This is a genomic window from Sphingomonas sp. JC676 (genome assembly GCF_014489075.1).
Classification (GTDB): domain Bacteria; phylum Pseudomonadota; class Alphaproteobacteria; order Sphingomonadales; family Sphingomonadaceae; genus Sphingomonas.
In genome coordinates this window covers 1308327-1365997 of sequence record NZ_JACTGR010000001.1, presented here as the reverse complement: position 1 = coordinate 1365997, position 57671 = coordinate 1308327, and the positions used below count along the sequence as shown (strand labels likewise).

The window sequence follows — 57671 nt, the reverse complement described above, 5'->3', positions numbered from 1 at the left end:
TCGATCCGCAATCCTTGCTCAACCCCGGCAAAGTCTTCCCGACGCTGCACCGCTGCGCCGAGCTTGGCCGGATGCACATTCACCGGGGCGAACTGCCCCATCCGGAGCTGCCGCGATTCTGATGCGTCCGCTTAGTGAAGACGATGTCCGCGACGCCGTCGCCGATGCCATAAGGGCAGGGGTGACGCTCGATATCCGGGGCGGCGGTAGCAAGGCCACGATCGGCGCGCCGCGTCCCGAGGCTCGGTCGCTCGATCTGTACGGGCTGGCCGGGGTGATCGACTATGATCCCGCAGAACTGGTGCTGACCGTGCGGCCGGGCACGCCGCTCGCCGAAGTCGAGCAGCTGGTCGCCGAACGCGGACAGATGCTGGCGTTCGATCCGTTCGATCATGGCCCGATCCGGGGCGGCGCGGTCGGCGCGGCGACGATTGGCGGCGTGGTTGCCGCCGGCGTTTCGGGATCGCTGCGGCTTTCGGGCGGCGGCGCGCGCGACCATCTGCTCGGGCTGCGCGCGGTTTCGGGCCGGGGGGAAATCTTCGTCGCGGGCGCCAAGGTGGTGAAGAACGTCACCGGCTATGACCTGCCCAAGCTCGCCGCGGGAAGCTGGGGGCGGCTGTTCGCGATGACCGAATTGACGCTGAAGGTGCTTCCGCGTGCGCCCATCGCGTCGACGCGCGCGGTCGAGGGGCTCGATCCGGCGGTGGCGGTTCGCGTGATGGCGGCGGCGATGGGTTCGCATGCCGAAGTGGGCGCGGCAGCCCATTTGCCCGCCGGGAGCGGCGGCGAGAAATCGCTGACGGCGCTGCGCCTGCTCGGATTCGGGCCGTCGGTCGCGGCGCGCGCGGCGATGGTCGAGCGCCTGCTCGGGGAGCATGGCATGGTAGTGGCGCTCGACGGCGAGGCTGACGCCGCGTGGTGGGCAGGGCTGCGCACGCTCGATCCGCTGGGGCGGGATGCCATGCTTTGGCGCGTCAACGTTCCGCCGAGTGGCGGACCATCGGTCGTTGCCGCGCTCGAGCCGCTCGGCGCGCGCTGGCTGTTCGACTGGGCGGGCGGGCTGGTCTGGATTGTTTTTGACGGCGACGCCCAAGCGGTGCGCGATGCGGCGGCGAAGGCTGGCGGGCACGCAGTCCTGGTCCGCGCGCCCGCGGAGATTCGAGCCGCGGTGCCGGCGTTCCATCCGCTGGCGGCCGGTGTCGTGGCACTGGAGGAGCGGGTGCGCCGCGCTTTCGATCCGGCCGGCGTGTTCGAGACGGGACGGTTCTAGAAATGCAGACGGCTTTTTCCCCCGCGCAGTTGGCCGATCCCGCGATGGCGGCCTCCGAGGCGGTGATCCGCAAATGCGTGCATTGCGGCTTCTGCACCGCGACCTGCCCGACTTATGTGCTGCTTGGCGACGAGCTCGATAGTCCGCGCGGGCGCATCTATCTGATGAAGGACATGCTCGAGAATGAGCGAGAGCCGAGCGCGGAAGTCGTCAAGCATATCGACCGCTGCCTGTCGTGCCTGTCCTGCATGACGACCTGCCCGTCGGGCGTGAACTATATGCACCTGGTCGATCACGCGCGTGCCTATATCGAGGAGCGCTATCGCCGGCCGTGGACTGAGCGCTTCTTCCGCGCCCTGCTGGCGCAGGTGCTGCCCTATCCCGGGCGCTTCCGCCTCGCGCTAGCGCTGGCACGACTCGCGCGGCCGGCCACGCCTTTGGTCGAGCGCTTTCCGGCGCTGAAGCCGATGGCGGCGATGCTCGCGATGGCACCGAAAAATGCTGCGCCCAAGCCTTCCAAGGCCGCATCGCCGGCGCAGCAATCGCGGGGGAGGGTGGCGCTGATGCAGGGCTGCGCCGAACCCGTATTGCGGCCCGAGATCCGTGCAGCCACCGTCCGTCTGCTCAACCGCGCCGGCTACGACGTGGTGTTCGCGCCGGGCGAGGGTTGTTGCGGCGCGCTGGTCCATCACATGGGCAAGGAAGCCGCGAGCCTGGCGGCCGCGCGACAGAATGTCGATGCCTGGGCGGCGCTGGCGGACAATGGCGGGCTCGACGCGATCGTGATCACGACCTCGGGCTGCGGCACGACGATCAAGGATTACGGCTTCATGCTGCGCGAGGACCCCGCTTATGCGGAGAAGGCGGCGCGGGTCTCGGCGCTGGCCAAGGATGTGAGCGAATTGCTCATCGACGCCGATCTCCCGGTGGGAGATGGGCGCGGACTGACAGTAGCCTATCACGCCGCCTGCTCGCTGCAGCACGGCCAGAAGGTGACCGAGGCACCGAAGCGGCTGCTCGCGGGCGCGGGCTACATCGTGCGCACCCCCCTCGAGGCACATCTCTGCTGCGGTTCGGCCGGCACCTACAACATCCTCCAGCCGGAGATCGCGGGGCAGCTGGGCGACCGCAAAATGGCCAATCTCGCACGCCTCAAGGCCGACGTCATCGCGACCGGCAATATCGGCTGCGCGATGCAGATCGGCCAGCGCGCCGAAATTCCGGTGGTTCACACCGTCGAGCTGCTCGACTGGGCCACGGGCGGTCCGAAGCCGACAGCGCTGGACAAATAGTATGATAATAGGATTTTTCTTGATGGCGGTGCGCGACCGTGGCTTAATGTGAGTTGAGCGCCGCAATCGGCGGAACAACAAAACCATCGGGGAGGTACGATGACTATCGTCGGTTCGATTAAGCGCATTGCGGCCGTTTCGGCATCGATGCTTGCCCTTGCGGTCGCCGTTCCGGCGACGGCGCAGGTGCCGGGCTATGCGGCCAAGGTCGACAAGAAGCTGGGCGAGGTTCAGGCCGGCATCGCCAAGGGGCCGTTCAAGGCCAATTGGGATTCGCTGCGCGCCTATCGCACCCCCGAATGGTTCCGCGACGCCAAGTTCGGCATTTTCATCCACTGGGGCGTCTATTCGGTCCCGGCCTTCGCGAACGAATGGTATTCGCGCAACATGTATGTGCCGGGCAACGCCGCCTTCGAGCACCAGGTGAAGACCTACGGGCCGCAGTCGAAGTTCGGCTACAAGGATTTCATCCCGCAATTCAAGGCGGAGAAGTTCGACGCCAACCAGTGGATCGCGCTCTTCCAGGAAGCCGGCGCCAAATATGTCGTTCCCGTCGCCGAGCATTGCGACGGCTTCGCTATGTACGCCTCGGACTTCACCACCTGGGACGCCGCCGACATGGGGCCGAAGCGCGACACGACCGGCGAGATCGCCAAGGCGGCGCGCGCGCACGGCATGCATTTCGGGCTGTCGTCGCACCGCGCCGAGCATTGGTGGTGGTATTATATGGGCCGCACCTTCGATTCCGACGTCAACAATCCGGCGAATGACGGGCTGTACGGCCCGGCGGCGCCGATGGGGCTGCCCGCCGATCCGCCCGAGACCTGGCCCGACGGCGGCCAGCTCCAGACCTGGATGCCGCCGAGCAAGGCGTTCCTGAAGGACTGGATGGCGCGCACGTCCGAGTTGATCGACAAGTACCAGCCCGAGCTGATCTATTTCGACTGGTGGACCGCCGCACCCGAGTTCGAGCCGCTGATGCGCGACACCGCGGCCTATTATTACAACCGCTCGGCGGCCCGGAATGCGCCCGGCATCATTGCCTATAAGGGTTCGCAGTTCGCCGAAGGCAGCGCGATGTTCGACATGGAGCGCGGCAAGACCGACGCGCTCAAGCTGACGCCGTGGCAATCGGACACGTCGGTGAGTGTCCATAGCTGGGGCTATGCGCAGAACGACACCTATCGCAGCGCCAAGTCGCTGACTGCCGATTTGATCGATATCGTCAGCAAGAACGGCAATCTGCTGCTCAATGTCGGGCCCAAGTCCGACGGGACGATCCCCGACGAGATCCAGACGGTGTTGCGCGGCATGGGCGCGTGGCTGAAGGTCAATGGCGAGGCGATCTACGGCACGCGGCCGTTCAAATATTTCGGCGAGGGGCCGACCAAGTCGGGCCAGGTGCGCGTCGGCGGACAGGTCGAGGAGTCGGCGGTGAAGGGCTACACGCCCGCCGACCTCCGCTTCACGACCAAGGGCGATACGGTCTATGTCCTTGGCCTCGAGCGCCCGAAGGACGGCGCGGTGCTGGTCAAGACGCTCTACGCAGGCACGCCGTATCTGACGGCGCCGATCAAGAGCATCGAACTGCTCGATGGCGGCAAGATCAGCTGGGAACAGACCCCCAAGGGGCTGAAGGTCACCCTGCCGGCGGTAGGCGACGGGGCGATGCCCTACGCGCTCCGCATCCGGGTGCGCTGAACGACAAAGAAACGGCGCCGGCCGCCGCGGTACGCCGCGCCGGCGATGACCGCGATAATCGAGAGGATGGGGAGAACGGCGATGCGGCAGGCACGACGGTTGGCAACGGGCGCGTTCACGGCGGCGATCGCCTTGTCGGCATTGGCCTCGGCCCCCGCATGCGCGCAGGACATTCCGCTCCAGCCGTTCCCGGTGAACCACGAGCAGCGCATCGATTCCGCGGCGGATGCACGTTTCCTGCTGGATGGTCCGGCGGGGAAATACGGCTTCATCCAGGCGCGGGATGGGCATCTCTATCGCGGCGACGGAAAGCGTTTCAAATGCTGGGGCGTCAACCTGACCGGCTTCAGCACTGGATCGGCCTTGCTGCTGCCGCACCAGGAAGCGCGCGAGATGGCGGCGGAGCTGGCGCGATTGGGCGTCAACTGCGTGCGCATGCACTTCCTCGATCTGCCCAAGACCCAGTCGCAAAAGTCTGCCGGCGATCTCGGCCCCGATCCGGTGCCGGTCAAGCAGATGCCCGCCGGCCTGATCTCCGACGGAGACAGTTCCAGGATGCTCGATCCAGGGCAGCTCGACCTGCTCGATTTCCTCTTCGCCGAGCTCAAGAAGAACGGCATCTATGTCGACTTCAACCTCAATGTTGGCAGGACCTATCGGCCGGGCGACGGCGTCCCCGACTATGATCTGATCGGCAATGCCAAGGCCTATACCTATTTCGGCCCGGAGCTGGTGGCGCTGCAGAAGGAATATGCCAAGCAGCTGCTGGGGCATCTCAACCCGTACACCAAGCTGCGCTATGCGGACGACCCCGCGGTGGCGATCGTCGAGGTGGTCAACGAGAACTCGCTGCTCGAATTCTGGATGCGCAACTGGCTGCGCGGCGAGCGGGTGAAGGGGGGCAAAAACTACCAGCTCGACATGACGCCGCACTACCAGGCGCTGCTGGTGGGCATGTACAATGACTGGCTCGCCAAGAACCGCTCGGCAGGCGACCTAGCCAAACTGCGGGGCATGGCGGGCGTTGCCGCGGGGCAGCCGGTGCCGTTCATGCGGCGCGGCGATCATCCGGATGCGCCACGGCCGCGGCTCGATGCTGAACTCGCATTCCTGACCCAGGTCGAGATCGACTTCCATGCCGAGATGAAGCGCTTCCTGAAGGAAGCGGTCGGCGTGAAGTCGCCGATCACGCCGATGGCCGATCACACCTATTTCATCGCCAACCAGCCTTTGATGCGGACGGCGAACAAGTCCGACATCATGGACGCGCATGTCTATTGGCAGCACCCGGCGATCTACGGCCACCGCGACGATCCGATGGTGAACAGCCCCGAGCTGTCGATCATCCAGAAACTCGCCCGCAGCGCGACGGTGGGCAAGCCGTTCACCGTCAGCGAAGTCAATCATCCCTATCCGAGCGATTACGGCTCGGAGATGATCCCGATCCTGGCCTCTTACGCGGCGCTTCAGGATTGGGACGGCATCTTCTTCTACACCTATGAATCCAAGATCCACGGCAAATGGTCGCCGATGGTGACGGGCGAATTCGATATCGCGCTGGACCCGGTGAAGATGGCGCAGATGCCGGCGGGAGCGATGCTCTTCCTGCGCGGCGACGTGTCGGCGGCGAAGAAGGTGCTGACGCGGTCCTATTCGACCGACCAGATCAGCGAGGCGTCGCGGTTGCCGCGAGGAGACATGCCCTACTACACGCCCGGCTTCGACGTGACGATCCCGCTCGTGCACGGCTCACGGGTCACCTGCCTCGACTGCAAGCCGACGCTGCCTGCGCCGTTGCCGGAGGCGAACCCGATCGTGTCGGATACCGGCGAACTGAGCTGGCGCACGGACGGCGGCAAGAACGGGTTGGTGTCGATCGACACGCCGCGCAGCCAGGCGCTGGTCGGGTTCATCGCCGCCAATACGCAAGTGCAGACGCGCAATCTCTCGCTGGACATCAAGAACCAGTTCGCGGCGATCACGCTCTCATCGCTCGACGGCGAGCCACTCAATTTGTCGAACCGGATGCTGCTCACCACCACCGGCAAGGTCGAGAACACCGGCCAGAAATGGAACGACCGCCACGCGATGCTTTCCAACTGGGGCACCGCGCCGACGCTGATCGAGCCGATCACCGGCTGGATCCAACTCAAGGATTTGGAGGGCGCGATCGGCGTGTCCGCGACGCCGCTCGACGGTGCCGCGCGTCCGATCGGGCAGGAAATCAAGGGCCGGATGATCGAGCCGGGCTGGGAGATCGCGGTGGGGACGCCGGCGACGACCAGCTATCTCATCCGCGTCGAACGATGATCGAACGCAGGAACGTCCTGAAGCTCGGGGCCGCGGCTGCCGCGGCAACGGCGGTGGGTGCCACGGCTGCAAGCGCCGCCGCTCCGGGCAAGATGTGGATCGTGTTCGACCCGGCCGACCCGATCGCCTCGTCGACGCCGGTCGCCCGGGCGGTGGACCAGCTTCGCAAGGCGCTGGCGGAGAGGAAGGTGGAGAGCGTCGTCTCGGCCACCGCGGACCCGGCTTCCGGCGATCTCGTGCTCATCCTCGCCGATAGAGGCTCGGGTCATGCCGAGGGTTTCGCGATCGCGCCCGAGCGGTTCAAGGGCACGCGGGCGCTTCGTGCTTCGTCGCGCGGCAGGCTGGGCCTGGCCTATGCGGTGCTGGAGCTGGCGGACCGGGTGCGCTTGTCGGCCTCGCCCGATCTCGGGCTCGATATCGCCGCGATGGACGAGAAGCCCGCGAACGCGGTCCGCAGCATGGCGCGGTCCTTCTGCAGCGAGATCGAGGACAAGGGCTGGTATTACGATCGCGCCTTCTGGACCGACTATCTCGACATGCTGGTCGCGAACCGGTTCAACCGCGTCGCTTTGTTCTTCGGCTTCGGCTACGACTTCCCCAGGAACATCACCGACGATTATTTCCAGCTCCCCTATGTCTTCCTGTTCGACGTGCCGGGCCATGACGTCCGGCTGAACCCCGCGCTCCCGGCCGGCGAGCGCGAGAAGAACCTCGAGACGCTCAAGTTCATCTCGTCCGAGGCCGCGGCGCGGGGGCTGCACTTCCAGCTCGGCATCTGGACGCATGTCTATGAATGGGTGGAGAGCCCCAAGGCATTCCACCGGATCGAAGGGCTCACGCCCAAAACCCACGCCGCCTATTGCCGCGATGCGCTGGCCAGGCTGCTCACGGAATGCCCGGACATCAACGGGGTTACCTTCCGCATCCATGTCGAGAGCGGGATCAAGGACGGCAGCTTCGGTTTCTGGAAGACCTTGTTCGAGGCGTTCGCGGCGGCTGGCCGTCCCGTCGAGATCGACATGCACGCCAAGGGCATCACCGAAGAGATGATCGCCATCGCGCAGGCGACCGGCATGCCGATGCAGGTCAGCCCCAAATTCTCCGGCGAGCATATGGGGCTCGGCTATCATCAGGCCGATATCCGCGAGAACGAGGTGCCGACACCTGCGCGGATCGCCGCGACCGGCAACAGCAGCAGCGGCGTGCGGCGCTTCACGCGCTACGGCTATGCCGATCTGTTCGTCGAAGGCCGCAAGTACGGCGTGCTGCATCGCCTGTGGCCGGGAACGCAACGGTTCCTGTTGTGGGGCGACCCGGCTACCGCCGCCGCCTACTCGCGCGCGGCGAGCTTCTGCGAGTCCTCCGGGCTGGAGATTTGCGAGCCGCTGACCTTCAAGGGGCGCGAGGCATCCGGCCATTCCGGCGGCCGCAACGCCTATCGCGACAAGGCGCTCGAGCCTGGCCTCAACGACTGGGCGAAGTTCGAATACGAATATCGGCTATGGGGCCGGCTGCTCTACAATCCCGATGCCGATCGGGCGGGCTGGGGCCGCTACCTGACGCGCCGCTTCGGCCCGGCCGCGACCGCTGCGGAGGCGGCGCTGGCGCACGCCTCGCGCGCGCTGCCGCTGTTCACCACCGCGCACATTCCGTCGACCTCGAACCGGTATTACTGGCCCGAGATCTACGACAACATGCCGGTGATGCCGCTGACGGGCTACAAGCCGATCGCGGACCTGCCCGATGGCTATACACTGGCGGACATCAGCCCGCTCGATCCGCAGCTCTTCTCCTCGATCGCCGAGCATGCGGAACTGGTGGTGGCGGGAAAGCCGAACCCCAAATATTCCCCGGCCGAGGTCGCCCGTGCTCTGGAAGGTTTTGCCGGGATGGCCGAGACGGCCCTGAGGCAGGCGCGGGCGAAAGCACCGTCCGGGCCAGCCTTTCGTCGGCTGGAAGAGGATGTCCTGATCCAGGTCGGCCTGGCCCGCTTCTTCGCTGCCAAGCTGCAGAGCGGCCTGTTGTTTCAGATCTATCGAAAGACCGGGTCGACCGAGATCGGCCGCCGCGCACTCGCGATCTACGCCAGGGGTCGCGACATCTGGGTGGCGATGGCCGAGCGCGCTCGCGGGGTGTATGCCCCCGACATCAGCTTCGGCACCGAGGCGATCGTCCAGCGCGGGCATTGGATCGACCGAGTGCCGGACGTGGATCGCGACATTGCCGCGATGCGGGCGGCGCTGGCGAATGCTGCGCAGCAAAGCGCCAGGAATGATGCGCCGGTCGTCGAGCGTATCCTCGATCCGTCGCGGCCGCATTATGCGATCGAGCATTCCGCGCTGGACAGCTTCACGCCGGGCGGGCCCTTGACCGTAAGCCTGACCGCGCCTTCGGACGTGCAGCGCGGTACGCTGTACTTCCGCCACGTCAATCACGGCGAGCGCTGGCGGTCGCGGCCGATGACCGGGGCCGGCCAGCGGCATTCCGCGGAGATACCGGGCGACTACACGGCCTCGCCGTTCCCGCTGCAATATTATTTCCTGCTGCAGGGGACCCGGGGCGAGACGCTGGCACCGGCGCTCGGCGCGGATTGGGCCGGTCAACCTTATTACGCGGTCTGGCACCGGCGAAGTGCCTGACCCCGCAAGCGACACGACATTCACTAGCGGCTCGAGATGCAGCCGCGCTCAGGGGAGGGCATGATGATCAAATTCAGTAAGCGCAGGGAAATCGGGCGCGGTCTGCTCGGCATGGGGGCGATGATCGCCATGACGGCGCCGGCGTGCGCGCAGGACATTCCGCTCCAGCCGTATCCCGTGAACCACGAGCAGCGCGTCGATTCCGCGGTGGATGCGCGCTTCCTGCTGGATGGCCCGGCGGGGAAATACGGCTTCATCCAGGCGCGCGACGGGCATCTTTATCGCGGCGACGGCCAGCGTTTCAAATGCTGGGGCGTCAACATGACCGGATGGGTGGTGGGATCGGAGGAGATTCCCTCGCACCATGACGCCGAGATCTACGCCGCGGAGCTCGCGCGGCTGGGCGTCAATTGTGTCCGCCTGCACTTCCTCGACCGGCCTGATACTGAGAGCCAAGTGCGCAACGAGGGCGGCGACCGCGCGCCCGGCGCCGGGCCGTTCACGCATGGACCGCGTGGCCTGATCCGCGGCGACCTGAAGGACAGCCAGCATTTCAACGCCGAGCGGCTCGACAATCTCGATTACTGGATCGCCGAGCTCAAGAAGAACGGCATCTATGTCGACTTCAACCTGAATGTAGGGCGCCGCTTCACTGTCGGCGACGGCGTGCCCGATGCGGAGCTGCTGGGGCCAGCCAAGGCGTTCACCTATTTCGGGCCCGAGCTGATCGCGCTGCAGAAGGACTATGCCAAGCAGCTGCTGGGGCATCTCAACCCGTACACCAAGCTGCGCTATGCGGACGATCCGGCGGTTGCGATCGTCGAGGTGGTCAACGAGAATTCGCTGCTCGAATTCTGGATGCGCAACTGGCTGCGCGGCGAGCGCACCAAGGACGGCAAAAACCTCCAACTCGACATGACGCCGCATTACCAGGCGCTGCTGGTCGGCATGTACAATGACTGGCTAGCGAAGAACCGCAGCGCCAAGGAGATCGCCAGCCTGCGCGGCATGGCCGGCATCGGCGCCAGCGAGAAGGTGCCCTTCATGCGGCGCGGCGACCATCCGGAAGCACCGCGGTTGCGGCTCGATGCCGAGCTGGCGTTCCTGACCCAGGTCGAGATCGACTTCCATGCCGAGATGAAGCGTTTCCTGAAGGACGAGGTCGGCGTGAAATCGCCGATCATCCCGATGGCGGACCATACCTATTTCATCGCCAACCAGCCACTGATGCGGACGGCAAACAAGTCCGACATCATGGACGCGCATGTCTATTGGCAGCACCCGGCGATCTATGGCCGGCGCAACGAGCCGATGGTCAATTCGCCTGAACTGTCGATCATCCAGAAGCTGGCGCGCTCGGCCACGGTCGGCAAGCCGTACACGGTGAGTGAGGTCAACCATCCGTACCCCAGTGACTATGGTTCGGAGATGATCCCAATCCTGGCGTCCTATGCGGCATTCCAGGACTGGGACGGCATCTTCTTCTACACCTTCGAGACCAAGATCACCGGCAAATGGACGCCGATGATCGGCGATCATTTCGACATGACGCTCGACCCGGTGAAGATGGCGCAGATGCCGGCCGGGGCGATGCTCTTCCTGCGCGGCGACGTGTCGGCGGCGAAGAAGGTGCTGACGCGGTCCTATTCGACCGATCAGATCAGCGAGGCGTCGCGGCTGCCGCGGGCGGACATGCCCTATTACACCCCCGGTTTCGACATCAAGATCCCGCTGGTCCACGGCTCGCGGGTCACCTGCCTGGACTGCAAGCCGACGCTGCCTGCGCCGTTGCCGGAGGCGAACCCGATCGTGTCGGATACCGGCGAACTGAGCTGGCGCACGGACGGCGGCAAGAACGGGCTGGTGTCGATCGACACGCCGCGCAGCCAGGCGCTGGTCGGGTTCATCGCCGCCAATGCGCAAGTGCAGACGCGCAACCTGTCCGCGGACATCAAGAACCAGTTCGCGACGATCACTTTGTCATCGCTCGACGGCAAGCCGCTCAACCTGTCGAACCGCATGCTGCTGACCACCACCGGCAAGGTCGAGAACACCGGCCAGAAATGGGATGAGCGGCGCGCGATGCTGACCAATTGGGGCACCGCGCCGACAGTGATCGAACCGATCACGGGCTGGATCCAGTTCAAGGATCTGGAAGGCGCGATCGGCGTGTTCGCGACACCGCTGGACGGCGCGGCGCGGCCGGTGGGTCCCGAGATCAAGGGCCGGATGATCGAGCCGGGCTGGGAGATCGCGGTCGGCACGCCGGTCACGACGTCCTATTTGATCCGCGTCGAGCGGTGACCGCGCCCCGTCTGACCCGTCGCGGCCTGATGGCTGCGACGCTCGCTACATCGCTCGTGCCTAAGGCTGCGCTTGCCGCGCCCGGTAGCGTGAGCCTTCGTCCCGCGCGGCCGCGCGTCGAATGGCGTGCGCAGCCCGAGGGGATCGACATGCTCCGGCCCCGCTTCGGCTGGACCGCCGAGGCGGTCGATCCCGCCGCGCGCGGGTTGCGTCAGACGGCGTGGCGTATCGTAGTCGCCAGCACCGAGGCGGACGTCACCGCCGGCCGCGGCGACATATGGGACAGCGGCAAGATCAAGAGCGCGAAGTTCGGCGCGCGGCTCGGTCGGGACCTGCGGCTCGGTTCTCAAAGGCCCTATTGGTGGTCGCTGATGCTGTGGGACGAGCGGGGAAGGGCCTCGCAATGGAGCGCACCGGAGCGGTTCTTCACCGGCGTGATCGGTGATGGCGGATGGAAGGCGAAATGGATCGCGGCCGAGCCGGGCTGGCCGATCCGCATCGCCGAATCGCGCAAGGGCGCGGCGGTCGAGGGGGCCAAGCCGATGCCGTTGTTCCGGCGAGGATTTGCGGTCCGCAAGCCGGTGCGTCATGCGATCCTGTCGATCAGCGGGCTCGGTCATTATGTGGCGAGCATCAACGGCCACGAGACGACCCAGTCGATGCTCAATCCGGGCTGGACCGACTATCGCAAGACTGTGCTCTACAACAGCTATGACGTGGCCGACCTGCTGCAGCCGGGCGCCAACGCGATTGGCGTGATGCTGGGCAACGGCATGTACAATGTCGAAGGCGTCAAGGATCGCTACAAGAAGTTCGTCGGCACCTTCGGACAACCCAAGCTGATCGCGCAGCTTGCGATCACCTATACGGACGGCACGCGGGAGCTGATCGTCAGCGACGAATCCTGGGTCACGCGACCCGGCCCGATCACCTTCTCGTCGATCTATGGCGGCGAGGATCATGACGCGCAGCGCGAAATCGCGAACTGGAATCGCGCCGAGGCGGCGACGGAGGGCTGGTCGCCCGTGCTGCTGGTCGATGGGCCGCCGGGCAGGCTCAAGGCGCAGGGCATCCCGCCGATGACGGTCGACACGATTTATCCGACCGTCCGGATCACCGAGCCGAAGCCGGGCGTGTTCGTCTATGATTTTGGCAAGAATGCCGCGAGCAGGCTGGCCTTGAAAGTGCGCGGGCCTGCCGGCGCGACGATTCGCCTGAGCCCGTCCGAAGTGCTCGGCAGCGATGGCTTGATCGCGCCGCGCAGCATCGGCGCACGGCCGGGCCTGCCGGTCTATTACGCCTATACGCTGGCCGGGCGCGGCGAGGAGGTCTGGCGACCGCGCTTCATGTATTGCGGGTCACGCTATCTGCAGGTCGAGGGCGCAGTGCCAGCCGAGCGCGCCGGGCCGAACGACGTGGCCGTCGTCAGCCTCGCGAGCGAGTTCGTCCACACCGATCTGCGCCAAAGCGGGCGCTTCGAATCCAGCCAGGAACTGCTCGTCCAGGTGCACGACCTGATCAAGCAGGCGGTGCTCAGCAACAGCGCGAGCGTGTTCACGGATTGCCCGCACCGCGAGAAGCTCGGCTGGCTCGAGCAGGACCAGCTCAACGCCGAGACCGTCCTCTATATCGAGGACGGCGTGACGCTCTACGAGAAGACGATCGCCGATATCGTCGACGCGCAATTGCCGAGCGGCCAGATTCCCGAGATCGCGCCGGAGTTCGTCCAGTTCCTGGGCGTCGACGAGATGTATCGCGATTCGCCCGAATGGGGCGGCGCGGTGGTGATCGCGGCGTGGAAGACGTACAGGATGTACGGCGATCCGAGCGTGCTGGAGAGCGGCTATCCCGCGATGCGGCGCTATGCCGATCATATCGAGGGAAAGCGCACCGGGGACGGGCTGGTGGTCTATGGCCTGGGCGACTGGCTCGATCTCGGGCCGCGCGCGGAAGGCAAGCGCACGCAGCTGACGACGATGGGGGTGACGGCGACCGCCACTTATTATCAGATGCTGACCTGCCTGGTGGAGATCGCGCGGCTGCTCGGGCGACCCGCGGCGGAAGTCGCCGACTTCCAGCGGCGGGCGGCGAACGTCAAGGCTGCGTTCAACGCGGCCTATTTCCATGCCGACAAGGGCAGCTACGACACAGGAAGCCAGACCGCGAACGCGATGCCGCTTGCGCTGGGCATGGTTCCGGCGGGGCAGGAGAAGCGGGTTCTCGCCAGCCTCGTCGCGGATATTCGATCGCGAGGCGATCACGTCTCCGCCGGCGATATCGGCTTTCACTATGTCGTGCGTGCGTTGGCCGAGCATGGCGCGCCCGAAGTGCTGCACGGGATGCTCTCGCGCACCGATGCGCCGAGCTACGGCGCGCAGGTCATGGCCGGCGCGACTGCCCTTACCGAGAATTGGGACCCAAAGCTCGGCGGCTCGCAGAACCACTTCATGCTGGGGCACGCGCTGGCGTGGCTCTACATCGGGCTGGCCGGGATCAAGGTGGATTTCTGGAATCGCGCGGCGCCGGCGATCACGATCGCGCCGCAAACCGTACCGGGACTCGAATCCGCCGGGGCGAGCTATGATTCGGTGCTCGGGCCGATCCGCAGCGCATGGCGGCGGCAGGGTATGGCGATCCGGTTCGAGATCGAGGTTCCGCCGGGCGCGCAGGCGGTGATCCGGCTTCCCGTGCCGCTCGGCCGCATCCGCGAGAGCGGCGCCCCGGCCAGGAGCGCCGCGGGCGTCGTGAAGGCACTGGACATGGCCGGCACCGCAACGCTCATCGTCGGTTCCGGGCGCTACGTGTTCGAGGCGGCCGCGGCGTAACCCGCGACCGCTCCACGATCAGCAACCCTGGGCGAGGATCACCGGCAGCGCCGTCTTGGCCATACGCGTATAGCCGGCATCGTTCGGGTGGAGATGGTCGCCGATCTGCTCGGGAAGGCGCATCACCGTCGGCTTGCCTGGCTCCTGCATCGCGAGATCGAAATCGATCACGCCGTCGAAGCGCCGCGTGTTGGCGCGGATCCAGCGGTTGACCGCCTCGCGGCGCTGCTCGCCTTCTGGAGAGGCATAGGCGGCGCCCTCATAGGGCAGCACCGTGCCAAAGATGACCTTGAGCCCGCGCGCCTTCGCCCGGGCGAGGATCTGCTCATACGCCGCGATCAGCTGCGGCGCGGTGGGCTGCCAGTCCTTGGCGGGGTCCTTGACCTTGCCGATATCGTTGATGCCTTCGAGCACGACGATGTGCGTTGCACCGGGCACGGACAATGCATCGCGATCCAGCCGCGACAGGGCGTTCGGCCCGCGCCCGCTGCTGAGCAGGCGGTTGCCGCTGATGCCGGCATTGGCGATCGCCCAGCAGCGTCCGCGCGCATTGGCGGCGAGCATCCGACCGAGCTGATCGGGCCAGCTCATCGCCTTGCCGGGCGAGGCGCCGGCGCCTTCGGTTATCGAATCGCCGAAGGTCACCAGCACGCGCGTAGCGGTCGTGCCGCCGACCTCCAGTGCGCTGACCACGCCCGAGGCACGAGCATGGCGCGGCGCGGGCAGGTTGAGCATCGCCGTGACATCGCCGGCTGCGACATCGACCATCTGGGCATGCGCGGGGGCGGCGGTCTCGTCGGGATAATGGATCGAGACGGCGACGCGCTCGCCGGCCTGGACCGGATAGGCGATCGGATCGGATAGCATCGGCGCGCGGGCTGGCACCGTGACGCCACGGGCCTGCCCGAACTGCAGCGAACGCAGGCTGCCGGGAACAGGCTTGCCGTCCGCGTCGAGGCGCAGGATCGAGGCCGCGCCGATGCGCAGCGGCGCGTCCGAAAGCTCGTTGGTGAAGCGCACCCGCACGCTCCTGCCGGTCACGCCGACGCGGATTTCCTGGCGCACGGTCTCGTCCTTGAACGGGCGGCCGAATCCCTTGCCGTCGCGCGTATCGGGCTCATAGCCGATCGGCGGGGAAGCCCAGGCGGGCACCCAGCGATCGGGTACGACCGCGTGCGCCGCCGTGAGCGCAAACAAGCCGAACAGGGTAGGGGCCAGGAGAGTGGTCTTCATTGGCGAGCCTCCGGGGCGAGTTGGAACAGGGCGATGCCGTGCGCCGGCACCTGGCCATCGGCCCAATCGCCCCCGGCCGGCTTGGCGCCGGCCGGTAGTGCCAGAGCATGCGCGACACTGCCATGATTGATGGCGATCAGGATGCGCTTGCCGGCACCGGCGCGCTCGGCGATCTCGAAATCGGCGTGGGCGCCGGCGACCAGCGGCGTCACCTTGGCGTCGGCGAGCAAAGATGCGGCGAGCTTGGCCATCGTCTCCGGATCGAGCCATGCGCCGACATAGGTGATGCTGCCCTTGCCGACATTGCGCGTCACGATCGCCGGCTTGCCGTTGAGCCATCCCCCGGCATCGGCATAGGTGGCGAGGGTGCGGACGTCGCGCGCAGTGGGTTCGAGCTCTTCGGCCCAGATCGCAGCTTTGCCCGTCACCGAACCGGTGATGCTGACGCCCTGATCGAGCGCATAATATTGCGCGACCCTCGCGCCGAGCAGCGCGGCTAGCGGCCCGGGCTGGCGCTCGGGCCAGAGCGCGTTGGCATCGTCCTTCATCCCCGAGCGTGGGCCGAGCACGAGGTGTCCGCCGCGGCGGACATAGGCTTCGAGCGCCTTTGCCTGCGTCTCGGTCAGCACGTTGAGATTGGGCGCCACGACCAGCGGGTAGCGCGCCAGATCGGCTTCGGCGGGAAGGATGTGCACGCCCTGCGACTGCACTCGGAGCGGCCGATAGAAATCGGTGAACGCCTTGACCGGGTCGAAATCCTTGTGGTGGCGTTGCAGGTCGATCGCCCAGCGGCTGTCATAGGAGAAGAGCATCGCCACCTTCGCCACCGGCTGGGTATCGGCGAGGAGGGGCGTGGCCTTGATCAGGTCGCTGGCGACATGGGCGATCTCGGGCTGGATCGGATTGGGTTGGCCGTCCTGACCCAGGACCGATCCGTGATAGGTCTCCTGGCCGTTCGGCGAGGGGCGCCACTGCCAGTAGAGCACCGCGTCCGCGCCGTGCGCCACCGATTGCCAGGCGAGCTCGCGCACCTGGCCGGGATCGAGCGCGCGGTTGACCGGCACCCAGTCGACCCGGCCGGGCTGCGTCTCCATCAGCCAGAAATTGCGCTGCTTGTAGCCGCGAACGAGATCGTGATTGGCGCCGTTCGCCACCCAGTTCGGGCGGCCGTCCGGGATGTAATTGTCCCATGCGGCGATATCGAGATCGCGGTGCATGACGAAATGGTCGAAGCCCGCGTTCCAGAACATCGTGTTGGTAGTGATGAACGCGTGGGGATCGACCAGCGGCCGGATCGCGCGGACCTGGTTCTGGATATAGTCGGTCCAGGTCGCGGTGGTGAAATGCTTGAAGTCGAGCAGCAGGCCGGGGTTTTGCTGGCCGGTCGCGTGGAGCGGCACCTGATCGAAGCTGTTGTAGAACTGGCTCCAATATTGCGTCGCCCAGCGGCGGTTGAGTTCGTCGATCGTGCCGTAGCGCGCTTTGAGGAAGGCATGCCAGGCGGCGACGGACTCGTCGTCGAATGAGGGCGGGCCGACCTCGTTGTCGATCTGCCAGCCGACCACCGCCGGGTTCTTGCCGTAGCGCTTCGCCATCTCGGTGGCGATGCGGCGCGAGAAATCGCGATAGCGCTGGCTGGCGAACGAGAAGTGCCGCCGCGCGCCATGTCCGGCGCGCGTGCCGCTCTCGTCGACGCGCAGCACGTCGGGATATTTCTGGGTGAGCCAGGCCGGCGGCGACGCGGTAGGCGTGCCGAGCACGACCATGAAGCCGTGGCGCTGCGCGGCGCCGATCGCACGATCGAGCCAGGCGAAGTCGAACTTGCCCTCTTCGGGCTCCATCCGGCTCCAGGCGAACTCGCCCATCCGGATGGTGTTGAACCCGGTCGCCTTCATGAGCGCGAGATCGGCCTCCCAGCGGCTCTCCGGCCATTGCTCGGGATACCAGGAGATACCCACCGCAATCGCCGCGCGATCGGCGAATGCAGTCGCGCGGGAGGGGAAGTCGACGGTATGCGAAGGTGCCGCATGCGCGGCTACGTTGCTCAATAGCAGGGTAAGTGCTATCGCTACTGGCCTACAGATCATACCACCCCTTGCCATTTATATTATGATATGAATAGGGGTATATCCGGTCTGGCGGGCTAAACGCCAGTGATAATCGGACAAGGTTCGAACGAGGAGATGGATGTGGGCGAGGGCGTTTCGAGGCGGGATTTCTTCCATTGCGCGGCCTGCGCGGCAACCGCGGTTGGCGCAGCGGCGCTGCCTTCGGCGGCTTGGGCCGGTGCTGCGGCTGCTGCGCTGCGCGGCGCAGAAGCGCTGCACGAATTTCCCTATGGCGCAGTGAAGCTCACCGGTACCGGACGGATCAAGGAGCATTACGACCGCATCCATTCGCATTATCTGGCGCTCGACAATGATCGCCTGCTGAAGGTCTTCCGCCAGAATGCCGGGCTGCCGGCGCCGGGACCAGACATGGGCGGCTGGTACGATGCCGACGGCTTCGTGCCGGGTCTCGCCTTCGGCCAATATGTCTCGGGCCTCGCGCGCCTCGCGGCCGCGACCGACGACAAGGCCGCGCATGCCAAGGTCGCGGCCCTGGTCGACGGCTTCGGCGAAGCGATGGTCCGAGCCAAGAACCCCTATGCCGGCCCCAAGGCGCAGGCGCAGTGGGCGGCCTATGTGATGGACAAGTACGTTGTCGGCCTGGTCGACGCGTATCAGCTGAGCGGCGTGCAGCGGGCCAAGGAGCTGCTACCGATCATCATCGACAAGTGCATGCCCTATATCTCGCCGGTCTCGCGCGACCGGATCGGCAAGGTCGATCCGCCCTATGACGAGACCTATGTCCTGTCGGAGAATCTGTTCCACGTCGCGGACATCACCGGCGACGAGAAATATCGCGCCATGGCGGTGCATTATCTCCTCAACAAGGAATGGTTCGATCCGCTCGCGGCTGGCCAAGACGTGCTGCCGACCAAGCATGCCTATAGCCACACGATCGCGCTGAGCTCGGGCGCGCAGGCCTATCTGCACCTGGGCGATCCGAAGTATCGCAAGGCGCTCGAGAATGCCTGGACGTTCATGGAACCGCAGCGCTTCGCTTCGGGCGGTTGGGGGCCGGAGGAGCAGTTCGTCGAGCTGCACAAGGGCAAGCTCGCCGCGACGCTCAAATCGTCCAAGGCGCATTTCGAGACGCCGTGCGGCGCCTTCGCCGATATGAAGCTGGCGCGCTATCTGATCCGGTTCACCGGCCAGCCGGTATATGGCGACGGGCTCGAGCGCACGCTCTACAATACGATGCTGGCGACGCGCCTGCCCGACAGCGACGGCGATTATCCCTATTATTCGAACTACGGCCCGAACGCCGACAAACTCTATTATCAAAAGAAATGGCCCTGCTGTTCGGGCACGCTGGTGCAGGGCGTCGCCGATTATGTGCAGGGACTGTATTTCCACGATGACAATGCGCTGGTCGTGAACATGTTCGCGACGTCCGAGGTCACCTGGGATCGCGCCGGGGGCGCGGTCCAGGTGGCACAAGAGACCAGCTATCCGGCGACCGATTCGACGCGCCTGACGGTGCGCAAGGCGGGCAATGGCAGGTTCGCGATGAGGTTGCGCGTCCCGGCTTGGGCGAAGGGCGCGACGCTCGCGGTCAACGGCAAGGCGCAGGCGGTGACGCCGGGCACGCTGGCGACGGTCTCGCGGACGTGGAAGGCGGGCGATACCGTCGATCTCGTCCTGCCGCAGACGCTGCGGACGCACGCGATCGACGACCAGAATCCCGATCTCGCGGCGGTAATGCGCGGTGCGGTAATGTATGTCGGCGTCAATCCTTGGGACGGCATCGAAAACCAACCGATCGCATTGCCCGGCGCGCTCGCACCGGTTCCCGGCCAGCAACAGGCGTATCGCGCCGGCGTCGATGGGCGCGACCTGGTGTTCGTGCCGTATTTCGCGGTCGATACCGAACGCTACAACACCTATTTCAAGATCGCATAATGGCTGACCGCGTCACCGCTACCTACTGGATCGAAACGGCGTTTCCGCTCGCGCAGGCGGCGGAAACAATGGCGGGTGAACAATCGACCGGCACCTTCGTGCGAGTGCCCGGCGAGACCGTCGCGCTGCGCGAGGCGCATTCGGCGACTGTCGAATCGATCGAGGAACTGGAGGATGCTTCGGGGCCCTCGCTTCCCGGTTCGGGCCTGCCCAAGGGCGGCGGCGATGGCCGTCGTCGCACCGCGCGCGTCGTGCTGTCCTGGCCGGTCCATAATTTCGGACCGTCGCTGCCCAACCTGCTCGCGACGGTCGCCGGTAATCTCTCCGAGCTGAAGGCCTTTTCGGGGCTCAAGCTGCTCGATCTCAAACTGCCGCCGGTATTCCTGACGCGCTATGAGGGGCCACAGTTCGGCGTGGCAGGTACGCGCGTGCTCGCCAATGTCTATGACCGGCCGTTGATCGGCACGATCATCAAGCCGAGCGTCGGGCTCGATCCCGAGGCGACCGCCGCGCAGGTGAAGGGGCTGCTCGACGCAGGCATCGATTTCATCAAGGACGACGAGCTGCAGGCCGATGGTCCCGCCTGTCCGTTCAACGCGCGTGTCTCCGCGGTGATGCGCGTCATCAACGCGCATGCCGATCGTACCGGCAAGAGGGTGATGTATGCCGCCAATCTGACCGGTGACATCGACGAGATGCTGGCGCGACACGATCATGTGATGGCCGAGGGCGGCACCTGCATCATGGCGAGCATGAACTCGATTGGCCTGCCGGCAATGAAGGTGCTGCGCGCGCACAGCCAGCTGCCGATCCACGGCCACCGCAACGGCTGGGGCATGCTCGGCCGCTCGCCCGCTATCGGGATGAGCTATGTCGCGTTCCAGAAGATGTGGCGCTTAGCCGGCATCGACCACACCCATGTCAACGGGCTTGACAACAAGTTCTGCGAGACGAACGAGAGCGTGATCGCTTCGGCGCGGGAATGCCTGACGCCGATGTTCGATCCGCCCAATCCGGGCTGCGAGATCATGCCGGTCTTCTCATCCGGCCAGTCCGCGAAGCAGGTGCACGCGACCTATGCGGCGCTGGGTTCGATCGATCTGATCTATGCGGCGGGCGGTGGCATCCTCGCGCATCCGAGCGGGCCCGCGGCGGGCGTGACCGCGCTTCGCCAGGCATGGGACGCCGCGATCGCCGGGGTGCCGCTCGACCAGGCTGCGCGCGAGGCGCCGGAGCTGCGGGCGGCGCTGGGAGCATTCGCGGGGTGACGCCCCTTTACGGCTATTACGGCGACGACTTCACGGGATCGACCGACGTCCTGGAGCAACTTGCCGAGGGCGGCGTTCCCGCCGTCCTGTTCCTGCGCAAGCCTGACGCCGCGCTGCGAGCGCGCTTCGCCGATGTGCGTGCGATCGGGCTTGCGGGCGACAGCCGGAGCCGCTCGCCCGAATGGATGGACGCCAACCTCCCCGAGGCCTTCGCCGCACTCGGCGATGCGGCCATCGTCCACTACAAGACCTGCTCGACCTTCGACAGCAGCCCGGCCGTGGGTTCGATCGGCCGTGCGATGGAGATCGGCGCGCGTGCGTTCGGCGGGATCGTGCCGATCCTGGTCGGCGCGCCGCATCTGCGGCGCTATGTCGCGTTCGGCAATCTGTTCGCAGCAGCGGGCGACGAGGTCTATCGCATCGACCGCCACCCGACGATGTCGCGCCACCCGGTGACGCCGATGCACGAGGCGGACCTGCGCCGCCATCTCGCGCTGCAGACCGACATGTCGGTCGCTCTGGTGCCTATCGACCGCATTCATGCCGGGGAGGCGGCTGCGGCATTCGATGCCGTGACCGACGGTGCGGTGCTGTTCGACGGGATCGACATCCCCGATCTTGCCACTGCGGGAGCGATCTTGTCGTCGCGGGGCTCGCGGTTCGCGGTCGGCAGTTCGGGCGTGACGCGCGCGCTGGTGATCGAGTGGCAGGCGAACGGCACGATCGAGACGCCGAGCGAGCTTGCGCGTGCGGGGGAAGTGGATCGCCTGCTCGTTGTGAGCGGCAGCTGCTCCCCGCTTACCGGACGGCAGATCGGGCGGGGTATCGCGGAGGGCTATGTCGGAGTCGGCGTCGATGTTGCGGCTTTGCTGCGCGGCGAACAAAGCGAAGAGGCGCGCCTTGCGGCTGCCGCCGAAGCTGCCCTGACCGCCGGTGGTCGCTGCGTGATCCATTCGGCGGAAGGCCCGCTTGGTGATGCCGCGCCGGCGGCCGGGGATTTGCTGGGCGCAGCGTTGGGACGCGTTGCGCAGGCCGTGATCAAGCGTCAGGGCCTTCGCCGCATCCTGTTCGCGGGCGGCGACACGTCGAGCCATGGGGTGGCGGAGTTGGGCATCGACGCACTGACCTGGGCGGCGCCGATGGCGCCAGGCTCCCCGCTGGTTCGCGCCCATGCCTCGGAGCCCGCGATCGACGGGCTCGAGCTGGTGCTGAAGGGCGGCCAGATGGGCGGCGAGGACTTTTTCGAGGTCGTGCGGCGCGGTCGCTAAACCGGTGCTCCTGCGAAAGCAGGAGTCCGGTATCACAAGCGAAGCGCCCGTGGCTCTAGGCTCCTGCTTTCGCAGGAGCACGGCTTTACTACAGCGTCGCCGGAGCCAATTCGGGCGGCGCCTTGTGATCGAAGCCCTTGGTGCAATCGATCAGCACGAAGAGACCGGCGGCGACCAGCACCATGGCAGCCACGCCCTGCAGTGGCAGGTTATAGTTGCCCGTGGCGGCGACGACATAGCCGAACGCGACCGAACAGACGAAACCGCCCAGATTGCCGGCAGTGTTCATCACCCCGCTGGCGGTGCCGCCATAGCGCCCGCCGATCGCCATGCACATCGCCCAGGCGGCGGGGAGCATCAGGTCCATGATCATGAAGGCGGCGCCGGCCAGAACGATGATCGCGATCTTGCCGGTCGCCAAGCTCATCGCCACGAGAAGCGCCGCGGTGATCGTCAGGCAGACGCTGGCAATCAGGCTATAGGCACGGCGGATGCCGATGCGTTCGGCCAGCCTGTCGCACAGTACGCCGCCCGCCAGATTGCCGACGATGCCGAGCAGGAAGGGGATCGACCCGTAGAGCCCCATTTCGCCGACCGTGAAGCCGGCGCCCTTGACCATCCAGGTTGGGAACCAGCCGAAGAAGAACCAGCTGCCGAATGCATAGAAGCAATAAGCGAGTGCGATCAGCCAGAGCTGCGGCAGGCTGAGCAGACGGCGCCACGGTGTGCCCGAATGGCCGCTGTCGTCCGTACCGATATCCGCGACTTCCTCGGCGGTGATGCCCGGCTGGTCGGCGGGCCGGTCGCGATACCAGCCCCGCCATGCGATCGCCCAGATGAAGCCCAGCGCGCCGAGGAGGACGAACACCACCTGCCAACCGAGATAGTGGTTCGCCGGCACCAGCAGCAGCGGAGCGAGCGCGCCGCCGAACCGGCTCGCGGCCCAGATCACGCCCTGGCCGCGCGCCCGCTCGCGTGCTGGCAGCCAGCGATAGAGCACGCCGGACATGTTGGGATAGGCACCGGCCGCGCCGAGGCCGAACAGGAAACGCGCGGCGGCCAGCTGCCAGAAATTGCGGCACACCGCCGTGATCGCCGTGAAGAACGACCACCAAAGCGTGATCCGGGTGAGCTCCTTGCGATAGCCATGCTTGTCGCCCATCGCGCCCGACGGCACCTCGAACACGGCATAGGCGATGACATAGGCGCTCAAGATCCAGCCCCATTGTTGGGGGCTGATTCCCAAATCCTTCTGGATCGTCGGGCCGGTGACTGCGATCGCCATCCGATCGATGAAAGTGATGATCGATAGGACGGCCAGGAAACCGAGGACGATGCGCCGCTTCTTCACTTCGCCAAGCTCGCGAGCACGTCGCGGGCATGCTCCATGCCGAGCTCAGGGCTGGCGAGGACCGGTGCCGCGACAGCACCTTCCGGCAGCGAGGCGACGACGCGCGCCATCGAAGCCTGGGCAAGCACGATCACATCCATGCCGGCCATGCCCTTGGTCAGCCCTTCGCCGACGATGCGATCGTGCGTGGCGCCGTCGCCGGCCATCACCGCTTCGAACGCGCCTTCGCAGAGGTGCTCGACGATCTCGACATGCTTGCCTTGTTCCTCTGCAACGCGGCCGATCAGATCGGCGGTAGGCGTGAGTGTGGTCGACAGGGTGGCTACCACGCCGATCCGGTTACCCGTGGCCACTGCCTTCTCGGCCATCGCGCGGTCGACGCGAAGCACGGGCTGGTCATAGAGCTGTGCCGCCATCTCGACCGCTGCACCGATCGAGGAGCAGGTGACCAAAGCGACGTCGCACCCGGCATCGAAGGTGGAGCCGACCAGTCGGATCACCTGGCGCATCGTCGCCTTCTGGAGATGGCCCGCCGCGATCGTGTTCTTGATCGTGCTCTCGTCGACGAAATGCAGGATCCGGACGTCGGGCATGATCCGGGCGGCGATTTCGTTGAACACGGGTGCCAGCACCGGCGAGTTATGGATGAGACCAAGCGTGGGCACGGATAGTTCCTCTGATTAGATCGTGAAGCGATACTCGCCCGAGCCGACCTCGAAGCGGACGAGGTCGCCGTCGCGGCGCAAATTCCTGATGTCGGGATGGCCGTCGATCGCGCGGCTGCCCTCGCGCCAGGCGCGGGCGGGCAGTTCGACTTCGGCGACGGCGTTGGCCGGAATGGTGAGCGAAAGGCTGGTGAGGCCCTGCGCATCGCCATTCACTTCGGTCGCGATCGTGCCGATGCACGATTCATACTTGGCCGACACCTTGCCGACCTTGGGCAGCCATAGCGGGCGAATGGCGATGCGGCGGAAGCCGGGCGCCGCCGGCGCGATGCCGGCGAGGCGGCGATAGAAGAAGCCGACCACCGCGCCGAGCGCATAATGGTTGTAGCTGTTCATCGCGACGTCGCCGACATCGCCGTTCCAGCGCTCCCACACCGTCGTCGCACCCTTGACCGGCATATAGCCCCAGCTCGGATAGCCGGTCTGGAGCAGCAGGCCGCTGACCACTTCCAGTTCGCCCGCTTCGGCGAGCACGTCGAGCAGATAGGGTGTGCCGAGAAAGCCGGTCGACAGCTTCATACCGCGCCCGCGGATCTCGGCGGCGAGGATCTTCGCCGCGGCCGGACGTTGCGCGGCCGGCGTGAGGCCACAGTGCAGTGCCAGCACCTGGCTGGTCTGGCTGCCATTGCCGGCGGTGCCGTCGGGCTTGAGCAGCGATTGTGCCGCCTGGATGATCTTGCCACGCAGATCGGTGTAGCGCGCGGCGTCGGCGGTGCGGCCGGTGGCGGTCGCCATCTCGGCGAGCAACTGCGCGCACCACGCCCAATAGGCGGTGGCGCACAGGATACGGGGGGTGGTCTCGTCGTCGGGCTTGATCGCGTCGACCGAGAGCCAGTCGCCGAGATCGAGCCCGCGGTCCTTGCGCCAGATGAAGTCGGGATTGTCGCGGGCGACATAGGCCATCCAGCCTTCCATCGCCGCCCAATTCTCGTCGATCACCGCGGTGTCGCCATAGCGCTGCCACAGACGATAGGGGAGGATGATCCCCGCCTCGCTCCAACCGGCGGTGACCACGTCGGGGAAGGAATTCGGCTGCGGCACGACGATCGGATAGGCGCCGTCCTTGCGCTGCGCCGCGCGTACCTCGGTCAGGAAGCGGCGGATGAACGGATCAACCTCCATGTTGAACGCGGCGGCGTCGAGGAACACCTGGATGTCGCCCATCCAGCCCATGCGTTCGTCGCGCTGGGGGCAGTCGGTGGGCACCGCGAAGAAGTTCGAGCGCTGACTCCATTCGGCATTCTGCCAGATTTTCTGGAGCAGAGGCGCGGCGAAGCGCATCTCTCCGGTCTTGCGGCAGTCGCTGTAGACGATGACGCCCTCGATATCGGCGGCCGTAGGCTTGCCGGGGTAGCCCTCGATCTCGACATAGCGGAAGCCGTGATAGGTGAAGTGCGGCTCGAACGTCTCGCCCTCCGCATCCCCGCGCATGATGAAGCGATCGGTGCATTCCGCAAGGCGGAGGTTGGACTGGTCGGCGCTGCCGTCCTTCTTGAGCAGTTCGGCAAAGCGGGCGGTGATGGTGGCGCCTGCCGGACCCTTGGCCTTGATCCGGACCCAGCCGGAAAAGTTCTGGCCGAAATCGAAGACGAAGCGGCCGGGAAGGGGTTCGCTCACCTTGACCGGACGGCGCGTCATGTTGGGAGTCAGCAAGGGCGAGGTCTGGGCGATCAGCCTGGTCCTGGGCGCGCTTCCTACCTTTACCGGTGCCCAGGCCGAGGCATTGAAGCCCGGCGCGTCCCAGCCCGGGGTGCGCAGCCGTGCGTCGAAGGTCTCGCCGTTATAGATATCGGATTTGAGGATAGGCGAATTGCCGATGCGCCAAGCCGGTCCCGTCGCGATCCAGTCGTGCGAGCCGTCCTCATAGTCGAGCCGGAGCTGCGCACGCAGCCGGCGCGGCGCCGGGCCAAAGCCGTAGCGCTCCATCCGCCAGCCAAAAGCGCTGGCGTACCAGCCGTCGCCGACCACCACGCCCAGGGCATTCTCGCCGGGCGCGATCAACTTGGTGACGTCGTAGGTCTGGTAGAAGACATGATCCCTGGCGACGCTGATCTCGGGCGCGAGATGCGCGGTGGAGACGCGCTTGCCGTTGATCCGTGCATCATAGGCGCCGAGCGCCGTCGCATAGAGCCGCGCCGCGACCACCTTCTGCTTCGGGGTGAAGCCGGTCCGCAGCAGCATCGCGGGTTCGGACGGGCGCGGATCGCTGTCCGCGTGCGAGCCGCTCTTCTGCGGGCGCTCCCAGCCGCTGGCGTCGAAGCCGGGCGCGGTCCAACCTTTCGGCGCGTTGGGCATGACGCGCCAGCCGCTGCTGACGATGCGGTCGATCTTGCCGCCCTTGCGGTGGATACGGATCAGTGCCGCGAAGGCGCCGCCATCGACGGGGAAGAAGCCTGTCGTCTCGGCCTCGACCAGCGCGCAGACGCTGTTGCGGCCGGGGCGGATATTGCCTTCGAACGAAAGCAGCGTGCCCCAGAAGGGCAGCATCGTGTCCCAGCCCAACCCGAGCGGCAGCGCATCGGGATTCTTGCTCTCGCCGTTGATCCAGACGCCCCGCATATGATCCTTGCCGGAGATCAGGATTTCGGCGCGCTCGAAGTCCGCAGGCACGTCAAAATCGACGCGGAAGGCATGTGGGCGGGAATCGAGCGCTTTCTCGGTCCACACCCATTGCACGCCTGCCGCACGATCGGCGGCGGCGAGGGCGTCCTCCGCTTCGATCCAGTCGGCGTGCCAGTCTTCGGGCGCAAACAGGCCGGTCTCGAACCATGCCGGCGCGGAGCGTGCCTCGCCGCCTCGGCTGTCGGTCACTTCGACAGTCCACGACACGCGCTGCATCGATTTCAGCGGAGCGCCGCCCCAGACGATGTCGAAGCTGGCATTGGAGGCGATGGCGCCGCTGTCCCATAGATCGGCCTTGCCCGCTGCGGTCCCGGCGCGGATGCGGTAGCTACTCTGGGAGACACCGCGATCCGGACCTTCGATCCGCCAGGACAAGCGGGGCTTGGCGACATCGGTGCCGAGCAGATCGGTCACATGTTCGGCGCGGAGGTCGACGACGGCCAGTGCAGAGGGTGCCGCGGCGCGCGCGGGGACGGCCGCGAGCGCCGCAGCGGTGCCGGTGGTGGTCAGGAATTGGCGGCGCGTGGTCATGCCTTGGTCCCCAACATGTTGCCGTAACCGATGACGACGGTGGCGAAGACGAGCAGGAAGATGCCGAACCAAACCATCGCGCGGACGCGCGGGGCGGCGTCCTTCCACTCCTTGAAGCCGAAGCCCCAAAGCGTACCGAAGATGATGATCGAGGCCATGTGCAGCGTCCAGGACGAGAAGCCGAACTTGCCCATCTGGCTCTCGCCCATCGTGTAGAAGAAGAACTGGAAGTACCAGAGCGTACCGCCCAGTGCGGCGAGGAGATAGTTGCGCAGCAGCGGCGGGGGCGTACCGTCGGCATCCGCCGCGGGCCCCGCACGGCCGATGAATTCACCGGCGCTGCGGTTCTTGACGATCAGCCAGGTGCACCACACCGCGTTGGTGATCAGCCCGCCGAACATGACCAGGCAGAGCGTCGGCAGGCCGGTCCACAAGGGGCCGGTGCCGGCGGCGGCGGAAAGCGCCTTGATCGGTTCGCCCGACGCGAGGCCGAAGGCGAAACAGGACGACATGACGCCGGAGAATATTGCGACCGCGACACCCTTCTTGAAGTCGAACTCGGCGATCGCCGCAGCCTTTTGCTCGGGCGAGAGCGCACTGTCCTTGCTGGCGCCCGCAAGGGCAACCACGATGATGCCGGCCAGCGTGATGCCGAGGCCGAGCAGGATGTACAGTCCGCTCGGTGTATCGAGCAGCTTGGAGGCGAAATCGCCCTGGAAGATCGGCGGGATGATCGTCCCGAAGACCGTACAGAGCCCCAGCACCACCGCCATGCCCAGCGACAGGCCGAGATAGCGCATAGTGAGGCCGTAGGTGAGCCCGCCAAAACCCCAGAGCATGCCAAACAGCACGCACAGGCCGACGGTACGGCCAGGGACCTGCGCCATCACGCCCATCAGGTCGTTGGTCTGGATCGAGGCGAAAAACCACGGTGCCAGCAACCAGGAGAAGATGCCGCCGGTGATCCAGAAGATCTCCCAGCTCCATTTCCGGATGCCGCGATACGGCACGTAGAAGCTGGCCGAGGCGAAGCCGCCGAGCCAGTGGAAGAAGACGCCGAGGAGTGGGTTACCGGGCATAAAATTCAATCTCCTCGGATCGATCAAGGCGGAGGATGGTGTTGGGGCAGCCGGATTTTGGCGCGACGTGGAATCTGGCCTTCTTCACGACGGGCGCGCGAGCGCAGTGTGCGGCGAATCCGGGAATCGAGCGCGGGCATCGGCCAACGGATTTTCGGGCACTCAACTCTCCCAGATCGCGGACGCCGTCTCTTCTGGACGGGCTGCCGCTGGCCTCAGCCGATTGTGTGTAGGATATAATATGAATAATTGACCGGGGTCAAATCGCGAGCGGGACCCGTGGCGTTGCCGTGACAAAGCCTTTGCATCATCGCCGGGCCCATGTCTAGAATAGTCATATAATATCTAGGAGAGTTTTCGCGTGCGTCTCGTGCAGCTTCGTATCGACGGTCAGCGGATTGTGGCCGCCTCTGAGGGTATGACCGCCCGGCCTATCGCCGGCGCCAATTCGATGCGCGAACTCGCGCTGGGGGCCATCGATGCAGGCCGCTCGCTGGCCAACGAAGTCGCGAGCCGTGCGCTGGGAGATCCGATCGATCTTGCCGCGGCGCTTGCTGCGGGCGATGTCCTGGTGCCGATCGATCATGACGATCCCGCGCACCTGATATTGACCGGCACCGGCCTCACCCATCTCGGCTCGGCCGATGCGCGCGACAAGATGCACCAGGCTGCCACGAGCGGGACCGAGACGGATTCGATCCGCATGTTCCGGATGGGCCTGGAGGGCGGCAAGCCGGAGGGCGATGCGCCGGGCGTGCAGCCCGAATGGTTCTACAAGGGCGACGGGGCAGGGCTGATCGGCCCCGGCATGCCGCTGACCTCGCCCTCCTTCGCACTCGACGGCGGCGAGGAGCCCGAGATCGCCGGCGTCTATCTGATCGGACGCGACGGGCAGGTGCATCGCATCGGTTTCGCGCTCGGCAACGAGTTTTCGGACCATGTGACCGAGCAGCAAAATTACCTCTACCTCGCCCATTCCAAGCTGCGCCAGGCGGCGATCGGTCCCGAACTGCTGATCGGCGAGTTGCCGCAGGACATTTGCGGCACCAGCAGCCTGGTGCGCGGCGGCGAGACGATCTGGTCGGCGCCCTTCCTGTCCGGGGAAGCGAACATGTCGCACAGTATCGCCAACCTCGAGCATCATCATTTCAAGTATGACCAGTTCCGCCGGCCGGGGGATGTGCACATCCACTTCTTCGGCACCGCGACCCTGTCCTTCGCGGCCGGCATGCGCGCCGTTCCGGGCGATGTGTTCCGTATCGAAGTACCCGAATTCGGCCTGCCGCTTGAGAATCCACTGGCAGTGGTCGGCGAGAGGCAGCATCGCGTGCAGGCGCTCTAAAGAACAAGAATCCCCCAGGGAGAGGATCGAATGGCCGGACCGGTACCGATTGGCGCGACGACGTCGACGACGACGACAGAAACCTATCGCGGCGCGCTGACGCTGCTCGCGACGCTCTTCTTCATGTGGGGCTTTATCACCGTCATCAACGGAACGCTGCTGCCGCATCTGCGCAGCGTGTTCGACCTCAACTACACCCAGACCACATTGATCGAGAGCGTGTGGTTCATCGCCTATTTCTTCGCCTCGATCCCATCGGCGAAGCTGATCGAACGGATCGGCTACAAGAAGTCGATGGTGATTGGGCTGGCGATCATGGCGGTCGGCGCGCTGGGCATGATCCCGGCGGCGCGCATTCCCTCTTTCGGGGTCACGTTGTTCGCATTGTTCGTGATCGCAAGCGGGATCACGCTGCTCCAGGTCGCCGCCAATCCTTATGTTGCCGTGGTCGGTCCGCCGCAGACCTCCTCGTCGCGGCTCAACCTGGTCCAGGCATTCAACTCGATGGGCACCACGCTCGCGCCCTTGTTCGGCGGCTATCTGATCCTTGGCCGCTCGACATCGGGGACCACGACCGATCCGCGGGCGTTGACCGCCGCGGAAAAGCTCGCCGATGCGCAAGCGGTGCAGCTGCCCTATCTGATCGTCGCCGTCGTGCTGATCGCGCTGGCCTTCGTGATCGCACGGTACCGGCTGCCCGACATGGGGAGCTCCACGCGCCGTCTTGCCGCTGAGGGGCGCAAGAGCCTCTCGCTGTGGCGCCACCGCAACCTTGTGTTCGGCGTGCCTGCCATCTTCATTTACCTGATCGCCGAGATTGGCGTCGGCAATCTGTTCATCAACTTCGTGAGCCAGCCCGATATCGGCAATCTGACGCACGAGCAGGCATCGCGTTACCTGTTCCTGCTCTGGGGCGGGATGATGGTGGGCCGCTTCATCGGCAGCTTCCTGATGCGTTCGATCGATGCGGGCCGAGTATTGGCGGGCGCGAGCGTGGGGGCGTTGATCGTGATGCTGATCGCCACGTTCGGGACCGGACCCGTGGCTATGTGGGCGCTGATTTCGGTCGGACTGTTCCATTCGATCATGTTCCCGACGATCTTCACGCTGGGCATCAAGGGGCTGGGCCCGTTGACCGAGGAAGGATCGGGGCTGCTGATCATGGCGATCGCGGGCGGCGCGCTGGTCTTCGTCCTGGGCTGGATCGCCGACGCCTATGACCTGCAGACATCGTTCCTGCTGACCGCGGCGTGCGAGATCTATGTGCTGTTCTATGCGCTGTGGGGCAGCCGCGTGACGGAGCCACTCCCCGACGAAATGCCGGTCATCGTCTGAGGTTCGTCGGGCTACCCAAGCCCGTCATCCCGGCGAAAGCCGGGACCCAGAGCCAAATGGGGCAGCGCTTGTGACTCTGGATCCCGGCTTTCGCCGGGATGACGGTGGATGGTGTCTCGCTTACTTGATCGCCCGCTGGAGCACCGCGACGCCTTCGGCTTCCAGCGTCACTTCGGTTTTGCTGCCGCCGACCAGTATGTCGGTCATCGCCTGCGGCAGCGTGACGCTGCGCCGTTCGCGGCCGTGGTTGATCAGGATCACAATCGAGCGGCCCTTGCCCTCCCGGGTCATCAGCTCGACATCGTCGGGCACGGCGAAATCGCGCGAGACATTGGCGCCCGTCAGCGCCTTGTCGATCAACCCCTTCATCACCGCATCGTCGACCAAAGCGCCGACATAGGTGATGCTGCCCTTGCCGACCTGCCGCGTGATCGCGGCGGGATGGCCATCGAGCCAGCCATTGGCCTTGCCGTAGCGCAGCAGCACCTGCGTGTCGGGCGCCTTGGTCGAAAGATCCTCGGCCCAGATCGCCGCCTTGCCGTCACCGACCGCGATCGTCTCGTCGAGCGCGTAGAATTGCTCGACCTGGCCGCCGAGCAGATCGGCGAGCGGACCGGGCTGGCGCTTGGGATCGAGGCGGTTGAACGCGTCCTTCATGCCCGAGCGCGGCCCGAGGATCAGGTGTCCGCCGCCGCGGACATAGGCCGAAAGCTTAGCGGCCATCTCGTCGGTGATGATGTTGAGGCTCGGGGCGACGACCAGCTTGTAGCCGGTGAGCGGTCCGGTGGCCTCGACAATGTCGACCGCGCCAAGCGCATCCTTGAGGGGCTGGTAGTAGTCGAGCAACACCGCGATCTGGTCGTAATCCTTGTGGTGCAGCTGGAAGTCGATCGCCCAGCGGCTCGGATAGTCCTGGAGGATCGCGACCGGGGAGGCGGGATGCGTACCGGCGATGACCGGGGATGCCTTGGCCAACTCGCGGCCGATCTGGCTCACCTCGCCATAGACCGGGAGCGGCTTACCGTCGGGGCCGACGATCGAGCCGTGCATCGTCTCCTGGCCGTTCAGCGCGTTGCGCCACTGCCAGTAGAGCACGCCGTCGGCGCCATGGCCGATCGCCTGCCACGCCATCGCACGGGTCTCGCCGGGATAGAGCATGTTGCTGACCGGCGCCCAGTTCACGAAGCCGGGCTGGATCTCCATCACCCAGAAGTTGCGGCGCTTCCATCCGCGGACCAGGTCATGCGTGGCACCGTTGCGATAGGGCTGGAGGTGGCCGGTGCCGACATAATTGTCCCAGGATGCGAAATCGAGATCGCGGTTGATCTCATAGCGATCGAACTTGTTGGCCCAGCCCAGCCCGCCGAGATTGGTGGTGATGAACTGCTTCGGGCTTGCCTTGGCGCGGATCTCGTCGAGCTGGTTCTTCTGGAAATCGACCCATTGGCTGGTGATGAAGCGCTTGAGCTCCAGCATCCAGCCGGGATTGCCCTTGTCGGTGTTGAACGGAACCTGGTCCCAGGCCGAATAGGTCTGCGACCAATAGGTGGTGGTCCAGGCATCATTGAGCTTGTCGAGCGTGCCGTAGCGCTGCTTCAGCCACGCGACCCAGGCGGTGCGGGCATCGGGATCATAGCTTTCGTCGGTATATTCGTTGCCGATCTGCCAGCCGACGACGTTGGGCTCGTTGCCGAGCGCGGCGGCCATACGCGAGACGATGTCGCGGCTGAGCGCGCGGTAGCGCTGCGACGAGATCGAGAATTGGCGCCGGCCGCCATGGCCCAGCCTTTTTCCGTCGCCGTCGATGCGCAGCACCTCCGGATATTTCTGGGTCATCCAGGCGGGTGGCGTGTCGGTCGGCGTGCCGATCACGATCTTGATGCCGTATTTGGCAGCGAGGCGGACGGCGCGGACCAGCCAATCCATGTCGTACTGGCCTTCGCTCGGCTCCATCCGGCTCCAGGCGAATTCGCCGATGCGCGCGACATTGGCGCCCTGCGCCTTCATCAGGCGAAGGTCCTCGGCCCAGCGCTCCTCGGGCCATTGCTCGGGATACCAGGCCGAGCCGAGCCATAATTTGTCGAACTGCTGCTGGCCGGCGGGCGCGACGGCCTGCGCATGCGCCGCCATCGGAGTCGCGAGCGCCAGCGCGGAGGCGGCGAGGGCGAGCAGCGCCTTCATATCGACCAGCCCCCGTCGATGTTGTGGATCTGGCCGGTGGTGTAGGTCGCGCCGGCGAGATAGACGACGAGGTCGGCGATCTCCTCGGGCTTGCCGAGCCGCCCGATCGGCTGGCGTGCGACAAAGGCCGCGCGCGTCGTCTCATAGTCGCCCTGCGCCGACAGACGATCGCGCAGTGATGGCGTCTCGACCGTGCCCGGGCAGATCGCGTTGCAGCGGACGCCCTGGCCGACATAATCGGCGGCGAGCGCCTTGGTCAGACCGATCACCGCTGCCTTGGTGACGCCATAGACGAAGCGGTTGGGCACGCCCTTCACGCTGGAGGCGACCGAGGCCATGTTGATGATCGCGCCGTCGCTCTTGGCGATCATGCCCGGCAGCACCGCGCGGCACATCCGGGTCATCGCCTTGACGTTCAGCTCATAGGCGAAGTCGAGATCGGCATCGGTGGATTCGAGCAGCGAGCCGTTGTGGACGACACCCGCGCAGTTGAAGAGGATGTCGACAGCGCCGACTTCGCCGATCAGGCGGGCAATGGCCTCGGGATCGAGCACGTCGAGCCGCTTGGTGGTGATGCGTTCGCTGGCCAGCCCCTCGAGCGCGGCTTCGTTGACATCGGTCGCGGTCACGCGCGCACCGGCTTCGGCGAGCGCAATCACCGAGGCGCGACCGATGCCCTGCGCGGCGGCGGTGACAAGAGCGGTCTTGCCGGAAAGATCGATCACTTCGGGTCCTTCATTCTGTGGGAATTGGCGTAGCTGGAGCAGCGGCGGCGCGATAGCAGGCCTCGACCAACGCCATCGTCCGCCAGGCATCCTCGACATTGGTGGCGAGCGACGCGTCCTCGCCGGCGGCGAAGCGCTGGAGATTGGCCATCGGGCCGATAAAGGCATCGGGGAACCAGGCGCCCTGAAGCGCAACCTGCTTCCAGGGGCCGCCTTTTGGCGCGAGCCAAAGTTCGTCGGGTTCGCCGGTGGGATAGTCGAGCAGCAGCCCGAGCTTGACCATGGCAGCGCCTTCGCTGCCCTCGACACGGAACGACGCGTCCTGGAACCGGCGGCCGAAATCATGGTGGTGGTTGATCGACAGCGTCGCGCGCAGCGGCGCGTCATACTCCAGGATCGCGGTGGTGCGCGTGTCGGCGAGCCGGCTCGACGGATGCCCATAGCTGCGTGCGAAGACGCCCTTGGGATCGCCTGCCAGCGCGCGGATCGTGTCGAGATAGTGAATCGAATGCGAGACGATCTCGACCCGCGGATTGGGGATGAGATGCGGGAACAGGTGCCAAGGCGTGACGAGATTGAGATGCACCTCGATCTCGACGAGCTCGCCGAGCAGGCCCTGGGCGATCGCGTCGGCCACCGCGAGCATCATCGCCGAATAGCGGAGCTGGAAATTGACCGATGCTGTGAGCATTCGATCGCGGCAAACCTGGCGGATCGCGGTTGCGGCGCCGAGATCGAGGCCCATCGGTTTCTGGAGCAATACGGTGGCGCCCTCGGGCAGCGCCGAGAGGATCGCAGCATGCGCGATCGGCGGCGCGGCGACGTCGAACACAGCGTCGGCCGCGGCGGCTTCCTCGATTGTGTCGAAGACCCTGGCGATGCTCCATTCGTGGGCCAGTTCGGCGGCGCGGGCGCGATGCGTGTCGTGGACGCCGGCGACGGTGAAGCCGGCCTTGCGATAGGCCGGAAGATGGGCGTCCTTCACGATGCCGCCGGTACCGATGATGACGATCGGGCGCGGATTGGATGGCATCGGCCAGCCTTGACGAAGCGCAGTCACAGGACCGCTTCCGTCCTGGCTTGCGCGGCGGCGAGAAGGTCAGCGGTCGCGATGTCGGTCGTCACTGCAGCGGTGAGCATCGCGTCGACGATGTGCGAGATGTCGGCGAGCTTTGGCGTCAGCGGCATCTCGCGGGCATGTTCGTGGAGCCAGTCAAGCCGGTGATAATAGGGGACCAGCGCGTTGACCTCAGGGTCCGCCCAGGTCGAGCGACGCACACCGATTGCGCCTTCGGTGGTCGTGAGCTTGTCCATCGGCGCCGTGGCGCAGTGGCGCAGGAAATCCCAAGCGAGCGCCTTGTTGCGCGAACCGGCGCCGATCGTGAGCACCCAGAAGACGTTGAGTGAGACGCTGCGTCCGCCCGGCCCGGCGGGGAGGGGCGCGACATCGACCAGCCCCTTGACGCGGCTTTCGGCGGCGGTGTCGGCATAGGCGGCGAAACCGAACCAGTTGGCCATCAACGCGACCTTGCCCTCGGCAAAGAGGAGCCCGGACTGGACGCTGTCCAGGTCGCGGGCACCGGGAGCGATCGCGCCGGTGTCGGCAGCGAGGCCGCGCAGGAAATCGAGCGCGGCACGGGCCTGGGGCGAGGTGAAGGCGGGGCGGCCTGCTGCGTCGAAGGGCTCGCCGCCGCGCGACCAGATATGGATGCAGAAATCATAGAAGCTGTTGTGCCCGTCCGGGAACAGCGCGAGCACGGTACCGTATTGCTGCTGCTCGGATCTGTGGAGCGCGCGGGCGGCGGCATGGAATTCGTCCCAGGTGGTCGGGACCGCGATCCCGGCTGCTTCCAGCAGGTCGCGGCGATAGATCAGGCATTCGGGCCCGTCATGATAGGGTATGCCCCAGAAGCCGCCGGCGAAGCGTTGCATCGTCGTCAGTGACGGGCTCCACGCAGCGGGAAAATCGGCAATTGGCGCGCGTGCCATTTGCGGCGAAAGATCCTCGAGCAGGCCGCCCGCCTGCGCTTCGGCGAGCCAGTCAGTCGCCATGAAGGCGATGTCCCAGTCGCCGGTGGCGAGGCCTTGATCGCCGATCACCGCCTGGTGCAGCGGATTGAGATCCATTGCGACGGCTTCGAGCGCGGCATCGGCGCCAGTGGTTGCGACGAAATTGGCGAACTGCTTCGCGATCGCGGTTTCGAACGGGCCGAACTTGCGGACGGCGACGCGCAGCGTCTGGGTCATGCCGACGCCCCCGCGACCGCCGGGGCTTGGGGAGCGGTGTCGGCGGTCGACGGCTTGGCGCGGCGGCGGTCCGCGCCGATCGTGTAGATCGCGGCGGCTGCCACGACGACGATGCCCTCGATCAGCCCCTGATAATTGGCGCCGAGATTGAGGATGTTGAAGCCGTTGGTGAGGGTGAAGAGCAAAAGCGCGCCGACCACAGTCTTCACGACGCTGCCGGCGCCGCCGAACAGCGAGGTGCCGCCCAGGATCGCGGCGGCGATCACGGTCAGTTCGGCGCCTTGGAGCGCGGTGGGGTTGATCGCGCCGAGCCGGCAGCCGAACAGGATGCCGGCAAAACCTGCCGCGACGCTGGACAGGACGAACGCGCCGAGGCGATAGGCATGGACATTGATGCCCGAGAGCCGCGCCGCTTCGGCGTTCCCGCCGACTGCGTAGAGGCGGCGGCCGATCACGGTGAAGCGGAGTACGAACCAGATCAAAGCGGTGAAGAGGGCGAGATAGACGACCGGCGCGGCAACGGTGAAGCCGGTGCCGGCGAGCAGGGCGAGTCCGGCGATGATCGCACCACCTGCAATCGTGAGGGGAAGCTTACGCAACAGCCCCAGCAGGATCAGCGCGACGGCCAGTGCGAGCAGCGGCCAGAACAGCGGGATGCGTGTGCTCTCGAACGCCAGCATCTCGGCGAGCACCTGGGGCTGTTCGACCATCAGCGAGCGCCCGTCGGTGAGGATCAGGACGAGGCCGCGCACCGCGGTGAGGGTGCCGAGGGTGACGATGAAGGCGTTGATGCCGACGAACTGGACGATCGCGCCGTTGAGCAGGCCGATCGCCGCCGCAGTGCAGAGCGCCGCGCCTGCCGCGGGCACGAAGCCGATCTGCCCGGCGAGCCCGACCAACACCGCTGCTGCGAGCGCCGCCACCGATGCTACCGACAGATCGAATGCGCCGGTGATCAGCATCACTGTCATCGCCACGCCCATGATCCCGACAAGCGATGCCTGATAGGCGATGTTGCCGAGATTCTGGCCCGACAGATAGGCCGGGAGGCCATGCGCGGCCGCCAATGCGGCAAGGATGGCAAGCAGCAGGAGCAGGGCGTAATAGACGCCCGCCTCGCGCAGTCCGAAAGTACGACGCCAGTCGATCATGCAGCGGCTCCCAAGGGGGCGCTGCCCCCGGCCATGAGGATAAGATCGGATTCGGTGCGCGTCGCCGGATCGGCTTCGCCAACCACCGCACCGTCGCGCAGCACCAGCAGGCGATCGCACACGGCGAGCAGCTCCTCGAATTCGGAGGAGACCAGAATCACCGGGAGGCCTTCGTCGGCGAGCGTGCGGATCAGGCGCAGAATATCGGTGCGCGCGCCGATGTCGATGCCGGCGGTGGGCTCGTCGAGCAGCAAAACACGCGTATCGGATGAGAGCCATTTGGCGATCACCACTTTCTGCGCATTACCGCCGGAGAGCTCGCTGGGCAGGGCATCCGGACCCGGCGCCTTGATCGCCAGCCGCTCAATCGCCGCCCGTGCGGCCGCGGCATCAGCGGCATTGTCCAGCAGCATGCCGCCGGCACGGGGCAGGGCGATGTTCTCGGCCAGCGTGAGCGCGGGCACATAGCCTTGCGCGGCGCGGTCCTCAGGCACCAGCGCGATGCCGGCGGCGACCGCTTCGTCGGTCCAACGTCCGACCGGAGCGCCGTTCAGAAGCACCGTGCCCGTCGCCTGCCTGTCCGCCCCGAAGATGGCGTGCAGCAATTCGCTGCGGCCCGATCCAAGCGTGCCGACCAGGCCGAGTATCTCGCCGGCGCGAAGCGTGAAGCTGGTTGGCGTGAGCTTGCCGGACGATGCTAGGTCGCGCACTTCCAGCACCGGTTCACCCAGCGCGCGCGGCGTGGCGGAACGCTCGAGCGCGGTGACCGAACGGCCGGCGATCGCGGCGGCGACCTGATGCTCCTCCAGCCCGGCGGTCACAGCGTGGAGTATGGTACGCCCGTCGCGCAGCACGGTGACTTCGTCGGTGAGCGCGATGATCTCGTTGATGAAGTGCGACACGAACAGCACTGCCTTGCCTTCGGCGGCGAGCCGGCGGATCGTCTCGTAGACGCGGATGCGCTCATGTCCGGCGAGCGACGCTGTCGGCTCGTCCATGACGACCACTTTGGCGCCAGAAGCGAGCGCCTGCGTGATCGCGACCATCTGTCGCGCGCCGATCGGCAGATCGGCGACGAGCGCGTCGAGCGGGAAGGGGTTGCCCAGCGATGCCACGAGAGCCGCGATACGCACACGATCGGCGGCGCGATCTCGCCACAGCCCGGTCTCGTCGAGCAGGATGTTCTCGATCGCGCTCAGTGTGGGGACGAGTGGGATGTGCTGGTAAATGGTCGCGACGCCGGCCGCCTTGGCGTCACGCGGGTTCGACCAGTGCACGGGTGCACCGTCGAGGAACACGGTGCCTGCGCTCGGCGCATGCGCTCCCGCCAGGATCTTGATCAGGGTGGACTTGCCCGCGCCATTGGCACCGAGCAGGCCGTGGACCTTGCCAGGCTCGAGCGTCAGGTCGACGCCGCGCAGCGCGACGGTGCCATTGGGGAAGGTCTTGGCGATCCCTTCGAGGCGAAGCGTCACCATTGGCCGACACACTCGCCGACAGTGGCGCGGGTGACTGCGGGGATCGGATAGGTGCGGAAGCGCGGGCCGGCCGTCTTCTGGTGCAGCGCCTCGAAGGCGAGCGCGCCGAGCGCCTCGGGCTTGAAGCATACGGTGCCGTCGACCGCGCCCGCCTTGATCGAGGCGACCGCAAGCTTGGATCCGCCGACGCCGATCAGCCGCGCGTGCGAACCGGCGGCGCGGACGGCTCGGGCGCAGCCGATCACCATGTCGTCGGCCTCGTTGAAGAACATGTCGATATCGGGCTGTGCCGCCAGGATGTTCTGGCACGCCGCCTCGCCGCCCTCGGCTGTCCAGTCTCCGGGCTGCGAGGCGACGATCTCGTACTTGATGCCGGCCTTGGCGAGGCCTTGTCGAAAGCCGCGTGCGCGTTGCTCGACTTCGGGGAAGCCGGCTGCGCCTTCGATGATCGCTATCCGCGCCTTGCGGTCCCGCGGCAACAGGCGCACGGCTAGCGTCCCGGCGGCCTCGCCGGCGGCGACCTCGTCCTGTGATACCAGCGCGACAAGGCCGGGATAGACATCGTCGATCCGGCGCTTCTTGGGATCGCCGATCAACGCGGCGACCGCCGCGACCGGCACCCCGGCGCGCCCGATACGATCGACCCAACCCTGAGCGACGACGGAGTCTAGCGGCATGATCGCAATGCCCTTGACCTTCTGCGCGACCAGATCGTCGATATCGTTGGCCTGTTTCTGGACGTCGCCCTTGGCGTCGAGAATGACGGCCGTGGCACCCGCACGGGCAGCTGTGTCACTGAATCCCTTGGCGATCGCGGCGGCGAAGGGATAGCTGAGTCCGACGCTCGACAGGCCGTAGCGCGGGCCGCCGCTGGCAACCGCGGACGCCGCAGTGCCTGCGCTCGCAGAATGGCGCAGCATGACGAGCGACGCGATCGCGACGAGGACGACCAGCGCCCATAAAGCCACCGGGATCGCGCGCAGCCGCATGGTCAGGCGAGCGGCTCGCGGCGCAGCACGAGATAGAGATGCTCGCAGGCGAGCACGGTCTCGCCACGCTGGTTGCGAATATCGACCGCTTCGGTCACGACGCCGTGCTCGGTGCGCTTGGGATGGTCGCGCTTGTCAGTGATGCGCGTGATCGTGGTGATGGTGTCGCCGATATGGACCGGGCGGATGAAGCGCAGCCGATCATAGCCATAGGACATGGCGTGCGGGTTGATCGTCGTGGCGGTAAGTCCGATGCCGACCGAGAAGATCAGCGTGCCATGGGCGATGCGCTGGCCGATGTCTTGCGTCGCGCACCAGGCTGCATCCACATGGTGAGGGAAATAATCGCCGGTATGGCCGGCGTGGACGACGAAATCGGTCTCGGTGATCGTCCGGCCGAAGCTGGTCTGCTCAGAGCCGATCTCATAGTCCTCGAAATATTGCTCGATGATCATGCAGGCGTGTCCAATAGGGCGCTGTCGGCGCCGAGCCGTGGCGCCGCGCGGTCGTTGAACAATATCTGTCCGTCGACGCGGATCGGACAGCGGGTGAGGGTGAGCTCTGCGCCGTCGGGCGAACGGACGTGCTGGGTCGCGTCGAGCGCGGCGAAGGCGGGACCGGCGACGAAGGTGGGCCAGTCGTTGACCGGTGCCGCCCAGATGCCGGCGGGCTCCAAGCGCTCCAGCCAGTGGTGGGTCGCTTGCGTAGCCAGATGGTCGCGCAATGCTGCCTTGATTGCATCGCGCTCAGCGAACCAGCGGTCGGGCGCGTAGCCGGCGAGCGCCGGGCATTCGATCACGCCTGCGAGCTTGTCCACCGGGCACATGGCGATCGCGAGATAGCCGTCGCCGGTCGAATAGATGCCATAGGGTGCAGCGAGATAGAGATTGGCGTTGGCGATCTTGCTGCGGGCCGGCATCGTGCCGCCACGATTGAGATAGACCGCGAGATGTTCGAACTGCAGGTCGATCGCCGTCTCTATCAGGCTGACATCGACGCGGCCGCCCCGGCCGGTGACGCCGCGCCGGACGAGCAGCGCGAGGATACCATGGGCGAGCTGGGCGCCCGCCATCATGTCGGTGATCGAGAGCCCGGCGGGCACTGGCGCCGCGTCGGCGTCGCCCGAGAGCCAGGCGATCCCGGACAGCGACTGGACGAGCAGGTCCTGTCCCGGCCGGTCGCGCCAGGGTCCGGCGGGGCCGTAGCCGCTCACGCCGGCGTAGATCAGCTTCGGATTGAGCGCGGAGACATCATCCCAGCCGAGCCCGAGCCGCTCCATGATGCCGGGGCGAAAATTGTGGATCATCACATCGGCGCGCGCGATCAGCGCCTTGACCCTGGCGAGGTCAGCCGGATCCTTCAGATCTGCGGCGACCGAGAGCTTGCCGCGGTTGATCGCGTGGAACAGCGCGCTGTCCTGATCGAAGGGCAGATCGGCGAGATAGAGCCCGCGGCTGGCATCGCCGCCCTCGGGCCGCTCGACCTTGATCACGCGCGCGCCGAGATCGCCGAGGCGCAACGCGCAGGAGGGGCCGGCGAGGAACTGGCTGAAATCGAGCACGGTCACGCCATCAAGCGGCATGACGAGGTCGCGGTCCTGCTGGGCGGCGGCCATGGTGCTCACGATCCCCTCAATTAGTATGTTTATATGATATTTCTTTCCATTGGCTATGCTGCGCGTTAGGAGGCGAGTCAACCGGTTTTGAAAGAGGAGAGTGGCATTGCGCGGAATGACGTGGGACCATCCGCGCGGCTATGATCCGTTGGCCGCGGCGTCGCGCGTCTGGGCCGAAATGGGCGGCGAAACGATCGAATGGGACCGCCGCTCGCTCCAGGATTTCGAGAGCTATCCGGTCGAGGAACTCGCCCGCCGGTACGACCTGATCGTGATCGATCATCCCCATGTCGGACAGGTTGCCGATGCCGGATGCCTCGCCGCGCTCGAGGAACTTTGCGACGCCGTCGCCCTATCGGAAATCGCTGCGGGATCGGTCGGGGGTTCGTTCGAGAGCTACAACTGGTCGGGGCATCAATGGGCGCTGCCGATCGATGCCGCGGCACAGGTGCAGGCCTGGGTTCCGGGGCGGATCGAGACGCCACTGCGCGACTGGGACACCGTGATCGCGCTGGCAAAGCAGGGCCGGCTGACGATCCCGCTACGCCCGCCGCATTCGTTGATGTCGTTGTTCACGCTGATCGGCTTGGCTGGCGGGCCCCTGTCGGTCGATGGCGACGTGCTGTTCCCGGAAGCTGCGCACCCCGCTTATGATCGCTTGGCCGAGTTTGCGGTGGTGGTCGATCCGTTGGCCTATGAACAGGACCCGATCGCGGTGCTGGAAGCCATGGCGCAACCGGATTCGAAGCTCGCAGTCTCTCCGCTGATCTATGGCTATGTGAGCTATTCGCTGAACGGTTTCCGTCCGCAGCGCATTGGCTTCGCGGATCTGGCGGCATGGGATCCACGCGGCTCGGCACTTGGCGGCACGGGTATTGCCGTCTCGGCATTCGGCGAAACGCCCGAGCGCGCGGCGGCGTTTGCGGCCTGGGTAGCGAGCGGCACGGTGCAACGCAGCCTGTACGCCTTGTCTGGTGGGCAACCCGCGCATGCCGACGCATGGGTGGACAACACCGTCAACGCGTTGGTCGCGGATTTCTACATCGCGACCCGCAAGACGCTCGACAGCGCATGGCTGCGTCCGCGGCACGACGGCTATATGACATTCCAACACGCGGCGTCGGAGCGGCTCAACCAGTCGCTCAGATCCGGCGAGACGGCGGCTTCGGCGATCGCCGCGCTCAACGCGCTGTACCGGGACAGCAAATGACCTCCGGCCGTCCCCTCGCAGGGTTGCTCGTCATCGACATGGCGCAGTTCCTGTCGGGGCCGTCGGCGGCACTCCGGCTCGGCGATCTGGGCGCGCGGGTGATCAAGGTCGAGCGGCCGGGCGACGGCGATATCTGCCGGACGCTCTATCTTTCCGACACCGATATCGGCGGCGCATCGACGCTGTTCCACGCAATCAATCGCGGCAAGCAGAGCATCGCGCTCGATTACAAGCAGCCCGAGGATCGCGCCGCGCTGCTCCGCCTTGTTGCGCATGCCGATGTCGTGATCCAGAATTTCAGGCCGGGCGTAGCGGATCGGCTCGACGTGGGACCGGAACAGTTGCGCGCGGCAAACCCGCGGCTCGTCGTCGGATCGATCAGCGGCTATGGCGAGACCGGGCCCTGGGCCGGACTGCCGGGGCAGGACCTGCTGGCGCAGGCGCTGTCGGGCGTGATGTGGTTGAACGGCAACGCCGATGACGGGCCCGTGCCCGTCGGCCTTTCGATCGCCGATATGCTTGCGGGTCATGTGCTGGTTGAGGGCATACTGGCCGCGCTCGTTCGCCGCGGCATCGACGGGAGCGGAGCGCATGTCGAGACCAGCCTGATCGAGGCGCTGATCGACTTCCAGTTCGAGGTGCTGACGACCCATCTCAATGATGGCGGGCGCCCGCCAAAGCGTGCAGCGGTCGACAACGCCCATGCCTATCTCGCCGCGCCGTACGGTGTGTACCGCACCGCGGACGGCTGGCTGGCGCTCGCGATGATGCCGCTCGCCAGGCTTGCGGCGCTGCTGGACCTCGATCTCGCGGGGGATGCCTTTGCCGATCGCGACGCGATCAAGGCGCGGATCGCCGCACGGCTGGCGACTGAGAACACGGACACCTGGATCGAGCGGCTGCGCCCGCATGACGTGTGGTGCGCGCCGGTGCTCGACTGGCCGGCATTGCTGTCGTCCGAGGCATTCAGGCGGCTCGATATGCTTCAGGAGGCTGGCGGCCTGACGACGCCGCGCGCGCCGCTCAGGATCGACGGTGTTCGGGCGGACGCATCGGATGGTGCGCCCGGGATCGACGAGCATGGCGACGCGATCCGGCGCGAATTCGATCTCTAGAACAATAAGGAGAGGGCATGATGAGGATAGGACGATGGGCGACCGGCTGTGCGATGGCGGTGCTGGCTGCGGCAAGCGCGTCCGCGCAGGATCAGGCGCCGGCGTCGGCTAAGCCGGACCCAGAGACCTTCCGCAATCCGCCCTCCGATACGCGTCCGCGGACGCTCTATTTCTGGATGAACGGCAACGTTACCAAAGAGGGGATCGACGCCGACCTGACCTCGATGCGCGATATCGGGCTCGGCGGCGCGCTGATGTTCGACGGCAGCAGCGACGTGCCCAAGGGGCCGGTCGATTATCTGAGCGACCAATGGCTGGGCCTGATGACGCATATGGCCGCAAAGGCCGAGGAGCTGGGCCTCAATGTCGGGCTGCACAATGCGCCGGGCTGGTCGTCGAGCGGCGGTCCGTGGATCTCGCCGGCGCAGTCGATGCAACAGATCGTCTGGACCGAAGCCAGCGTCGTGGGCGGCAAGCCGCTGACGCTGAAGCTCGCCCAGCCCTATACGAAGCGCGGCTATTACCGCGACGCCGCGGTGCTTGCCTTCCCGGCTTCGGACGGAGACGAGAGCGCTTATCGCGATGCGATCGGATCGATGCGCACCGGAGCAGTCGTTTCCGCCAAGACGCTCGCCGACCGCGATCTCCACACCAGCATCGAGATCGCGCCGGACGCGCCGCTGGTCGTCGCGATGAAGGCGCCCTTCGCGGCACAGGCCATCACCCTCTATGGCGATGCGGATGCGCCGGGCTTCTCCGCGACGATCGAAGCGTCGGACGATGGCAAGACCTGGACCCGCATCGGCACGGTCTCGGTCGCGCCCGAGCGCGGGATCGAATCGCCCGGCACGCTCAATTTCGCGAGCGTGACCGCCCGGCGGTTCCGGATCACGCCGGCGAAAAAGGTGAAGCTCGCCGAGGCGCTGTTCTATGCGACGCCGCGCATCGACGACTGGGACCTCAAGGGCGAGCATGATTTCCAGATGCTCTCCGCGACCGAGCATCATCCGACCGACCTGCTTGCGCGCTATGCGATCGATCCGGCGAAAATCATCGATATCACGAGCAAGGTCGACACGTCGGGCACGCTGCGCTGGACGCCGCCGGCCGGGCGCTGGACGGTGCTCCGCTTCGGGCACACCACGACCGGGCATCTGAATGTCGCGGCTTCGGATTCGGGACGTGGCCTGGAGGTCGACAAGCTGAGCGCGTCGGCGGTCGACTATCAGTTCAACAGCAGCGTGGCCAAGCTGGTCAAGGCGGCGGGTCCGCTCGCCGGCAAGTCGTTCGACATGATCGAGATCGACAGCTTCGAGGCGGGTCTGCAGAACTGGACCCCGGACCTTCCGGCCGATTTCGCCAAGCGCAACGGCTATGACATGTTGCCTTATCTGCCGGCGCTGACCGGGCGGATCGTCGGCGATCTCGACGCGTCCAATCGCTTCCTGTTCGATTTCCGCCGCACCCTCGCCGACCTGATGGCCGACAATTACTACGGCCGGATGCAGCAGCACGCCAATGCCGCGGGGCTGCGCTTCCATGTCGAGGGTTATGGGCCGGGCGCGTTCGACGCGTTGCAAATATCGGGCCGCGCCCAGGTGCCGATGACCGAGTTCTGGACACGCACGCCCTGGACCGACAACCGCACCGTGAAGATGGTTTCGTCGGCCGCGCACGTTTACGGCAAGAATGTCATCGCGGCAGAGTCGTTCACCGGCGAGCCCCAGACCAGCCGCTGGCTGGACTATCCCTATTCGATGAAGACGCTGGGCGACCAGATGTTCGCGCAGGGCTTCAACCAGATCTATTTCCACCGCTATGCGCACCAGGCCGACCCCAACGCGCTGCCGGGGATGGTGATGGGTCCCTGGGGTATCAACCTCGATCGCTCGAACACCTGGTTCGCCCAGGCCAAGCCCTGGATGGAGTATCTGGCGCGCGCGCAATACCTGCTGCGCCAAGGCACCTATGCGGCCGACATCGCCTATTTCGTCGGCGAAGAGAGCCCGAACCAGGCCGAATATGTGCGGCCCAACGTCTCGCCCGACACCAATCCGAAGATCGGTCAGTATTTCGATCCACAGGTGCCTACGGGCTATAATTACGACCTGATCAATGCCGAGGTGCTGCTGACGCGCGCGAGCGTGAAGGACGGCCGCATCGTGCTGCCCAACGGCGCGAGCTACCGCCTGCTTGTGCTGCCCGCGACGCTCGACAGCATGACTCCGGCGCTCGCCGTCAAGCTGCGAGAGCTGGTGGAGCAGGGCATGGCGATCCTGGGGCCGCGGCCGTCGCATTCGATGACGCTGACGGGCAAGGCCGATGGCGACGCGGCGTTCCTGGCCGCTACCCAGGCAATCTGGGGCGATGGCGGCGCGGACCGGCGCGTGGGCAAGGGGCGGGTGTTCGCGTCCGGACTGGTCAGCGGCGCGTTGAACGTGCTCGACGTCGCGCCCGATGCGCAGTGCCACACGGCCGCGGCCGACGGCCAGGTAACCTGGCTTCATCGCCATCTGGCCACCGGCGACATGTATTTCGTTGCCAATCGCCAGCGACGCCCGGAAAAGGTGACCTGTACGTTCCGTGTGGGGGATATGGCACCTTCGCTGTGGGATGCGGAAACCGGCAGCGTCAGCCGCCCCGCGGTCTATCGGACCGGGCGCGACGAAACGCAGCTCGTGTTCAACCTGTCGCCGGCAGGGTCGACCTTCGTGATGCTCGATCCCGCGTCGGGCGGACCCCGTCTCGACTGGGCCGCCAAGGACGGCGTCCGCTTCACCGACCTCGGCGCGCCGCCCGCGGTGCCTGCCGCCGCTCCATCGGACAGCTTCACGCTTTCGATGTGGGCGAAGCCCGACATCGACCTGCGTGTGATGCCAGATGAGGCGATCGAGGGGCGGATCAACGAGACCGGCAAGAACTATGTCGTGCCGGCGCGATCGGGCCGCGATTTGCATGGCGAGGGAACGGCCGTGGCCGGACTGGCGCTAGGGCGCAACGGCGCTTTCGTGATCGAGCGCGTCTCGTCCGACAGCGTTCCGGCGGTGCTGGTGAGCCATGAGCCGGTTGCCGGCTGGACCCATGTCGCTTTGGTCTATGACAAGGGAACGCCGAGCCTGTATCTGAACGGCAAGCTGGTCCGCACCGGATTGAAGAGCGGGCGTACTGTTTTCGCGGGCGGTGGCGATGCGCCTTCGCCGAGCGGCGTCACCTATTTCTTCGAAGGCCTGGCGACGCCCACCCAGACGGTCGCGCGTGTGCTGACCCCGGCGGAAATCGCCGTGCAGGCGGCGGCCGGTCCGCCGCCGTCCGCGCTCTTACAGAGCCCCGCCGAGCTGACGCGCGGGGAAGGGGGCGAGCTTCATGCGCTGGCATGGGAGAGCGGCCGCTACACGACGAGCAGCGGTGCGAAGTTCAAGGCCGACGTGCCTACGCCGATCACCGTGCAGGGGGCGTGGAACGTCCGCTTCCAAGCCAGCCGCGGCGCGCCGGATACGACTACGCTGCCCAAGCTCGAGAGCCTGAGCCGCAACGCGGACGAGGGCATTCGCCACTTCTCCGGCACCGCGACCTATGTGCGCACGATCGATGTTCCGGCATCGCTGCTCAAGCGCGGCCGACGCGTCTATCTCGATCTGGGGCGCGTCGAGGTGATTTCGGGCGTAAGCGTCAATGGGCGCGATCTCGGTATCGTCTGGAAGGAGCCGTACCGCGTCGACATCACCGATGTCGTGCATGCGGGCTCCAACAGTGTCTCCCTCACGGTGACCAACCTATGGGCCAACCGCATGATCGCCGACGCCGCGTTGCCGGAGGAAGGCAAGTTCGTCGACGCCGAATGGCCGATCGGCGAGCGCTTCTCCGTCGACGGCAAGAAGAAGGTCGTCATGGCACGCAAGATCACCGAGTTGCCGGACTGGTACAAGGCGGGCAAGCCGAAACCGCCGGGCGGCCGCGTGACCTTCAGCCCCTGGACCTTCTATACCAAGGACGAAGCGCTGGTGGATTCAGGCCTGCTCGGACCGGTGCGGTTGGTGTTCGCTGACGAGATCGCGGTAAAATAGGGAAAGACCTCAGCGGTGCCGCGGTGCGGTGCCGTCGAGAACCAGCGCCCAGTCGTTGCCGGGCGCGGGGGTGCCCGGTGGGGTGAACAGGCGCTCGCCGCTGTTCGCGAAGCTGCCGATCGCGCGGGTCTCGCCGGTGCGTGGCGAATACCAGGATGCGCGGACCTGACGTCCGGAGATCAGGCCCAGCCGGACGCGAAATGGCCGGCCGGTATAGGTATAGGCCATCGCATAGCTCCGGCCACGCGTCGCCAGCACGCGATCATAGCGTTCGCCATTGTCGAGGATCAGCGCGGGATCGGGCACGTGCTCGAAGAAGGGACGCGAGAGCATCAGTGTCTTCAGGTGCCGCATCTGGTTCGCGCCGGGCTCGTCGAGCGCGACGTCCCAGCGCAGCTTCGCGCCATAGGCCGGGTTGTTCTTGCCCGGCACATACATCTGCATGACGCTGTTCTCGCCATAGGTGTGCCCGAAGGCACCGGCGAAGACCGCCCACCAGGCGTAACGTCGCACGCCGTCGGCCGTCCAGCGCGGGGCGGTGAGGTCGTGAAGGCCGTGCGGGATATTCTCGTAGGAGGGCTCGCCGTCGATCGTCGGCTTGGTCGGCGTCCTGGCCCAATCCTCGGCCACGAAGCGCCAATTATCCTCGCTGCGCGCCCCGGGATCCTCCTGGTCGTAGCTTCGGTGGCCCGACTGGAACATGTTGAAATCGAGCCAGGGCGCGGCGTGGAACGACCAGGACGAGTCGGTGCGGCCGAACGGATGGAAGGTCACGAGATGGCGCGGGTCATATTGCTTGAGCGTGCGTCCCATCGCCTGCCAGGTGGCGACATTCTTGTCGCCCGGCGTGTCGCCGCCGTTGAGCCAGATGATGTTCGGATGACGGCGATAACGCTCGGCAAGGAAGCGCGCATAGATGGGCGCTGTCTTCTCATTGAGCGGGCCCTCCCCGGCAAGCGAGCCCCAGGATGGCACGAGAGCGAGATAGAGGCCGTGCGCCGCGGCGCGATCGGCGACCCAGTCGAGATGGTCCCAATAGTCATATTGTCCGGCGCGCGCAGGATTTGCGCCCGGCGTGGTGCGGGGATGCGCGGGATCGCCATTGTCGAGCGCCGGCGCGTCGTATCGGTTGGTCTGTTTCGGCGAATGCAGCACCATCACCTGGAGGACGTTGAAGCCCTGCTTCGCGCGCTTGGCGAGATAACGTTCGGTCTCGGCACGATCGAGTCGCTCGAGCATCAGCCAGGCCGTGTCACCCAGCCAGAAGAACGGCTTGCCGCCTGCGGCGAGATAATGACCGTTCGCAGACACCTGGAGCGGGGGCGTGCGGCTCTGTGCCAATGCCGCGGGAGCCGCCAGCAGTGCTGCGGCGATGCCGAGCTGGCCGAGTGCGCGGGTCACCATGGCGTGGACCGCGCCACGGAGATGCCGCGGGTTTCGTTCGGATACTGGCCGCTGACCGCGCAATAGAAATGATAAAGCGCACCATCGTGCCAGATGACCGACGGCTTGTGCGCGTTGGTTTCGTCGACGGTGCCCGGTGGTCCGCGGTCGATCATGGGTTCGGCGACCTTTTCGAAGTGGAAGGGATCGCGCCCGATCGCGAGCAGATCGCGTGCGCCGCGGCGCGAAGTGTAGCCGTAATAGTACATTGCCCACAGGCCGCGATAGCGCAGCACATAGGGATTGGCCGCGAAGCGCGCGTCGTTCGAACCGGGCTCGCCGACCTTGACCAGCGGATTGCCCGGATGCCGCGTCCATTTCCTGAGGTCGCGCGACGTGGCAACGCCGATCTGCTCGAGCCAGGGCATGTCGTGCGTCTTGGCGTTGTAGAAGAGGTAATAGGTATCGCCGTCGCGGGTGAGAAAAGATTTGTAGAGCCCGGCATGTTCCCAGGGCGCGCCGTCCTCCGGACGCAGGATCGGTTCGGGGTCGCGGCGCCAGCGGATGAGGTCGTCGCTCCAGGCGAGCCCGATTACCGCCGGCCCCTCCTCCATTCCGGGTTTTGGATAGGCGTTCCAGCTGGCGACGTAGCGCCCGCCCACCTTGATCGGCCGGCCGCGAGAATGCAGGTCTGGCTCGCGCAGGATCGAGGACATCGCAACATTGTAGCGGGTGATCGGCGACGAGGGATCGCGCGCCAGGATGATGCCGCGCTTGCGCCAGTTGATCAGGTCGTCGGATTCGGCGAGCCCGGTCTGATAGCCGGTGCCGTCAAAGCCGTAATAGGCCATGTAGAAACGATCGGGTCCGCGAAACACCAGCGGCGCATCGACGAACTGCGAGTCGAACGCAGACGCGTCCTCGGATTTGGCGAGAATGAGCCGGCCGAGCTTGTGCGGCGTGCGGAAGGGCGCGGGATCGATCGCGCGCGTCTGTGCAAAAGCAGGAGCGGCGATCAGGCTGGCGCCGATACCCGCCAGTGCCTCACGCCGCGATGCCCGAAAAAACCCCGCGGCCGAAGCCGCGGGGGGGAGGGGGACATCAAAGGGTGAAGCGGACACCGGCCATTACCTGGATATCGTCCTGTTCCCAGTTGCCGCGCCGGGTCGGCACATCGAAATAGGTATCGGTCTTGGCGCGGAGCAGGTTGCTGCCTTCGAGCGTGAAGGTGATCTGCTTGGTGATATCGACGTTGAGCGACGCATCGAGCCAGCCATAGGGCTTGCGGTACACCGGGTAGTTGCCGAGCGTGGAACCGCCTGCGGTGATACCGGTCAGGAACTTGTCGCGCCAGTTATAGGCGACACGTGCCGAGACCGGGCCCTTTTCGTAGATGCCGCTGACGTTGAAGCTGTTCTTGGACAGGTTGCTCAGCGGCGCCGAGAGGCCAGCAAACGACGTCGTCGTGTTACTGTCGACGAAGGTGTAGTTGGCCTGGACGCCGAAGCCGCTCAGGAGACCAGGCAGGAAGTCGAAGAAGGTTTGGCCGCCGACTTCGAAGCCCTTGATCTTGCCATTGCCCGAGTTTGCCGGACGCGTGATCTGATAGACGATGCCGTCGATGGTTTCCTGACCGCGGCTCGACGACTGGATGAAATCCTGCACCTTGCGATAGAAGGCCGCAGCATAGATCGAGCCGGTCGGCGAGAAATAATATTCGAGGCTGGCATCGAGCTGATCGGCCTTGAGGGGGCTCAGATCGGGGTTGCCCGAAGAGCCGGTCTGCGCGCCGGGGACCAGCGTGAGCGTGGGTGCCAGCTGCCCGAAGTTCGGCCGGGTGATGACCTGCGAGGCGGCCAGGCGGAGCTGGAGCTCGTCGGTCAGCTTGAAGCGGACATTGGCGCTGGGGAGCGCGGTGACATAGTCGGTGTCGACATTGACCGGCGCGAAACCGGTCTGCAGGAAGCTGCCGTTCGGCTGCTGGACAAACACCGCACGGTTGCCGACCACCTGCAGGCTGGTCTTGATCACGCGGACGCCGATGTTGCCATCAACGCGCAGGCCGGAATCGACCTTGAACTTGGCCATGGCGTAGCCCGCATAGGTCTTCTCGTGGATCGAGTAGACGCCGAGCGGGGTGACGGCCGGAGCCACGGTGATGCCCAGCTGCGTGCGGACACCGTTGAAGTCGTCGCGCAGCTTGTTGAAATCGGCGACGAGGAAGTTCTGATCGATGTTCGTCGAGCCGTTGAACATGTCGTTCAGCGGGTTGGCGATGAACAGGCCGGCGTAAGGTGTTGCGGAGCCGCCCTTGGTTTGGAAGAAGCGGATCGGCGAGAAGTCAGTCGTGCGATCGGCAACGCGGACGCCGAAGTCCATCGACTTCAGGAAATCGCTCGTGATGTCGAACGAGACGTCGCCGCGAAGCGCCTTTAGTTCACCCTTATAGTTGTTCTGATTGTACGTCATCGAGCCGATGGTGTAGCTGTTGATGTCGTTCAGGTTGAGGCCGGTGATCTTCATCGTCGGGACAGTCGTCGTGATGTCCTGGTCGATGCGCGGCGCGACGGCGGCGAGATCAAGCTCCGCATAATAGAGCGTGTTGGTCGACTTGGAATAATTGGCGTCGAGCGAAAGGTGCGCGGGACCGGTGTCCCATTTCACGCCGGCCGAATATTGGTAGTTCTCGTCATAGGTATCGCGCGACACGCCGAAGGTGCTGAAGGGCACGTTCGCATAGGCGATCTTCTGGACGTCATTGGTGCCCGGTGCGAGCACCGCGGTGCCGGGATCGGATCGCAGCGCCGCGCGCCGCCCGCAGGAGTCGGGCAATTCGACAGGGTGGTCGGGATGTTCAGGCCGAACTGGTTCTGGATCGAATTGAAGTCCTGGTAGCTGACCTGGCCGTAAAATTCGAGATCGGGGTTCGGCTTGTACTGGATCATGCCGTCCACGCCGATGCGGCGGCGGTTGCCGCCGATCGCCGGTTGATAGGAGCCGTTCGGTGCAATGACCGTCTGGCCGGCGATCACATCGGTACGCGCGACCGGCGAGCCGATATCGTTGAGATCGGTCCCGAAGGCACGCTCCTGATAGGCGCCCGAAATCAGGATGCCGAGCTCGCCTTCGCTACCGACGTTCCAGGTATTGCTGAGGAGCAGCGAAGCGAGCGGCTTCACCTTGTTGGGCAGGTCCGAATAGCGAGCGCGGAGGCTGCCGCTGACGACCAGGCCCTTCTTGTCGAGGGGCTTGCGGGTGCGAACATCGACCACGCCGCCGATACCGCCTTCGATCAGGTTGGCCGACGGGGTCTTGTAGACGTCGAGGCCGGCGACGAGTTCGGCGGGAACGTCCTGGAGATTGAAGCTGCGGCCGTCGCCTGCGGTGAAGACCTCGCGGCCGTTCATCGTGGTTAGAACCTGGGTAAGGCCGCGAATCGCGATGCCGGCGCCTTCGCCGCGATCACGCGCGACCTGAATGCCCGACACGCGCTGGAGCGCCTCGGCGACGTTGACGTCGGGCAGCTTGCCGATGTCCTCGGCGACGATCGAATCGACGATCTGGTCGGAATTCCGCTTGATGTTCTGCGCCGAGCTAATGCTGGCGCGGATGCCGGTGACGACGATCTCCTGCTCGGGTGTCGCCTGGTCTGCTGCCGCGGGAGGGGTCTGAGCGTCCTGGGCAAAAGCCGTGGCGGACATGCCGCTGACAATCGCCAAGGTGGCGACACCGGTCAGGGCACGGGTGACAACTCGCATTCGATCCTCCCACTACAAATCTTATTTTCTGAAGGAACGTATATAATACTATTTTAGACAATCAACCCATTTGTTGTGAGGTATTTGCAGAATGTGGGATAAAGGCCACATCTTGGTCAAGTCTAAGAAATGTAATGGAATTTTGCGGCGTGCCGGCGGCTGACTTCGACCATGGCGATGCACGGGGCCGCGGGGCGTTCAGCGAAGGCGCCGGCCGGCCTTTGCGCAAGGGTAGCGCGTGAAGATCAACCCTTTGCCTTGACGAGTCGGACAGCCAGATACGGCTTTTCCGGCAGCTGGATGGCGGGGCGTGCCGGATCGACCAGATCGTATTCGCCGCGCGGCGAGACGTGGAAAATGCCGTCGACCGGTGTGATCGTCATGTTCCAGGTATCGATGATGTCCCCGCGGAACGCGATGGGATCCTTGCCGCGGTCCGGCGGCGTCCTTCCATGGCCCGTGCCGGCGCCGCTCGGAAGCACGACGGGCCACTCGCGCGGCGTGTCTTTCCCGAAATAACGGAGATAATATTCGTACGGCTTGCCGGCGAGATGATAGCTCCACCAGCCCTGGATGGGATCGAACCCCGGAACGGGGCCCTCCTCCATGATCTTGCGGAGAAAAGCGAGCCGAGGCGCACTGGTGCCTTTCAGCTTGCCGCCCTGGCCCAACCAAGAGAAGCGGGCGTCGCGGTTTGGGTCCCAGGTCTCGCTATGCCCGACATAGGTTCCACCGACGAGCCCGAACCAGAAGCGCTCGACCAGTTCCTCCGCTTTCAGCTGGCCCCATGGTTCGCCGAAATTACCCTCATAGGCAACCTCGTCGAAGATCACGGGCTTGAGCGCGAAATCGCGATGCAGCGCGGCGCGTTGATCGTCGAGCACGGCGCTGTTGTTCTGGATGCTGGCATGGGTGATCCAGGGCTGACGGGCGTCATAATAGACATCGAACTGGTGGATCGAGCGTAGGCGGTTGTGCGGATCGGCGGCCTGCAGCACCTGGAACAGATGATCCCAATCCGCCATCTTCTTGCTGGTCAGCACATCATATTCGTTCGCCATCGACCACCAGACATTGCGGTAGGCGCCAAAGCGCGCGGCCGCATATCGCAGGTAACGTTCGTCGTCGGCGCGCAGCATGTCCGAATAGCCGCGCTTCGCATCATAGGGATGATAAAGGATGACATCTGCTTCGATGCCGAGCGCTCCCAGGCGGCGGATACGATCCTCGAAACGGCGGAAATAGGCGGGATCGAAACGCGTCGGATCCCAGTCCCTGAGACCGGCCCCGGTGCGCACGAACGGGTTGGTCGCGACCGAGGGCACGTTCGGAAACACGCACATCCGCATCTTGTTGAACGGCGATGCCTTCAACGTGGCCAACGTCTCCGCGCATTTCGCATCGGACTGGAGCGCCCAGGAATAGGAGGTCGTGCCGATCTGCCGGAACGGCGTGCCGTCGGCATAAGCGAAGTGATAGCCGCCGGGTGTCACCCGCACCGGCCCGCGATTTCCCGCGCCGGGCGCGACCGCATCGAAACTGCCACTGCGGCCTTGCAGCGCAGATACATTACTCTCCGTCGTCCACCGCCACTGGCCCAGGTCGGGCGGGCTGAAGCGGACACGATAGATGCCGTCGCCGTCGTAGAAGCCGGGCACGCGCAGCTGCTTGCCCGCGGATTCGAGGATGGCGGCGATACGCACATCATCGAACGGATTGCCCGTAAACGGGCCCTGGAAGGAGGCTTCCCAAACGCCCCAGCGCTCGACCCGCGTCGGCATATCGGCCGCATGGGTGGAGGTCACCGTCGCGGCGCCGCACGCGATGGATCCGATAAGGACGTCGCGACGACTTGCGATCAAGGATTTCTCCCTTCTTCAAACAAAGCGGGAGCGGACGATGTGTCCGCTCCCGTCTAGGCACGAGGATCGGGTCAGAACTTCATGCGTACGCCGACATAGTAACGGCGGCCGATGATGTCCCAGATCGCGTTCGGGCTGCCGTTCGGCGTGCCGCTCCACAGCGGCGGCGCGTCCACGTTGAACAGGTTGTTCACGCCGAGGTTGAACTCGAAATGCTCGATCGGAGTGAACCGGATCTGCGCGTCAGTGTAGATCTTCGAATCGACGGTGAAGTACTTCTTGTCGGGAAGTGAGCCATCGGCCAGCTTGAAGTTGACCTGATAGTTTTCATAATCGAACATCTGCGACCCGATATACCGGTTCTGCAGTGTGAAGCCGTAGTGCTTGTTGTCCCAATTCACGTTGAAGTTGCCGGTGTCGCGCGGCGTACCGATTTCGCCCATGGTATTGTCATAGGCATCGCCGGTCAGCGGGATGACACCCTGCTTGAGCAAGTGGGTCCAGCTGGCGGACCAGGTCATGGTGCCGTCGAACAGGTGATGCTGGTAGTTCAGCGTGAAGTCGAGACCGCGACTGAAGCGTCCGCCGCTGTTGAGCAGGCCGAGGGTCACCTGCTCGACCGAACCGACCGAGAAGGCGCCCGAGGGCGCCTGGCGGCGGACGACGAACTGGCAGAAATCGGGCAGGCCCGCGACATAGCATTTGTTGAGCACCGTTGCCGCCGCGAGGCGGTTGATCGCGCCCTCAAGCTTGATGTCGTAATAGTCGGCGGTGAACGTCAGGCCGCGCAGCCAGTCGATCGAGCGCGGATTGACCACCACGCCGAAGGTAAGGGTCTTGCCCGTTTCCTGCTGGATGTTCGGATTGGACGCGGTGATGCTGCCGACGCCGGCGGTATCCGACGAGGTCAGCGTCAGCGTGCCGCCGTTCGCGTTCATGTTGGCCACCACGCCGGGATCCTTACGGCAATTCACCGCCGTCGTGCTCGTGCCGGTCAGCGTGGTTCCCTGGCACGGATCGGTGATGGTGATGATGCCGTTGGCAGCCGCCGCATAGAGTTCGCCGATGTTCGGCGCGCGGACGGCATGGGCATAGACGCCGCGGAAGCGGATATCCTCGACCGGCGACCATTCGGCGCCCACGTTCCACGCCCAGAAGCTGCCGACGGTCGAATAGTCCGAATAGCGCGCCGCGCCGCGCAGCGTCAGGTTGTGGATGAACGGAGTGTTGTGGATTAGCGGAATGACGGCTTCGCCATAGGTTTCCTTGACCGTGAAGCGGCCGGACGTGTCGAGCAGCTGGACATAGCCGTTGCGCGCCGCGTTGGTCAGCGGATCGAAGTCATCCATGCTGAACTCCGAACGCCATTCGGCGCCGACCGAAACCTGTAGCGGACCCGCGGGCAGATCGAACACGCTACCGCCGACGTTGACCGCCGCAGTCTGCATCTCCTGCTTCGAATAGCGGCTCAGCTCGGTCGACAGATAGGTTGCCGCCGCCTTCGAGATCTTGCTCGTTCCGTCGGCGTTGAGGCCATAGACATCGACCGGTACGCAACCCTCTGCCCGCGCATTTGCATCGACGCAGATCGCTTCGGTGGTGTTGCCGTTCTTGTTGACGTCGAACACGTCGGGGATCACCTGCACCGCCTGCGCAAGACGATTGAGGTTGGCGAGACCGGTCATGCCCTGACGCTGCTTGGTATAGCCGTACTGATAATAGAAATCGGCACTCCAATCGCCGCCGATCTCATAGGTTCCGCCCAGGGCAACGCGGAAATTGTCGCGCTCGGTCGGGGTGCTGCGCGTGCCGTCGCCGAATCCGGTAGTGCGGATCAGGAAGCTGATGTCCTTCGACGCGATCGCATCGTTGTTCGAAGTATTGGTCGCTGCAGCGAGGACTGCCGCGGGGATGAGCGGATTGGTGAGGATCCGGACGTCAGCCGGGTTGGTCGGGTTGGTCACCTGGAACTGGATCGGATAGAAGCCGTTGGTTCCGGTGAACGCACCCAGCGCGCTGTCAGTGCGCATCGGCGACGCTTCGCGGCGGCCCTTGGTCTTGTAGTTCGAGAAGGTCGATTCCGCGAACAGGTTGAGCTTGTCGGTCACGTCGAAATTGACGCGCGTCGCAACCGTGATCTGGTTCGACGGCGACGCCTGCTGGCCGACCGCTGCGGCGTTGTAGCCGTATTTGTTGATCTTCGCGATGATCGCGGGATCGTTGTAGTTGGTGCGCGATACCGAAGGATAGGAGTCGAGCGTGCCGTCCGGTAGGATCAGCCGGCTGCCGGCGCCGCCGAAATTGAACACACCGCCCGAGCCGACGTTCGACGGCTGGTAGAAGCGCTTGAACAGATCCTGCGCGGCGATGAGGTTGAGGTCGCTGTTGCCGGCCACGCGTTCGAGGTTGCCGACGCTGCTATAGCCCGCACGGGTCCGCTCGCGCTTGGAATTGGGCACATTGCCTTCATGGTTGTACCCGGCATAGACCATAACATTGCCGCGATCGTCCGCGAAATTCTGTCCGAACGTCGCGTTCGCAGAATAGCGCTTGTCGTCGCCCAGCTCGGAAATGCCAGCCTGGGCATTGGCCTGCAGGCCCTGGAAGTTCTTCTTGTAGATGAAGTTGACGACGCCCGCGATCGCGTCGGAACCATAGACGGCCGAAGCGCCGCCGGTCAGCACGTCGACGCGCTCGACGAACGATGTCGGGATCATCGACAGATCGACCGTCGAAGTACCGGGGATGCCGGCAACCGAGCGGCGGCCGTCGATCAGCACCAGCGTGCGGC

The 57671-nt window shown here is 65.7% G+C and carries 37 protein-coding genes (2 of these 37 cut by a window edge); 16 read left to right on the top strand and 21 right to left on the bottom strand.

The window, feature by feature from the left end; genetic code table 11:
* The 8 genes from IAG41_RS06380 to IAG41_RS06345 form a co-directional block, all read left to right on the top strand.
* Positions 1-122, top strand: partial view of an FAD-linked oxidase C-terminal domain-containing protein gene (locus tag IAG41_RS06380; protein ID WP_187727669.1) — the 3' end only. The gene continues 1372 nt to the left of window position 1, outside the view; the window shows 122 of its 1494 coding nt (coding positions 1373-1494); its start codon lies beyond the left edge, outside the window; the stop codon is at positions 120-122.
* Positions 122-1270 carry an FAD-binding protein gene (locus IAG41_RS06375; protein ID WP_187727668.1) on the top strand — a complete coding sequence of 383 codons (1149 nt, stop codon included), beginning with the start codon at positions 122-124 and terminating at the stop codon, positions 1268-1270. The genes IAG41_RS06380 and IAG41_RS06375 overlap by 1 nt, the downstream gene beginning before the upstream one ends.
* Positions 1271-1272: 2 nt before the next feature.
* Positions 1273-2562: a glycolate oxidase subunit GlcF gene (gene glcF / locus IAG41_RS06370; protein WP_187727667.1), complete on the top strand. Its 1290-nt coding sequence runs from the start codon at positions 1273-1275 to the stop codon at positions 2560-2562.
* A gap of 99 nt (positions 2563-2661) precedes the next feature.
* Positions 2662-4263, top strand: a complete 1602-nt coding sequence (locus IAG41_RS06365) for an alpha-L-fucosidase (protein WP_187727666.1) — start codon at positions 2662-2664, stop codon at positions 4261-4263.
* 81 nt (positions 4264-4344) lie between these two features.
* Positions 4345-6573 (top strand): hypothetical protein, encoded by a 2229-nt coding sequence (locus IAG41_RS06360; RefSeq protein ID WP_187727665.1) that lies wholly within the window; start codon positions 4345-4347, stop codon positions 6571-6573.
* Positions 6570-9212, top strand: a complete 2643-nt coding sequence (locus IAG41_RS06355) for a hypothetical protein (protein WP_187727664.1) — start codon at positions 6570-6572, stop codon at positions 9210-9212. The genes IAG41_RS06360 and IAG41_RS06355 overlap by 4 nt, the downstream gene beginning before the upstream one ends.
* 63 nt (positions 9213-9275) lie before the next feature.
* A complete protein-coding gene (locus IAG41_RS06350; RefSeq protein ID WP_187727663.1) occupies positions 9276-11516 on the top strand; it encodes a hypothetical protein in 2241 nt (746 codons plus the stop codon).
* Positions 11513-14341, top strand: a complete 2829-nt coding sequence (locus tag IAG41_RS06345; protein WP_187727662.1) for a family 78 glycoside hydrolase catalytic domain — start codon at positions 11513-11515, stop codon at positions 14339-14341. The genes IAG41_RS06350 and IAG41_RS06345 overlap by 4 nt, the downstream gene beginning before the upstream one ends.
* Before the next feature lie 18 nt (positions 14342-14359).
* Here IAG41_RS06345 and IAG41_RS06340 read toward each other — a convergent pair whose 3' ends face one another.
* Entirely contained in the window at positions 14360-15574 is a 1215-nt protein-coding gene (locus tag IAG41_RS06340) for an SGNH/GDSL hydrolase family protein (RefSeq protein WP_187727661.1), read from the bottom strand.
* Positions 15571-17532, bottom strand: a complete 1962-nt coding sequence (locus IAG41_RS06335) for a beta-galactosidase (RefSeq protein ID WP_316251093.1) — start codon at positions 17530-17532, stop codon at positions 15571-15573. The genes IAG41_RS06340 and IAG41_RS06335 overlap by 4 nt, the downstream gene beginning before the upstream one ends.
* Before the next feature lie 231 nt (positions 17533-17763).
* Here IAG41_RS06335 and IAG41_RS06330 point away from each other — a divergent pair, with 231 nt between their 5' ends.
* Genes IAG41_RS06330 through IAG41_RS06320 form a run of 3 tightly spaced genes read left to right on the top strand, consistent with a single transcriptional unit; the run spans position 17764 to position 22117 of the window.
* The gene (locus IAG41_RS06330) at positions 17764-19581 is read left to right on the top strand and encodes a beta-L-arabinofuranosidase domain-containing protein (RefSeq protein ID WP_187727659.1); all 1818 of its coding nucleotides are present in this window, start codon (positions 17764-17766) and stop codon (positions 19579-19581) included.
* Entirely contained in the window at positions 19581-20849 is a 1269-nt protein-coding gene (locus IAG41_RS06325) for a ribulose-bisphosphate carboxylase large subunit family protein (RefSeq protein ID WP_187727658.1), read from the top strand. Before IAG41_RS06330 ends, IAG41_RS06325 begins: the two co-directional genes overlap by 1 nt.
* Entirely contained in the window at positions 20846-22117 is a 1272-nt protein-coding gene (locus IAG41_RS06320) for a four-carbon acid sugar kinase family protein (RefSeq protein ID WP_222950486.1), read from the top strand. Before IAG41_RS06325 ends, IAG41_RS06320 begins: the two co-directional genes overlap by 4 nt.
* Positions 22118-22205: 88 nt before the next feature.
* Here the strand turns inward: IAG41_RS06320 and IAG41_RS06315 are convergent, their stop codons facing one another.
* The 4 genes from IAG41_RS06315 to rhaT are packed head-to-tail and all read right to left on the bottom strand — an operon-like array spanning position 22206 to position 28425.
* Positions 22206-23468: an MFS transporter gene (locus tag IAG41_RS06315; protein WP_187727656.1), complete on the bottom strand. Its 1263-nt coding sequence runs from the start codon at positions 23466-23468 to the stop codon at positions 22206-22208.
* Complete coding sequence (locus IAG41_RS06310; RefSeq protein WP_316251092.1) at positions 23465-24133, bottom strand: aspartate/glutamate racemase family protein; 669 nt, start codon at positions 24131-24133, stop codon at positions 23465-23467. The genes IAG41_RS06315 and IAG41_RS06310 overlap by 4 nt, the downstream gene beginning before the upstream one ends.
* Positions 24134-24148: 15 nt before the next feature.
* A complete protein-coding gene (locus tag IAG41_RS06305) occupies positions 24149-27346 on the bottom strand; it encodes an alpha-L-rhamnosidase (RefSeq protein ID WP_187727655.1) in 3198 nt (1065 codons plus the stop codon).
* Positions 27343-28425 carry an L-rhamnose/proton symporter RhaT gene (gene rhaT / locus IAG41_RS06300; RefSeq protein WP_187727654.1) on the bottom strand — a complete coding sequence of 361 codons (1083 nt, stop codon included), beginning with the start codon at positions 28423-28425 and terminating at the stop codon, positions 27343-27345. Before rhaT ends, IAG41_RS06305 begins: the two co-directional genes overlap by 4 nt.
* Before the next feature lie 361 nt (positions 28426-28786).
* Between rhaT and araD1 the strand changes: the two genes are divergently transcribed.
* Together araD1 and IAG41_RS06290 are read left to right on the top strand one after the other, a co-directional pair.
* Positions 28787-29767 (top strand): AraD1 family protein, encoded by a 981-nt coding sequence (gene araD1, locus IAG41_RS06295; RefSeq protein WP_187727653.1) that lies wholly within the window; start codon positions 28787-28789, stop codon positions 29765-29767.
* Positions 29768-29797: 30 nt separating this feature from the next.
* Positions 29798-31102 (top strand): sugar MFS transporter, encoded by a 1305-nt coding sequence (locus tag IAG41_RS06290; protein WP_187727652.1) that lies wholly within the window; start codon positions 29798-29800, stop codon positions 31100-31102.
* 120 nt (positions 31103-31222) lie between these two features.
* Here IAG41_RS06290 and IAG41_RS06285 read toward each other — a convergent pair whose 3' ends face one another.
* From IAG41_RS06285 to IAG41_RS06245, 9 genes are read right to left on the bottom strand one after another with little or no spacing between them, the layout of a single operon-like run.
* Positions 31223-33283 carry a beta-galactosidase gene (locus IAG41_RS06285; RefSeq protein WP_187727651.1) on the bottom strand — a complete coding sequence of 687 codons (2061 nt, stop codon included), beginning with the start codon at positions 33281-33283 and terminating at the stop codon, positions 31223-31225.
* A complete protein-coding gene (locus IAG41_RS06280; RefSeq protein ID WP_316251091.1) occupies positions 33280-34008 on the bottom strand; it encodes an SDR family oxidoreductase in 729 nt (242 codons plus the stop codon). The genes IAG41_RS06285 and IAG41_RS06280 overlap by 4 nt, the downstream gene beginning before the upstream one ends.
* Positions 34009-34018: 10 nt before the next feature.
* Entirely contained in the window at positions 34019-35068 is a 1050-nt protein-coding gene (locus IAG41_RS06275) for a Gfo/Idh/MocA family oxidoreductase (protein WP_316251090.1), read from the bottom strand.
* On the bottom strand, positions 35065-36255 hold the full coding sequence (locus tag IAG41_RS06270) for an extracellular solute-binding protein (RefSeq protein ID WP_187727649.1): 1191 nt from the start codon (positions 36253-36255) through the stop codon (positions 35065-35067). The genes IAG41_RS06275 and IAG41_RS06270 overlap by 4 nt, the downstream gene beginning before the upstream one ends.
* Positions 36252-37406 carry an ABC transporter permease gene (locus IAG41_RS06265; protein ID WP_187727648.1) on the bottom strand — a complete coding sequence of 385 codons (1155 nt, stop codon included), beginning with the start codon at positions 37404-37406 and terminating at the stop codon, positions 36252-36254. Before IAG41_RS06265 ends, IAG41_RS06270 begins: the two co-directional genes overlap by 4 nt.
* Entirely contained in the window at positions 37403-38884 is a 1482-nt protein-coding gene (locus IAG41_RS06260) for a sugar ABC transporter ATP-binding protein (RefSeq protein WP_187727647.1), read from the bottom strand. Before IAG41_RS06260 ends, IAG41_RS06265 begins: the two co-directional genes overlap by 4 nt.
* A complete protein-coding gene (locus tag IAG41_RS06255; protein WP_187727646.1) occupies positions 38878-39873 on the bottom strand; it encodes a sugar ABC transporter substrate-binding protein in 996 nt (331 codons plus the stop codon). The genes IAG41_RS06260 and IAG41_RS06255 overlap by 7 nt, the downstream gene beginning before the upstream one ends.
* Before the next feature lie 2 nt (positions 39874-39875).
* Entirely contained in the window at positions 39876-40328 is a 453-nt protein-coding gene (locus IAG41_RS06250) for a MaoC/PaaZ C-terminal domain-containing protein (RefSeq protein ID WP_187727645.1), read from the bottom strand.
* Complete coding sequence (locus tag IAG41_RS06245; RefSeq protein WP_187727916.1) at positions 40325-41488, bottom strand: CaiB/BaiF CoA transferase family protein; 1164 nt, start codon at positions 41486-41488, stop codon at positions 40325-40327. Before IAG41_RS06245 ends, IAG41_RS06250 begins: the two co-directional genes overlap by 4 nt.
* Before the next feature lie 115 nt (positions 41489-41603).
* Here IAG41_RS06245 and IAG41_RS06240 point away from each other — a divergent pair, with 115 nt between their 5' ends.
* Genes IAG41_RS06240 through IAG41_RS06230 form a run of 3 tightly spaced genes read left to right on the top strand, consistent with a single transcriptional unit; the run spans position 41604 to position 47877 of the window.
* Positions 41604-42698: an extracellular solute-binding protein gene (locus IAG41_RS06240; RefSeq protein WP_187727915.1), complete on the top strand. Its 1095-nt coding sequence runs from the start codon at positions 41604-41606 to the stop codon at positions 42696-42698.
* Positions 42695-43813 (top strand): CaiB/BaiF CoA transferase family protein, encoded by a 1119-nt coding sequence (locus IAG41_RS06235; protein WP_187727644.1) that lies wholly within the window; start codon positions 42695-42697, stop codon positions 43811-43813. The genes IAG41_RS06240 and IAG41_RS06235 overlap by 4 nt, the downstream gene beginning before the upstream one ends.
* Before the next feature lie 20 nt (positions 43814-43833).
* Complete coding sequence (locus tag IAG41_RS06230) at positions 43834-47877, top strand: glycosyl hydrolase (RefSeq protein WP_187727643.1); 4044 nt, start codon at positions 43834-43836, stop codon at positions 47875-47877.
* A gap of 9 nt (positions 47878-47886) precedes the next feature.
* Here IAG41_RS06230 and IAG41_RS06225 read toward each other — a convergent pair whose 3' ends face one another.
* From IAG41_RS06225 to IAG41_RS06200, 6 genes are all read right to left on the bottom strand, one after another.
* Positions 47887-49281 carry a glycoside hydrolase family 140 protein gene (locus tag IAG41_RS06225; protein ID WP_187727642.1) on the bottom strand — a complete coding sequence of 465 codons (1395 nt, stop codon included), beginning with the start codon at positions 49279-49281 and terminating at the stop codon, positions 47887-47889.
* Positions 49275-50381 carry a hypothetical protein gene (locus IAG41_RS06220; RefSeq protein WP_187727641.1) on the bottom strand — a complete coding sequence of 369 codons (1107 nt, stop codon included), beginning with the start codon at positions 50379-50381 and terminating at the stop codon, positions 49275-49277. The genes IAG41_RS06225 and IAG41_RS06220 overlap by 7 nt, the downstream gene beginning before the upstream one ends.
* Entirely contained in the window at positions 50362-51924 is a 1563-nt protein-coding gene (locus tag IAG41_RS06215; protein ID WP_316251102.1) for a TonB-dependent receptor, read from the bottom strand. The genes IAG41_RS06220 and IAG41_RS06215 overlap by 20 nt, the downstream gene beginning before the upstream one ends.
* A complete protein-coding gene (locus IAG41_RS23430; protein ID WP_187727639.1) occupies positions 51921-53018 on the bottom strand; it encodes a TonB-dependent receptor plug domain-containing protein in 1098 nt (365 codons plus the stop codon). Before IAG41_RS23430 ends, IAG41_RS06215 begins: the two co-directional genes overlap by 4 nt.
* Before the next feature lie 245 nt (positions 53019-53263).
* On the bottom strand, positions 53264-54880 hold the full coding sequence (locus IAG41_RS06205) for a DUF5060 domain-containing protein (RefSeq protein ID WP_187727638.1): 1617 nt from the start codon (positions 54878-54880) through the stop codon (positions 53264-53266).
* A gap of 71 nt (positions 54881-54951) precedes the next feature.
* Positions 54952-57671: the 3' portion of a TonB-dependent receptor plug domain-containing protein gene (locus IAG41_RS06200; protein ID WP_187727637.1), read on the bottom strand. It continues 370 nt past the right edge of the window; only the last 2720 of its 3090 coding nucleotides appear in the window; its start codon lies beyond the right edge, outside the window; it ends in the stop codon at positions 54952-54954.

Excerpts from the sequence above, each read along its gene's own strand:
- IAG41_RS06375 (WP_187727668.1), top strand. The coding sequence starts at position 122 with ATGCGTCCGCTTAGTGAAGACGATGTCCGCGACGCCGTCGCCGATGCC.
- glcF (WP_187727667.1), top strand. The coding sequence starts at position 1,273 with ATGCAGACGGCTTTTTCCCCCGCGCAGTTGGCCGATCCCGCGATGGCG.
- IAG41_RS06365 (WP_187727666.1), top strand. The coding sequence starts at position 2,662 with ATGACTATCGTCGGTTCGATTAAGCGCATTGCGGCCGTTTCGGCATCG.
- IAG41_RS06360 (WP_187727665.1), top strand. The coding sequence starts at position 4,345 with ATGCGGCAGGCACGACGGTTGGCAACGGGCGCGTTCACGGCGGCGATC.
- IAG41_RS06355 (WP_187727664.1), top strand. The coding sequence starts at position 6,570 with ATGATCGAACGCAGGAACGTCCTGAAGCTCGGGGCCGCGGCTGCCGCG.
- IAG41_RS06350 (WP_187727663.1), top strand. The coding sequence starts at position 9,276 with ATGATCAAATTCAGTAAGCGCAGGGAAATCGGGCGCGGTCTGCTCGGC.
- IAG41_RS06340 (WP_187727661.1), bottom strand. The coding sequence starts at position 15,574 with ATGAAGACCACTCTCCTGGCCCCTACCCTGTTCGGCTTGTTTGCGCTC.
- IAG41_RS06325 (WP_187727658.1), top strand. The coding sequence starts at position 19,581 with ATGGCTGACCGCGTCACCGCTACCTACTGGATCGAAACGGCGTTTCCG.
- IAG41_RS06305 (WP_187727655.1), bottom strand. The coding sequence starts at position 27,346 with ATGACCACGCGCCGCCAATTCCTGACCACCACCGGCACCGCTGCGGCG.
- rhaT (WP_187727654.1), bottom strand. The coding sequence starts at position 28,425 with ATGCCCGGTAACCCACTCCTCGGCGTCTTCTTCCACTGGCTCGGCGGC.
- IAG41_RS06290 (WP_187727652.1), top strand. The coding sequence starts at position 29,798 with ATGGCCGGACCGGTACCGATTGGCGCGACGACGTCGACGACGACGACA.
- IAG41_RS06285 (WP_187727651.1), bottom strand. The coding sequence starts at position 33,283 with ATGAAGGCGCTGCTCGCCCTCGCCGCCTCCGCGCTGGCGCTCGCGACT.
- IAG41_RS06270 (WP_187727649.1), bottom strand. The coding sequence starts at position 36,255 with ATGACCCAGACGCTGCGCGTCGCCGTCCGCAAGTTCGGCCCGTTCGAA.
- IAG41_RS06265 (WP_187727648.1), bottom strand. The coding sequence starts at position 37,406 with ATGATCGACTGGCGTCGTACTTTCGGACTGCGCGAGGCGGGCGTCTAT.
- IAG41_RS06260 (WP_187727647.1), bottom strand. The coding sequence starts at position 38,884 with ATGGTGACGCTTCGCCTCGAAGGGATCGCCAAGACCTTCCCCAATGGC.
- IAG41_RS06255 (WP_187727646.1), bottom strand. The coding sequence starts at position 39,873 with ATGCGGCTGCGCGCGATCCCGGTGGCTTTATGGGCGCTGGTCGTCCTC.
- IAG41_RS06250 (WP_187727645.1), bottom strand. The coding sequence starts at position 40,328 with ATGATCATCGAGCAATATTTCGAGGACTATGAGATCGGCTCTGAGCAG.
- IAG41_RS06245 (WP_187727916.1), bottom strand. The coding sequence starts at position 41,488 with ATGGCCGCCGCCCAGCAGGACCGCGACCTCGTCATGCCGCTTGATGGC.
- IAG41_RS06240 (WP_187727915.1), top strand. The coding sequence starts at position 41,604 with ATGACGTGGGACCATCCGCGCGGCTATGATCCGTTGGCCGCGGCGTCG.
- IAG41_RS06235 (WP_187727644.1), top strand. The coding sequence starts at position 42,695 with ATGACCTCCGGCCGTCCCCTCGCAGGGTTGCTCGTCATCGACATGGCG.
- IAG41_RS06230 (WP_187727643.1), top strand. The coding sequence starts at position 43,834 with ATGAGGATAGGACGATGGGCGACCGGCTGTGCGATGGCGGTGCTGGCT.
- IAG41_RS06225 (WP_187727642.1), bottom strand. The coding sequence starts at position 49,281 with ATGGTGACCCGCGCACTCGGCCAGCTCGGCATCGCCGCAGCACTGCTG.
- IAG41_RS23430 (WP_187727639.1), bottom strand. The coding sequence starts at position 53,018 with ATGCGAGTTGTCACCCGTGCCCTGACCGGTGTCGCCACCTTGGCGATT.